Source organism: Planotetraspora silvatica, assembly GCF_016863315.1.
In the GTDB taxonomy this organism is placed as follows: domain Bacteria; phylum Actinomycetota; class Actinomycetes; order Streptosporangiales; family Streptosporangiaceae; genus Planotetraspora; species Planotetraspora silvatica.
Window position 1 is genome coordinate 1 of sequence record NZ_BOOQ01000029.1, and the last position, 43523, is coordinate 43523.

40 protein-coding genes and 1 pseudogene are annotated in these 43523 nt (G+C 69.8%); 6 read left to right on the forward strand and 35 right to left on the reverse strand.

The genetic code is table 11. The annotated features are described in order from the left end of the window. The 8 genes from Psi02_RS22320 to gap form a co-directional block, all read right to left on the reverse strand. On the reverse strand, positions 1-374 hold a 374-nt coding region (locus Psi02_RS22320; protein WP_203977171.1), incomplete at its 3' end, for an IPT/TIG domain-containing protein. An 85-nt stretch (positions 375-459) separates the two neighbouring features. Further along, positions 460-1233, reverse strand: a complete 774-nt coding sequence (locus Psi02_RS22325; RefSeq protein WP_203977173.1) for an IPT/TIG domain-containing protein — start codon at positions 1231-1233, stop codon at positions 460-462. Between the two features lie 804 nt (positions 1234-2037). Beyond that, positions 2038-3108 (reverse strand): YVTN family beta-propeller repeat protein, encoded by a 1071-nt coding sequence (locus Psi02_RS22330; protein WP_203977175.1) that lies wholly within the window; start codon positions 3106-3108, stop codon positions 2038-2040. 260 nt (positions 3109-3368) lie between these two features. Next, complete coding sequence (locus tag Psi02_RS22335) at positions 3369-3716, reverse strand: RNA polymerase-binding protein RbpA (protein WP_203955948.1); 348 nt, start codon at positions 3714-3716, stop codon at positions 3369-3371. Positions 3717-3790: 74 nt separating this feature from the next. Beyond that, on the reverse strand, positions 3791-4021 hold the full coding sequence (secG, locus tag Psi02_RS22340; RefSeq protein ID WP_142572490.1) for a preprotein translocase subunit SecG: 231 nt from the start codon (positions 4019-4021) through the stop codon (positions 3791-3793). A gap of 112 nt (positions 4022-4133) precedes the next feature. Continuing rightward, positions 4134-4895, reverse strand: a complete 762-nt coding sequence (tpiA, locus tag Psi02_RS22345; protein WP_373317660.1) for a triose-phosphate isomerase — start codon at positions 4893-4895, stop codon at positions 4134-4136. A gap of 17 nt (positions 4896-4912) precedes the next feature. Next, positions 4913-6100, reverse strand: coding sequence for a phosphoglycerate kinase (locus Psi02_RS22350; RefSeq protein WP_203977177.1), 1188 nt, complete (start codon positions 6098-6100; stop codon positions 4913-4915). Continuing rightward, positions 6100-7104, reverse strand: a complete 1005-nt coding sequence (gene gap, locus Psi02_RS22355; protein ID WP_203955946.1) for a type I glyceraldehyde-3-phosphate dehydrogenase — start codon at positions 7102-7104, stop codon at positions 6100-6102. Before gap ends, Psi02_RS22350 begins: the two co-directional genes overlap by 1 nt. Positions 7105-7496: 392 nt before the next feature. Here gap and Psi02_RS22360 point away from each other — a divergent pair, with 392 nt between their 5' ends. Next, the gene (locus tag Psi02_RS22360) at positions 7497-7763 is read left to right on the forward strand and encodes a hypothetical protein (protein WP_203977179.1); all 267 of its coding nucleotides are present in this window, start codon (positions 7497-7499) and stop codon (positions 7761-7763) included. A gap of 3 nt (positions 7764-7766) precedes the next feature. Here Psi02_RS22360 and whiA read toward each other — a convergent pair whose 3' ends face one another. From whiA to uvrA, 6 genes are all read right to left on the reverse strand, one after another. After that, positions 7767-8747 (reverse strand): DNA-binding protein WhiA, encoded by a 981-nt coding sequence (whiA, locus tag Psi02_RS22365; RefSeq protein ID WP_203955944.1) that lies wholly within the window; start codon positions 8745-8747, stop codon positions 7767-7769. 64 nt (positions 8748-8811) lie between these two features. Next, positions 8812-9729 carry a gluconeogenesis factor YvcK family protein gene (locus Psi02_RS22370; RefSeq protein ID WP_239095073.1) on the reverse strand — a complete coding sequence of 306 codons (918 nt, stop codon included), beginning with the start codon at positions 9727-9729 and terminating at the stop codon, positions 8812-8814. A 227-nt stretch (positions 9730-9956) separates the two neighbouring features. Further along, a complete protein-coding gene (rapZ, locus tag Psi02_RS22375; RefSeq protein ID WP_203977183.1) occupies positions 9957-10826 on the reverse strand; it encodes an RNase adapter RapZ in 870 nt (289 codons plus the stop codon). Positions 10827-11030: 204 nt separating this feature from the next. Beyond that, complete coding sequence (uvrC, locus tag Psi02_RS22380) at positions 11031-12986, reverse strand: excinuclease ABC subunit UvrC (protein ID WP_203977185.1); 1956 nt, start codon at positions 12984-12986, stop codon at positions 11031-11033. 227 nt (positions 12987-13213) lie between these two features. Further along, positions 13214-13669 (reverse strand): Rieske (2Fe-2S) protein, encoded by a 456-nt coding sequence (locus Psi02_RS22385; RefSeq protein WP_203977187.1) that lies wholly within the window; start codon positions 13667-13669, stop codon positions 13214-13216. 164 nt (positions 13670-13833) lie between these two features. Continuing rightward, positions 13834-16674, reverse strand: coding sequence for an excinuclease ABC subunit UvrA (gene uvrA / locus Psi02_RS22390; protein WP_203977189.1), 2841 nt, complete (start codon positions 16672-16674; stop codon positions 13834-13836). A 285-nt stretch (positions 16675-16959) separates the two neighbouring features. Between uvrA and Psi02_RS22395 the strand changes: the two genes are divergently transcribed. Both Psi02_RS22395 and Psi02_RS22400 read left to right on the forward strand, forming a co-directional pair. Beyond that, the gene (locus tag Psi02_RS22395) at positions 16960-17772 is read left to right on the forward strand and encodes a maleylpyruvate isomerase family mycothiol-dependent enzyme (RefSeq protein WP_203977191.1); all 813 of its coding nucleotides are present in this window, start codon (positions 16960-16962) and stop codon (positions 17770-17772) included. Positions 17773-17802: 30 nt separating this feature from the next. Beyond that, positions 17803-18447, forward strand: a complete 645-nt coding sequence (locus Psi02_RS22400; protein WP_203977193.1) for an MBL fold metallo-hydrolase — start codon at positions 17803-17805, stop codon at positions 18445-18447. 63 nt (positions 18448-18510) lie between these two features. On the opposite strand, the gene Psi02_RS22405 is transcribed toward Psi02_RS22400, so the two are convergent. The 16 genes from Psi02_RS22405 to Psi02_RS22480 form a co-directional block, all read right to left on the reverse strand. Further along, entirely contained in the window at positions 18511-19797 is a 1287-nt protein-coding gene (locus Psi02_RS22405; RefSeq protein WP_203977195.1) for an RNA polymerase sigma factor, read from the reverse strand. Between the two features lie 91 nt (positions 19798-19888). Next, entirely contained in the window at positions 19889-20263 is a 375-nt protein-coding gene (locus tag Psi02_RS22410; RefSeq protein ID WP_203977197.1) for a YciI family protein, read from the reverse strand. 43 nt (positions 20264-20306) lie between these two features. After that, on the reverse strand, positions 20307-21008 hold the full coding sequence (locus Psi02_RS22415) for a DUF998 domain-containing protein (RefSeq protein ID WP_203977199.1): 702 nt from the start codon (positions 21006-21008) through the stop codon (positions 20307-20309). A 118-nt stretch (positions 21009-21126) separates the two neighbouring features. Beyond that, positions 21127-21423, reverse strand: a complete 297-nt coding sequence (locus Psi02_RS22420) for a hypothetical protein (RefSeq protein WP_203886251.1) — start codon at positions 21421-21423, stop codon at positions 21127-21129. Positions 21424-21574: 151 nt separating this feature from the next. Further along, positions 21575-22414 (reverse strand): CDP-diacylglycerol--serine O-phosphatidyltransferase, encoded by an 840-nt coding sequence (pssA, locus tag Psi02_RS22425; protein ID WP_203977201.1) that lies wholly within the window; start codon positions 22412-22414, stop codon positions 21575-21577. Then, complete coding sequence (locus tag Psi02_RS22430; protein WP_373317656.1) at positions 22401-23072, reverse strand: phosphatidylserine decarboxylase; 672 nt, start codon at positions 23070-23072, stop codon at positions 22401-22403. Before Psi02_RS22430 ends, pssA begins: the two co-directional genes overlap by 14 nt. A 139-nt stretch (positions 23073-23211) precedes the next feature. Further along, positions 23212-24216 (reverse strand): TerC family protein, encoded by a 1005-nt coding sequence (locus tag Psi02_RS22435; RefSeq protein WP_203977203.1) that lies wholly within the window; start codon positions 24214-24216, stop codon positions 23212-23214. A 239-nt stretch (positions 24217-24455) separates the two neighbouring features. Continuing rightward, positions 24456-25580, reverse strand: a complete 1125-nt coding sequence (locus tag Psi02_RS22440; RefSeq protein WP_203977205.1) for a glycosyltransferase — start codon at positions 25578-25580, stop codon at positions 24456-24458. Positions 25581-25613: 33 nt separating this feature from the next. Beyond that, positions 25614-27254, reverse strand: coding sequence for a murein biosynthesis integral membrane protein MurJ (gene murJ / locus Psi02_RS22445; RefSeq protein ID WP_203977207.1), 1641 nt, complete (start codon positions 27252-27254; stop codon positions 25614-25616). 60 nt (positions 27255-27314) lie between these two features. Next, on the reverse strand, positions 27315-28253 hold the full coding sequence (locus Psi02_RS22450) for a hypothetical protein (protein WP_203977209.1): 939 nt from the start codon (positions 28251-28253) through the stop codon (positions 27315-27317). A gap of 117 nt (positions 28254-28370) precedes the next feature. Then, the gene (locus Psi02_RS22455) at positions 28371-29336 is read right to left on the reverse strand and encodes a copper transporter (RefSeq protein ID WP_203977211.1); all 966 of its coding nucleotides are present in this window, start codon (positions 29334-29336) and stop codon (positions 28371-28373) included. Further along, on the reverse strand, positions 29333-30529 hold the full coding sequence (steA, locus tag Psi02_RS22460) for a putative cytokinetic ring protein SteA (RefSeq protein ID WP_203977213.1): 1197 nt from the start codon (positions 30527-30529) through the stop codon (positions 29333-29335). The genes Psi02_RS22455 and steA overlap by 4 nt, the downstream gene beginning before the upstream one ends. Before the next feature lie 93 nt (positions 30530-30622). Next, positions 30623-32341 carry a DNA repair protein RecN gene (recN, locus tag Psi02_RS22465; RefSeq protein ID WP_239095069.1) on the reverse strand — a complete coding sequence of 573 codons (1719 nt, stop codon included), beginning with the start codon at positions 32339-32341 and terminating at the stop codon, positions 30623-30625. Between the two features lie 111 nt (positions 32342-32452). Next, positions 32453-33361, reverse strand: a complete 909-nt coding sequence (locus Psi02_RS22470; protein ID WP_203977241.1) for an NAD kinase — start codon at positions 33359-33361, stop codon at positions 32453-32455. A 101-nt stretch (positions 33362-33462) separates the two neighbouring features. Further along, positions 33463-34263, reverse strand: a complete 801-nt coding sequence (locus Psi02_RS22475) for a TlyA family RNA methyltransferase (RefSeq protein ID WP_203977216.1) — start codon at positions 34261-34263, stop codon at positions 33463-33465. A gap of 49 nt (positions 34264-34312) precedes the next feature. After that, positions 34313-34669, reverse strand: coding sequence for a hypothetical protein (locus Psi02_RS22480; protein WP_203977218.1), 357 nt, complete (start codon positions 34667-34669; stop codon positions 34313-34315). 511 nt (positions 34670-35180) lie between these two features. On the opposite strand from Psi02_RS22480, the gene Psi02_RS22485 reads away from it, so the two are divergent. Continuing rightward, positions 35181-35528: an SCP2 sterol-binding domain-containing protein gene (locus Psi02_RS22485; RefSeq protein WP_203977220.1), complete on the forward strand. Its 348-nt coding sequence runs from the start codon at positions 35181-35183 to the stop codon at positions 35526-35528. A 19-nt stretch (positions 35529-35547) separates the two neighbouring features. Here Psi02_RS22485 and Psi02_RS22490 read toward each other — a convergent pair whose 3' ends face one another. Next, positions 35548-36570, reverse strand: a complete 1023-nt coding sequence (locus tag Psi02_RS22490) for an HAD-IIA family hydrolase (protein ID WP_203977228.1) — start codon at positions 36568-36570, stop codon at positions 35548-35550. Beyond that, positions 36567-36995: a tetratricopeptide repeat protein gene (locus Psi02_RS22495; protein WP_203977231.1), complete on the reverse strand. Its 429-nt coding sequence runs from the start codon at positions 36993-36995 to the stop codon at positions 36567-36569. The genes Psi02_RS22490 and Psi02_RS22495 overlap by 4 nt, the downstream gene beginning before the upstream one ends. A gap of 84 nt (positions 36996-37079) precedes the next feature. Here Psi02_RS22495 and Psi02_RS22500 point away from each other — a divergent pair, with 84 nt between their 5' ends. Continuing rightward, the gene (locus Psi02_RS22500; RefSeq protein ID WP_239095070.1) at positions 37080-38306 is read left to right on the forward strand and encodes a DUF1015 family protein; all 1227 of its coding nucleotides are present in this window, start codon (positions 37080-37082) and stop codon (positions 38304-38306) included. A 67-nt stretch (positions 38307-38373) separates the two neighbouring features. On the opposite strand, the gene Psi02_RS22505 is transcribed toward Psi02_RS22500, so the two are convergent. Next, the gene (locus tag Psi02_RS22505; RefSeq protein ID WP_203977235.1) at positions 38374-38985 is read right to left on the reverse strand and encodes a single-stranded DNA-binding protein; all 612 of its coding nucleotides are present in this window, start codon (positions 38983-38985) and stop codon (positions 38374-38376) included. Between the two features lie 104 nt (positions 38986-39089). Between Psi02_RS22505 and Psi02_RS22510 the strand changes: the two genes are divergently transcribed. Then, complete coding sequence (locus Psi02_RS22510) at positions 39090-40016, forward strand: MBL fold metallo-hydrolase (RefSeq protein ID WP_239095071.1); 927 nt, start codon at positions 39090-39092, stop codon at positions 40014-40016. A 267-nt stretch (positions 40017-40283) separates the two neighbouring features. Here Psi02_RS22510 and Psi02_RS22515 read toward each other — a convergent pair whose 3' ends face one another. Together Psi02_RS22515 and Psi02_RS41315 are read right to left on the reverse strand one after the other, a co-directional pair. After that, entirely contained in the window at positions 40284-41465 is a 1182-nt protein-coding gene (locus Psi02_RS22515; RefSeq protein ID WP_239095072.1) for a hypothetical protein, read from the reverse strand. A 576-nt stretch (positions 41466-42041) separates the two neighbouring features. Beyond that, positions 42042-43172 (reverse strand): annotated as a pseudogene (locus Psi02_RS41315) (hypothetical protein); the annotation flags it as partial. Positions 43173-43523 lie beyond the last annotated feature (351 nt).

Sequence of the window (43523 nt, forward strand, 5' to 3'; positions counted from 1 at the left end):
GTGACCGAGCCGAACCTCACCGACGTGGCCCCGGTGAAACCGGTCCCCGTGATCACGACGACGGTGCCGCCCGCCACCGGTCCCTGATCGGGGGCGAGCGCCGAGATCACCGGAGCCGGGACCGCGACGTAGGTGTACGGCACCGTCTGTGAACTGGTGCCGCTGAGCGCGCTGACCGTCACGTTGACCGTGCCCGTCCCCGCCGGCGTGATGGCCGTCAACTGCGTGCTGGAGCCGACCACCACGCCGGAGGCGGCGTTCCCGCCGAACCGCACGGCGGTGACGCTGACGAACGCGCTCCCCGTGATCGACACGGATGTGCCGCCTGCGGTGGACCCCTGGTTCGGGGTCACACCGTTGACTACCGGAGCCATGGGTCCTCCCAATGGGGGGCGTGCGCCCCCGGCAGGTCAGGCGCCGGGGGCACACGTGATGGATGGGGTTGTCTCCCGCGCCTGATCAGGCGTAGGTGAAGGGGACGGCGGCGCTGGCGCCGCCCGGAGTGGTGACGACCACGTCGACCTCCCCGGTCGGGCCGGTCGGGGCGGTCGCGATTATCTGCGTGTCGGAGTTGGGGGTGAAGTCGGCGTCGACGCCGTCGAAGGTGACGGTGACGGACGAGCCCACGAAGGCCGTGCCTGTGATCACCACCTCTGTGCCGGCCGGGCCGGTGTCGGGTGTCAGGTCGGTCACCTCGGGGGTGTCGAAGAGCATGACGGCATTGGTGATCGTGAGGCTGCCTCCGGCCGTACGAACGGAGACGTCCCGCGTCTGGAACCAGGGGTTCGACCCGAGCGGGGTGATGCTCAGGGGGGTCGCCGTGATCTCGACGTCGCTGGTGGGCGGCGTGAGAGTGCCCGTGACCCCGCCGAACTGGACCCGGTTGGTGGTCAGCAGGGTCGCACCGGAGATCTCTACCGGGACGGGCGTGGCGGCCGACCCTTCCGTGGGCGCCAGACCCGACACGAACGGGGGGTCGATGTAGAAGAACGGCAGCGGGTTGCTCGTGCCGGTGGGGCTGACGACGTTGACGCTCGCCGCGCCGCAGCCGGAGGGGATGGTGCAGGTGACGACCGTTCCGCCGACGTTGGAACTGGCGGCGACGGTGCGCGACCCGATCTTCGCGCTGGTGGTTCCGGTCAGGCCCGTGCCGTTGATGGTGAGGGTCTGACCGTAACCTCCCTGGTTGGTGTTCTGGGGAGCTGCGCTGAGTGACGTGATGACAGGTGCCATCAGAGTGGCCTTTCTCTTGGAACGCTCCAAAAAATTGGGATCGATGCGGGCGGCCTTCATTTCCCCATGGGGCTCGCCCGGCCATGCCGGATGTATTCACGGCATGACTCCGGCGATCGAAGAATTGTCCCGCGGGAATTCCGCACGGTGTTCACGACACGGAATTCACTGGAATTCCGGCTCGCGATCGCGGCAGAACGCGATCATGCCGGATCATGAACGGCGGCCGGTGGAATCGAAATCGAGCCACCAGTTGAGAGCCGCGGACGCGCGGTGCTCGAGGCCGCTACGGAGGGATGGATCGCACGATGCCTCCCGGATCTCGCAGGAACGTCAGGCCGGACTGATCGGCAGAAGCCTCGCCGACCCTCTACCCCACGCGAAACGGCGGTCATCAACCCTTACGAGCCCCCACGATGACCCGAGACGCCGTGCCTGCGCGACCGAGGATCCTTACTGCTGATGCGATTAGAATCCATGCGGCAATATCAAGTAAAGAGGAAATCCGCCAAATGGTATGCGTGAATTACGATGCCGCCGCCGCGGCGAAACGTCATCTGCGATGGACGGGGGAAATCGCAGCTGGGACGGCGTCCGGGCAGAGGCCGAACATGACGGGAGGCCGCGACATGTCGTCACGGCCTCCCGAAGAATCTTTGCACATCCCCCTCAAATCGGGGGTTCCAAGTGACGGCCCAAAGTCATTTCCACCGCCATTTGGTGATATTCATATGAATCAGTGTTGATAACGAAATACGACAGCCCAGTGATGTGCACGTCCCGATCACCGGAACGATCGGATGTTCACCCTCCACCCTGGCTCTGGGACGCGTGAGCCTCGGCCTCCGCGACGGCGCGGGGCCGAGGCTGGGGAGCAGGATCCGGGGTGGACAGGCTGCTGGAGGCGACGCCCAGCGGCCCGGCTCCGACGTTGATGGTGCCAAGAAGTGTGTTGGTCAGCGTGTTGATCACCGACACGTTGTTGGTGCCGCCGTTCGCGACGTACAACCGCGTGCCGCCGACGGAGACGGCCAGACCCACGGGCGACAACCCCCCGACGGGGATCGTCGTGATCAGGGGGTTGGGCAGCATGTCGACCGCGACGTTGAGCACCGACACGAGCCGGTTGAACGAGTCGGTCACGTACGCCCGGGTGCCGTTGCGGGAGACCGCCACCCGCTGGGCGTCCCCTCCGAGGACGATGGTCTCGCTGACGGTGTTGTCCGAAGTTCTGATCACCGACAACGTGCCGGCGCCGAGGTTGGTCACGTAGGCCCGGGGGCGGGTGGGAGAGAAGGCCACCCCGACGGGGGCGCCCCCGACGGGGATCGGCGTCCCGATCACGGCATTGGTCAGAGTGTTGATCACAGACACCGAGTTGCTGCTGAGGTTGGTCACGTAGGCGCGGGTGCCGTCAGGGCTGACGGCCACCCCGGAGGGAAAGGCACCGACGGGGATCGTGGTCACGATGCTGTTGGTGCTGGTATTGATCACCGACACCGTGTTGGCGCCCTGGTTGGTCACGTAAGCCCGCGTGCCGTTGCGGCTGACCGCCACCGCGAAGGGGGAGTTCCCGACGGGAACGGTGGCGATGACGCGCCTGGCGACCGTGTCGATCACCGACACGGTGTTGTCACCCCCGTTGGCGACGTAGGCCCGGGTGCCTCCAGGCGAGACCGCCAGTTCTTCTGGACTCACGCCCACGGGGATGGTGGCCACGACGCTGTTGGTCGCGGTGTCGATCATCGAGACCGTATTCGCGGCCGAGTTCGTCACGTAGGTGTACCCACGTGTCTCGGCGACCGCCACCCCGGCCCCGACTCCGGACGCGACCATGGCCGCGACCAGGCCGGCGGAGGCCGCCGTCGACTTCATGTACGACCCGAGGCCGCGGGACCTCGGGAATGGATTCTTGGTCGCGACTCTCATCCAACCAGCCAGCACCGGGACCTCCACATCGACGATGATCGAGATCCCGTTCTACGGCCGGACAGCACCCCATCCCGGAACGTGGCACGCTGACTTGCGCTCTCATGACCTGTCGCTTGGCCAATTCAGCACTGCCTGCCCTGAACACGCCGAAGTCCCCGCGACCGTTCCGTCGCGGGGACCTCGTGGCTTTCGTGCCGTACGACCTAGTAGATCGGGCGGGAGGACGAACGCAGACGCTCCAGAGCCTCGGCGAGGATCTGTGCGCCGTCAGTGTCGCTACGACGCTCCTTCACATACGCGAGGTGCGTCTTGTACGGCTCGTTCCGCGGCGGGGCGGGCGGATTGGCCTCGTCCTGACCGGCCGGCAGCCCGCACCGGGGGCAGTCCCAGTGCTCAGGGACGGCCGCGTCACTGGCGAAGCTGGGGCGCGTCTCGTGCATGTTGGCGCACCAGAACGAGACCCGCACGCGGGGGGCTGCCTCGCCACGCTCGGCCTCCCCCATGGGGCCGGCTCCGACTCGGCTGCCACGGATCGCGTTGCCACTACCCACGGATGAACTCCTTGCTCGATCGCCCCGGGGACACGGGGAGGTGAATCCAGGTCACGCGTTGCCAGAGGAAGCCGCTACGGCTTGAGCAGCAGACCCAGCGCGATGATGCAGACGAACCAGACCACACCCGTGATGACGGTCAGTCGGTCCAGGTTACGCTCCACCACGGACGATCCGCCGAAGGACGAGGTGAAACCGCCGCCGAACAGGTCTGAGAGACCGCCGCCCTTGCCCTTGTGGAGCAGGACGAGCAGCACCATCAGAGCGCTCGACAGGATGAGGGCGATGGAGATTCCGATTGTCACCGTAGACCTGTTCCTATTTACGGGCGTGCACACGACGCCATCGGCGTGACGATTCAATCTTGCACTATGAGGGTACGACTTGTTGTCAACTCGTACCCCCTAAACGGCCCAGCTAGCCAGGCATCTCCCCAAAGCGGCAAATCCTGACGAATTCTCCCTGGTCGAGGCTGGCCCCTCCGACGAGGGCGCCATCGATGTCGGGCTCCGCCATGATGCCGGCGATGTTGTCCGCCTTTACCGAGCCTCCGTAAAGGATACGGACCGACGCGGCCACCTCGTCCCCATACAGCCCGGCGAGTCGCATCCGGATGGCCCCGCAGACCTCCTGGGCGTCCTCACGGGTCGCCACCTCGCCGGTGCCGATCGCCCATACCGGTTCGTACGCCACCACGAGCGACTTGGCCTGCTCCGCCGTGATGCCGTCGAGCGCCCCGTCAAGCTGCGCGAGCGTGTGCTCGACGTGGCGGTCCTCCCTGCGGATCTCGAGCTTCTCGCCGACGCACAGGATCGGCGTGATCGAGTGCCGGTAGGCCGCCTTCACCTTGGCGTTGCAGAGGCCGTCGTCCTCGTGGTGGTACTGCCGGCGCTCGGAATGCCCGACCAGCACGAAGGTCGCGCCGAGCTTCGCGAGCATCGCCCCGGAGATGTCCCCGGTGTAGGCGCCCGAGTCGTGATGGGACAGGTCCTGCCCGCCGTACACGATCCGGAGCTTGTCACCGTCGATCAGCGTCTGGACGCTGCGCAGATCGGTGAACGGCGGCAGCACCGCGACCTCGACGGCGTCGAAGTCCTTGTCGGTCAGCGAGAACGCCAGCTTCTGCACCAGGTTGATGGCCTCGAGGTGGTTGAGGTTCATCTTCCAGTTGCCGGCCATGAGAGGCTTGCGCGCCACTATGCCTCCAGCGCCGCGAGCCCGGGCAGCGTCTTGCCTTCGAGGTACTCGAGGCTGGCGCCGCCGCCGGTGGAGATGTGCGAGAAGCCGTCCTCGGGGAGACCGAGCAGCCGCACCGCGGCCGCCGAGTCGCCGCCGCCGACGACGGTGAACGCGCCGGACCGGACGAGCGCCTCCGCGACGGCACGGGTGCCCCCGGAGAACGCCTCGAACTCGAACACGCCCATGGGGCCGTTCCAGAACACCGTCTCGGCGTCCGCCAGCTTCGCGGCGAACAGCTCACGCGTCTTCGGGCCGATGTCCAGGCCCTCCCGGTCAGCCGGGATCGCGGTGGCGTCGACCACCTCGTGGGGCGCGTCCGCCGCGAAATGCGTGGCCGCCAGCACGTCCACGGGGAGCACCAGATCGACTCCACGGGACGCGGCCTCGTTGAGGAAGCCGCGGACCTGGTCGAGCTGGTCCTCCTGCAGCAGCGAGTTGCCGACCTCGTGGCCCTGCGCCTTGAGGAAGGTGTAGGCCATGCCGCCGCCGATGAGCAGCCGGTCGACCTTCGCCAGAAGGTTGGCGATGACACCCAGCTTGTCGGAGACCTTCGCACCACCCAGGACCACGACGTACGGCCGGGCCGGGTCCTCGGTGAGCTTCTTGAGCACCTCGACCTCGGTCAGCACGAGGTCGCCGGCCGCGTGCGGGAGCCGCTGCGGCACGTCGTAGACGCTGGCGTGCTTGCGATGCACCGCGCCGAAGCCGTCACCGACGTACAGGTCGGCGAGAGCGGCCAGCTTGTCGGCGAACTCCCCCCTGACCGCGTCGTCCTTGGACTCCTCGCCGGGCTCGAACCGCAGGTTCTCCAGCAGCGCCACCTGGCCGTCCTGGAGAGCGTCGGTCACGCTCACCGCCGACTCGCCGACCACGTCGGTCGCGAACGCCACGTCCTCGCCGAGCAGCTCCGCCAGCCGCCGGGAGACCGGGGCGAGGGAGTACTTGGGCGTCGGAGCGCCCTTGGGGCGGCCGAGGTGGGCGCCCACGATCACCTTGGCGCCACGCTCGAGCAGTTTCTTGATCGTCGGCACCGACGCCCGGATCCGGCCGTCGTCGGTGATCGTCTCCCCGTCAAGGGGGACGTTGAGGTCGGCGCGCACGAAGACGCGCCGACCCTTCACGTCGAGCTCGTCGATTCCGATCATCAGAGCGAGGCGCCCACGTACTCGATCAGGTCGGCGAGGCGGTTGGAGTAGCCCCACTCGTTGTCGTACCAGCCGATGACCTTGACCTGGTTGCCGATGACCTTGGTCAGACCGGAGTCGAAGATGCACGACGACGGGTCGGTCACGATGTCCGAGGAGACGATCTCGTCCTCGGTGTAGGACAGGTAGCCCTTGAGCGGGCCCTCCGCGGCCGCCTTCAGCGCGGCGTTGACCTCTTCGACCGAGGTCTCACGCTTGACCTCGACGGTCAGGTCGGTCGCCGAGCCCGTGGGGATCGGCACGCGCAGCGCGAAGCCGTCGAGCTTGCCCTTGAGCTCGGGCAGCACCAGGCCGATCGCCTTGGCCGCGCCCGTGGAGGTCGGGACGATGTTCAGCGCCGCCGCGCGGGCGCGCCGCAGGTCCTTGTGCGGACCGTCCTGCAGGTTCTGGTCCTGCGTGTAGGCGTGGATGGTGGTCATCAGACCCTTCTCGATACCGAAGGTGTCATTGATGACCTTGGCCATCGGGGCCAGGCAGTTGGTGGTGCACGAGGCGTTCGAGATGATCGTGTGCGCCGCGGGGTCGTAGGTCTCGTGGTTGACACCCATGACGACGGTGACGTCTTCGTTCTTCGCCGGAGCGGAGATGATGACCTTCTTCGCACCGTTGTCGGCGTGCACGCGCGCCTTGGTGGCGTCGGTGAACAGGCCGGTCGACTCCACGACGACGTCGACGCCCAGGTCGCCCCAGGGCAGCTTCGCCGGGTCGCGCTCGGCGAATGCCTTGATCGCCTTGCCGTCGACGGTGATCTCGTCCGCCGAGGCCTTCACCTCGTACGGCAGGCGGCCCAGGATGCTGTCGTACTTCAGCAGGTGGGCGAGCGTTGCGTTGTCGGTCAGGTCGTTGACCGCGACAATCTCGATGTCCTTACCGCTGGCCGCCACTGCGCGCCAGAAGTTGCGGCCGATACGGCCAAAGCCGTTGACGCCCACGCGGATGCTCACGGATCCGATCTCCTCGTACGTCGTGCGCCGGCACTCCGGCGACATGGCTGGCGTGAAACCTCAATGACAGACCTTATCGGACGCAAATTGGACTAGACCACGCGCGGGTGGGTCATGCCACAGTCAGGCAAAGCGCACACCAAGAGTCAGTGTCTGGGGTAAGGTGCCCGGCTTGTCGTAGTAAACATCCTTCGCCGGAGCCGCCCTCGGCATCGTCGTAGAGGACGTCGTCCAGGTCGTCCGGGCCGCAGAAGCCCTGGGCACCCCGATCGGCTACGTCGACGCCTTCACGATCGTCACCGATCACTTCAGCGAGATCATCGACATCAAGAGCCTGTTCATTTGGGCTATCGGCGCGACGTTCGGCTTCTCGTTCGTGAACCGGCGGGGTCGTGGCCGCTCAGCAGAGCCGGACGGCGGCCGCCGGTGCTCCGGTGACCACGCCCGCGGCCGACGGGCCGCAGGACGCGCCCCAGGCGACCGACACGACGGACGCCGCCCAGGGCGAAGCGAAGGAGGCCGGGGTCACCGAGCCCGGGACCGCCAAGGCAGAGACCATCGCGGCCGACACCGCCAAGGCTGAGACCGCTGAAGGCGACACCCCGGAAAGCGAGCCGACGCCTGAGCCGGCCACCGAGCCGGAGAAGGTCAAGAGCTGACGCTCAGGGAGCGAGCATGTCGGGCGTGAGGTTGGCCTCGGTGTTGGCGATGCCGATGTCCTGAGCCCGCTTGTCCGCCATGGCCAGCAGCCGCCGGATCCGCCCCGCGATCGCATCCTTGGTCAGGGGCGGGTCCGCGATCTGGCCGAGTTCCTCCAGCGACGCCTGCTTGTGGTCGACCCGCAGCCGGCCCGCCACCACAAGGTGCTCGGGAGCGTCTTCGCCCAGGATCTCCAGGGCGCGCTGGACCCGGGCGCCCGCGGCGACGGCCGCCCGGGCCGACCTGCGGAGGTTGGCGTCGTCGAAGTTGGCCAGCCGGTTGGCCGTCGCCCGGACCTCGCGGCGCATCCGCCGTTCCTCCCAGGCGAGGACGCTGTCGTGCGCCCCCAACCGGGTCAGCAGGGCGCTGATCGCATCTCCGTCGCGGACCACGACCCGGTCGACGCCGCGCACCTCACGCGCCTTGGCGTGGATCTTGAGCCGCCGCGCGGATCCGACCAGGGCCAGCGCCGCCTCCGGCCCCGGGCAGGTCACCTCCAGCGACATCGAGCGCCCGGGCTCGGTGAGCGAGCCGTGCGCCAGGAACGCCCCCCGCCACGCGGCCTCGGCATCGCACGTGGCTCCGGACACCACCTGACGGGGCAGCCCGCGGACCGGCCTGCCGTGGTTGTCGATCAGTCCCGTCTGCCGGGCGAGGGCCTCGCCGTCCTTGTAGACCCGCACGACGTACCGCGAGCCCTTGCGTAGACCGGCCGGCGCCAGCACCAGCACCTCGGCCCTGTGGCCGAACACCTCGCCGATGTCCTTGATCAGCCGGCGGGCCGTCACGTTCGTGTCCAGCTCGGCCTCGATCACGATCCGACCGCCGACGAGGTGCAGTCCGCTCGCGAACCGCAGCAGCGTCGATACCTCGGCCTTACGACAGCAAGGCTTGAGCACCGATAGGCGGCTCAGCTCGTCCTTCACCACACCCGTCATGGCCATCTGCGCGTGTCCTCCCCGAACCAGACTTACGGGAGCCAGTCTCTCGCACCTTGACAGACGGGGATCACCGCTTCTCGTGGAAAATCTCGTCCAGGACCGTGGCAAGACGTGGTCCATCGTGCCTCGGAGATCCGTCAGAAGCGGCCACATCGGCCAAAACCAAACGGCCGCCGAGGGACACGGCGGCCTTCTCCAGGGCCCGCGGATCGTCGACGACGCTCTGGTCGGCCAGCACCGCGTCGACGAGCAGGGACGGCGCGTGCTCCCTGAGCACCTCCAGATGTTTCTCCGGGGAGAAGCCGTCGGTCTCTCCCGGCTGCGGCGCCAGGTTGAGGACGACCAGGCGCCTGGCACTGGTCGCGTGCAGCGCACGGGCCAGCTCAGGCACCTTGAGGTGCGGCAGCACACTGGTGAACCAGGATCCGGGGCCGAACACCACCCAGTCGGCCTCCTCGATCGCCTCGACCGCCTGCGGGCAGGCGGGCGGGTCCGGCGGCACCAGCGAGATCGCCTGCACCCGCCCCGGGGTCAGCGCGCAGGCCACCTGACCGCGGACGACGGAGATCACACCGTCCAGCTCGACCTCGGCCTCGATGTCCAGGGGAACCGACGCCATGGGCAGGACCCGGCCGTGGGCGCCGAGCAGCCGGCCCACCCACTCCAGCCCCTTCACGGGGTCGTCGAGCAGCTCCCACAGGGCCACGATCAGAAGGTTGCCGATGGCATGCCCGTGCAGCTCGCCCTCGCTGCGGAAGCGATGCTGGACGACCTCGCTCCAGGTCTTGCCCCACTCGTCGTCGCCGCACAGCGCCGCGAGGGCCATCCGCAGGTCCCCGGGCGGCAGGACGCCGAGTTCGCGCCTCAGACGGCCGCTGGAGCCCCCGTCGTCGGCGACCGTGGCGATGGCCGTGAGATCGCCCGTGACCCTTCTCAGGGCCGACAGGGACGCGTACAGGCCGTGGCCACCGCCGAGGGCGACCACCTTGGGCCCACGCGGGGGACTCGCGAACTCCCCGGGGACGGCGGACTCAGCGAGTCCAAAGGCGAGCTCGTTCATGCTCCTCCTCGCCGCACGGCTCGCCTAACCCTAACGAAGCCCTTTTCCAGAAAGCCCTACTCTACGAAAAAGCTCCGGAAGATCCACAATTGCGCGATACGGCCTTGCCCGGCGAGGACGATGTGGAACCGTGCCGCGAGATGCGAGGAGGTTTACTCGCGGCCCATGTCGCGATGGCTGACCTGCACGTCCATGCCGTCTTCCCGGAGCCGGGACCCGATCTCCTCGGCCATGGCGACGCTGCGGTGCTTGCCTCCCGTGCATCCCACGGCGAGGGTGACGTAGCTCTTGCCCTCGCGGGTGTACCCCGCGGCCACGACACCGAAGACGTCCTCGTACCCGTCGAGGAACTCCTTCGCGCCCGGCTGGTTGAGCACGTATTCCCTGACGGGCGTGTCCAGGCCGTTCATGGGACGCAACTCGGGCACCCAATGGGGGTTCGGCAGGAACCGGCAGTCGACCACCAGATCGGCGTCCACGGGCATGCCGTACTTGTAGCCGAAGGAGACGACGTTGACCTTGAGGCCGGGCCGGTCCTCCCCGCCGAAGAAGGAGACCACCTTGTTGCGCAGCTCGTGGACGTTCAGCGACGAGGTGTCGATGACCAGGTCGGCATTGGCCCTGACCTCACGGAGGATGCCGCGCTCCCGGCCGATGCCGTCGACCAGCCGGCCGTCCCCCTGAAGGGGATGGGGCCGCCGGACGTTCTCGAACCTGCGGACCAGCTCGTCGTCACTCGCTTCCAGGAACATCACCCGTACGCCGACGCCGCGGCCGTCGAGCTCCTCGATCGCCGCGTTGAGGTCCGTCGTGAAAGCGAGGCTGCGCACGTCGACGACGGCCGCCACCTTGTCGGCGGCCAGGTTGACCTTGCCCGCCTCCTCCGCCAGGGAGAACAGCAGACCAGGCGGCAGGTTGTCGATGACGAACCAGCCCACATCCTCCAACGCCTTGGCCGCTGTGCTCCGGCCCGCACCTGACATGCCTGTGACCACAACGAACGCCGGCTCAGTCGTGCTCATCGCCCGCTCACCGTCCTGCCTGATTAATGGCCTCGATACGGCCTCGTCCCATCGGCGCCCCCGCCTGGAGACGACATGCCCCTGCCCGGAGCATGACACCGCCGCACCACGGCGCGCCACCGGCTCGCCGCAACACGCGACCGTCCCGCCACCGCACGTGACCGTTCGAAGCCGGCCACGTGCCGGGCGAACGTCCCCCGACGTTCACGCGCTCTCTTCCTTGAAGGCCGCGACGATCGCGTCAGCGGTCGCCGGGCCGATGCCGGGAACCTCGAGGATCTCGGTGGCCGTGGCGTCGCGCAGTCGCTTGACCGAGCCGAAGTGGCGCAGAAGCGCCTGCCTGCGAGACGGCCCGAGCCCCGGAACCTGGTCCAGCGCGCTTTCCTTCAGCGTTTTGGAGCGCTTTGACCGATGGTAGGTGATGGCGAAGCGATGGGCCTCATCGCGGACGCGCTGCAGCAGGTAGAGACTCTCGCTGGTCCGCGGAAGGATCACCGGCAGGTCCTCCCCCGGCAGCCAGACCTCCTCCAGCCGCTTGGCCAGCCCACAGACCGCGACGTCGTCGATCCCCAGCTCGTCCAGCGCGCGCTGAGCTGCGGCCGCCTGGGCCGGGCCGCCGTCCACGACGACGAGGTTGGGCGGGTAGGCGAACTTGCGCGGGCGGCCGGTCTCCGGGTCGATGGGCATCCCGGCCGCCGAATCGCCGCGTCCCCGGTCCGCGTGCTCGTCCACTGACCCGTCCCCCGCGGACTCGTCGTCGAGCTCGCCGGTGGCGACGCGCTCTTCCAGATAGCGCTTGAACCTCCGGCAGATGACCTCGTATATGGAGGCGACGTCGCCCTCGGCACTCTTGATCGAGAACCTGCGGTATTCACTCTTGCGGGCCAGCCCGTCCTCGAACACCACCATCGAGGCCACCACGTCGGATCCCTGGATGTGGGACACGTCGTAGCACTCGATCCGCAGGGGGGCCTGGTCCAGGTCGAGGGCGTCGGCGATCTCCTGCAACGCGCGGCTGCGCGTCGTCAGATCGCTCGCGCGCCTGAGCTTGTGCTGGGCCAGGGACTCCTTGGCGTTGCGCTCGACGGTCTCCATCAGGCTCTTCTTGTCCCCCCGCTGGGGGACACGCAGATCCACCCGCGAGCCCCGCTGCTCGCTGAGCAGCTCGATGACGGCCTCCATGTCGGGCGGCGCGGCCGGGACGAGGATCTCCCGGGGAATCGTGGCCTCGCCGTACATCTGGAGGAGGAACTGCTCCACGAGATCGCCGGACGTCGTCTCCTCGACCTTGTCGACCACCCAGCCGCGCTGACCGCGGATCCGCCCGCCGCGCACGTAGAAGACCTGCGCGGCCGCCTCCAGCGCGTCCTCGGCCAGGGCGATCACGTCGCAGTCGGTGCCGTCGCCGAGGACGACGGTCTGCTTCTCCAGCGCCCGCTGCAGCGCCTGGACGTCGTCGCGGAGCCGGGCGGCCTTCTCGTACTCCTCGACGGCGGCCGCGGCGCGCATCTCACGCTCGAGCCGCTTGATGAAGCGGGTGGTGTTGCCCGCCATGAAGTCGCAGAAGTCCTCCGCCAGGTCGCGGTGCTCCTCGGGGGTGACCCGGCCGACGCAGGGGGCCGAGCATTTGTCGATGTATCCCAGCAGACAGGGCCGCCCGATCTGGCCGGCCCGCTTGAAGACGCCGGCCGAGCAGGTGCGCACGGGGAACACGCGCAGCAGCAGGTCGACCGTCTCCCTGATCGCCCAGGCGTGCGAGTAGGGCCCGAAGTAGCGCGTCCCCTTGCGCTTGGCCCCGCGCAGCACCTGCACCCGGGGGAAGTCCTCCCCCATGGTCACCGCGAGGTACGGGTAGGACTTGTCGTCGCGGTACTTCACGTTGAACCGCGGGTCGAACTCCTTGATCCAGGAATACTCCAGCTGGAGCGCCTCGACCTCGGTCCCGACCACGGTCCAGTCGACCGACGCCGCGCTGGTGAGCATCGTCTGGGTCCGCGGATGCAGCCCCGCGAAGTCCGCGAAGTACGAGTTCAGTCGTTGACGAAGGCTCTTCGCCTTGCCAACGTAGATCACCCGGCCGCCGGGGTCGCGAAAGCGATAGACGCCTGGCGACTCGGGGATCGATCCGGGCGCCGGTCGGTAGGTTGCCGGATCCGCCACAACCCAAAGCCTACTTGGATCCGCCGACAATTCCGGCTTCTGGAGATCGCGACGACCGCCGCTTCATGAGATCGTGACGACCTTCATTTCGTGAGACCGCGACGACCGCCATGCGCGAGATCGCGATGGCCGCCGCCGGGGTTCGCCCGGAGATGGAGAAGCCCGGCGGGATCGTGGCCGGCCGCCCTCGTGCGGGCCGGCCTCCGTGATCGCGCCGGGCGCGGGACTCACGCCAGGGTGATGTCACTCCCGCTCACGTTGATCTTCATCTCCGGGAGCGGCGCCGACGCCGGGCCGTTCACCACGGAGCCGTCCTTCACACTGAACCTGCTCCCGTGACACGGGCAGTCGATCGTGCCGTCAGCGATCTTGTCCACCATGCAGCCCTGATGGGTGCACACCGCACTGAACGCCTTGTACTCACCGGCGGAAGGCTGGGTCACGACGAGCTGCGCACCCAAGATGACCTTGCCGCCCCCTTCGGGAATGTCCGTGGTCTTGGCGATCGCGGCGCCGGCCTTGACCTTCGAGGCGGCCCCGTCAGCGGCCCCGTCCGCGGGTGGAGCGGGCGGGGCGGCCGCGTCCGTGCTTCCGGTGCTGTATCCGGCGCAGGCGGTCAGCGCGACCGCGAGACCGGCCCCTCCCGTGCCGAAGATCACCGCACGACGTGTCGTCTCCGTCATTTTCTTCCTTCCGTTCTGCGAACAGGCCCGGGTCTTCGTCCGCCCCATGAGTGACGTGTAACCCTACGTCGACTACTACGGATCGGATCCCTGACCTGGTTCAGCATGACGGACGACTGATCTGCGGAAAGTAGGCGGGGCCCCGGTCGGCCTGCCCGAATCCGTCACATTCCGAGGATCTTGCGAAGGAACAGGGCGGTGTGGCTGTCCTCGATCCGGGCGATGGCCTCAGGCGTTCCCGTGGCGACCAGTTTGCCGCCGCGGGACCCTCCTTCGGGGCCCATGTCGATGATCCAGTCGGCCGTCTTGATGACGTCGAGGTTGTGCTCGATGACGATGACCGTGTTCCCGTTGTCGACGAGCCGGTTGAGCACGCCGAGCAGGCGCCGGATGTCCTCGAAGTGCAGACCCGTCGTCGGCTCGTCGAGCACGTAGACGGTGCGCCCGGTGGACCTGCGCTGCAACTCCGAGGCGAGCTTCACGCGCTGGGCCTCGCCGCCGGACAGCGTGGTCGCCGGCTGCCCGAGCCGCACGTAGCCGAGGCCGACGTCGTTGAGCGTCTGCAGGTGCCGCCGGATCGCGGGGATGGCCTCGAAGAACTCCAGGGCCTCCTCGATCGGCATGTCGAGGACCTCGGAGATCGTCTTGCCCTTGTAGTGGACCTCCAGCGTCTCCCGGTTGTACCGGGCGCCGTGACAGACCTCACAGGGGACGTACACGTCGGGCAGGAAGTTCATCTCGATCTTGATGGTGCCGTCGCCGGAGCACGCCTCGCAGCGGCCGCCCTTGACGTTGAAGCTGAACCGGCCGGGCAGGTAGCCGCGGATCTTCGCCTCGGCGGTCGCCGCGAAGAGCTTGCGCACGTGGTCGAAGACCCCGGTGTAGGTCGCGGGGTTGGACCTCGGCGTGCGCCCGATCGGCGACTGGTCGACGTGGACGACCTTGTCGACCAGATCGGTCCCCGTCACCCGGGAGTGGCGCCCGGGTACGGTGCGGGCACCGTTGAGCTCCTTCGCGAGGGCGTTGTAGAGGATGTCGTTGACCAGCGTCGACTTGCCCGAGCCGGAGACGCCCGTCACCGCCGTGAAGACGCCCAGGGGGAACTCGACGTCCACGCCCGTCAGGTTGTGCTCGCGGGCGCCCTTCACGACGAGTTGCCGCTTGCGGTCCCGCTTGCGGCGGACGTCCGGTACGGCTATCGCCTTGCGGCCCGACAGGTACGCCCCGGTGAGGGACTGCTCGCTGGCGAGCAGTTGCTCGACCGTGCCGGAGACGACCACCTGGCCGCCGTGCTCGCCCGCGCCGGGACCGATGTCGACCACCCAGTCGGCGGCCGCGATCGTGTCCTCGTCGTGCTCGACCACGATCAGCGTGTTGCCCATGTCCCGCAGCCGGATGAGCGTCTCCAGGAGTCGCTGGTTGTCGCGCTGGTGCAGGCCGATCGAAGGCTCGTCCAGGACGTAGAGCACGCCGACGAGGCCGGACCCGATCTGGGTCGCCAGGCGGATCCGCTGGGCCTCGCCGCCCGCGAGCGTCCCGGCGGCCCGGTCGAGGGTGAGGTAGTCGAGACCGACGTCGAGGAGGAAGCCGAGCCGCGCGTTGATCTCCTTGACCACCCGCTCGGCGACGTGCATGTCCCGGTCGGACAGGTGCAGCTTGCCCAGGAACGCGGCGCACTCGCCGATCGACAGACCCGAGACGTCGGCGATGGACGCGTCGCTCACGGTGACGGCGAGGGACACCGGCTTGAGGCGGCGCCCGTTGCAGGCCGGGCACGGGACCTCACGCATGAAGCCCTCGAACCGGTCACGGCTGGCGTCGCTCTCCGACTCGGCGTGCCTGCGCTGCACCCAGGGGATGACGCCTTCGAAGTTCGTGTAATAGGAGCGCTCACGGCCGTACCGGTTCCGGTAGCGGATGTGGACCTGCTCGTCGTAACCGTTGAGGAGCGCCTTCTGCGCCTTCTTGGGCAGCCGCTCCCACGCGGTGTCGAGGTCGAACCCGAGCGCGCTGCCCAGGGCCTCGATCATCCGGACGAAGTAGTCGCTCGTGTGGCCGCTGGCCCAGGGGCTGATCGCGCCGTCGCCGAGTGTGCGCTCGGGGTCGGGCACGACGAGGTCGGGGTCGACCTCCATCCGGGTGCCGAGACCGGTGCATTCGGGGCAGGCGCCGAAGGGCGAGTTGAACGAGAACGAGCGGGGCTCCAGCTCCTCGAACGACAGGTCGTCGTAGGGGCAGTAGAGATGCTCCGAGTAGAACCGCTCGCGGTTGGCGTCGCCCTCGGGGAGGTCGACGAAGTCGAGCGTGATCGTGCCGCCGGACAGCTGCAGGGCGGTCTCCACCGAGTCGGTGAGCCTGCGCCGCGCGCCGTCCTTCACCGCGAGCCGGTCGACGATCACCTCGATGTCGTGCTTCTCGTACTTCTTGAGCGTCGGCGGCTCCTCAAGCCTGACGATCGTGCCGTCCACCCTGGCCCGGGCGAACCCCTTCGTCTGAAGCTCTCGGAACAGCTCGCCGTACTCCCCCTTGCGGCCGCGGATGACCGGGGCGAGCACCTGGAAGCGAGTGCCCTCCTCCAACTCCAGCACGCGGTCGACGATCTGCTGCGGCGTCTGCCGCGCGATCGGGCGGGCGCACTGGGGGCAGTGCGGCTTGCCGATCCGCGCCCAGAGCAGGCGCAGATAGTCGTAGACCTCGGTGATCGTGCCGACCGTGGAACGCGGGTTGCGGTTGGTCGACTTCTGGTCGATGGAGACCGCCGGGGACAGTCCCTCGATGAAGTCCACATCGGGCTTGTCCATCTGGCCGAGGAACTGCCGCGCGTAGGCGGACAGGGACTCGACATAGCGCCGCTGGCCCTCGGCGAAGATCGTGTCGAAGGCCAGGCTGGACTTTCCGGAGCCGGAAAGCCCCGTGAAGACGATGAGAGCGTCTCGCGGAAGGTCCAGCGAGACGTCCTTCAGGTTGTGCTCACGTGCGCCACGCACGATCAGGCGGTCAGCCACGGTGGTCCCGATAGGTCGATGGAGTCAACAGGAGGTGCACGGGCAAGCTATCCGGAGCCACCGACAATTTCCGGGGCGTCCTCCGGCGGCCGGCGCGGGCGGCCGCTGAACGCCTCCGAAACGGTCACGCCCCCACTCATCCAGGGTATGAGTTCCGTCAAACCCACGTCCCGGACTCCGGCCGGAAACTCTTCCAGTAGAACCGTCCAGGTCTGCGCGCTCTTCCCTGGCACCCCACGACCGGCCGTCCGGGGCACGGTCCACGGGGTGGTCCATGATGGCCCTATGTCTGCTCTCGAGGAGTTCCAGACCGAACTGGCCGAATCCACGAGCCGGCTGCTGGCGACCGCCGCCCGGCTCACCGACGACGACGTCCGCGCGCCCTCTGTCCTGCCCGGATGGACCCGGGGGCACGTCCTGACCCACCTGGCACGCAACGCCGACGGCCACGTCAACCTGCTGACCTGGGCCAGAACCGGAGTCAGGACGCCCCAATACTCCGCTCCGGGGGTGCGGGAGTCCGAGATCGAGGCGGGAGCCGTACGGCCCGCGAAGGAGCAACTCGCCGACCTCGAGGAGAGCGCCGGACGGTTCAGGGAGGCGATGGAGAGCCTGCCCGCCGAGGCCTGGTCGGCGATGGTGATCGGCATGCGCCCGCCCGAGCACCCGGCCTGGTACATCCCGGCCCGCCGGCTTCGCGAGGTCGAGGTCCACCACGTCGATCTCGGCATGGAGTACGGCTGGGCCGACTGGCCGGAGACCTACGTCAGGCGGGAGCTGTACGACACGATGTCGTCCTGGCCCCGCGCCGATGGCCCGCTCAGCGAGATCGTCTCCCGGGACCGGCGCGACGACGGCGAGCACGTCCAGGTCTGGCGGGGTCTCGGCCACGGCCCCGCCGTGCACGGCTCTCCCCGTGAGCTTCTCGCCTGGCTCATCGGGCGGGGCGACGGGCGGGGCCTGAGCGTGAAGCCGTCGGAAGCCGCGGGCGCGCCGGCGCCGGGGAGCCTGCCGGCGCCGCCTCCGTGGCTGGTGCTGCCCGCTCCCCCGGAGCTGCCGGCGGAGCCGCCGCGCACATGGCCGCCCGGCCGTGACTAGCGTGAGCCGTGAAGGATCTTTAGGAGGATCATGAGCTACACCGGAGACGTCACCCAGGGTGGCCCCGCCGACGTGCGTGAGCTGCCCGGACTGACCATTTCCAAGATCGAGGTCGGCGGTTTCGGCAACAACGCCTACCTTCTGCGGTGCACGGAGACCGGCGACGGGCTGCTCGTCGACGCGGCCGCGGAGCCGGATCGCCTGCTCGCGCTGATCGGCGATCGGCCGATCAGCTCGATCGTTACCACCCACCGCCACCAGGACCACTGGCTGGCCCTCGAGGACGTGGCCAGGGCCACGGGAGCGCAGGTGATCGCCCACCCGCTCGACGCCCCCGAACTGCCGGTCGAGGTCACGCGGACGGTGGACCACGGCGACCAGGTGAACGTGGGCAACGCCACATTGGACGTCATCCACCTGCGTGGGCACACACCGGGATCGATCGCGCTCCTGTACCGGGACTCCCACGTCTTCACGGGCGACTCGCTGTTCCCCGGCGGCGTCGGGAACACCCAGAAGGACCCGGAGCGGTTCACCCAGTTGTTCACCGACGTCGTCGAGCGGATCTTCGACCGGCTGCCCGACGAGACCTGGGTGTACCCGGGCCACGGCAAGGACACCACCCTCGGCGTCGAGCGCCCGTCCCTGCCGGAGTGGAAGGCGCGCGGCTGGTGATCCGCGCCTGACGATTCCGACGACACGGCCGAACACGGCCGCGTGCCCGATCCGGGCACGCGGTCACCCGGCCGGGGTCCCCTTGGCGTGGTCCGCGGCCCGGTCGAGGAAGAGCGCGCGCTCCCGTCCGTTCCGGGTCAGCGTCGCGGCACGTTCGAACTCCAGCCGTGCCTCCTCGAGCCTGCCCAGCCTGGCGAGGAGATCACCGCGTACGGCGGGCAGCTGGGGGTAGGCGGCCAGCGTCCGCTCGGACACGAGCCTGTCCACGATCTCCAGACCCTCGGCCGGGCCGGTGGCCATGCCGACGGCGACGGCCATGTTCAGCTCCACGACCGGAGACGGCGAGACATGGGCCAGCACCTGGTAGAGCGCCGCGATCCGCTCCCAGTCCGTGTCCTCCCTGGACGGCGCGCGGGCGTGGCAGGCGGCGATCGCGGCCTGCAGGGCGTACGGGCCGAACATCCCGCCGAGCGCCTCGGCCCGGTCGATCGCCTCCATGCCCCGGCGGATGAGCAGCCGATCCCACAGGCGCCGATCCTGGTCCATGAGCAGGACGGGGTCGCCCGACGGGCCGGTCCTGGCGCGCAGACGTGACGCCTGGATCTCCATCAGTCCGACCAGCCCGTGCACCTCGGGCTCGCCGGGCGCGAGCCCGGCGAGGATCCGGCCCAGCCTGAGCGCCTCCTGGCAGAGCTCCGGGCGCGTCCAGTCGTCCCCGCCCGTGGCCGCGTAGCCCTCATTGAAGATCAGGTAGATGGCGCCGAGCACCGATGAGAGCCGGTCGGCCAGCTCGTGCGGCGCCGGCAGTTCGAACTCGACCTTCTTCGCGGCGAGTGTGCGTTTCGCGCGGACGATCCGCTGGGCGACCGTGGGCTCCGCGATCAGGAACGCCCGGGCGATCTCCTCGGTGGTGAGCCCGCCGAGCAGGCGCAGTGTGAGCGCCACCCGGGACTCGGTCGGCAGGACGGGGTGGCAGGCGGTGAAGACCAGGCGCAGCAGGTCGTCGCCGATCTGGTCGTCGATCGCCGCGTCCAGGTCCGGTTCCGCCCACTGCCGGACGTCGAGATCACGGCCGACCTCCTCGAGCTTGTGCGCGTACCGCGTCTGGCGGCGCAGGAGGTCGATCGCGCGATGCTTCGCGGTCGCCATGAGCCACGCGCCCGGATTGTCCGGGACACCCGCCTCCGGCCACTGTTCGAGGGCGATGACCAGGGCGTCCTGCGCGAGTTCCTCGGCCAGGCCGACGTCGCGGACGAGCCGGGCGAGTCCGGCGATCACCCGGGCCGACTCGATCCGCCAGACCGCCTCGATCGCGCGGTGGGTGGCCCGGTGGGGATCGGCGACCGTCATGGTTGCCGATCCAACCACCACCGGCCTCCGTACGGGAGGCAGGGGACGAGATCCCGCCGCGACGCGGCAGGGAATCTCAACCCGCGTGGCCTCAGGTCGCCGGAGGCCCGAAGTCCTCGGGACCGAGCACCTTCAGGACCGTGGACTCACCCTCCCAGCCCTCCCACAGGTCCCGGTGCAGCTTCATGAAGCGCGAGGTCCACTCGACGGCCTCCTCCTTCGACCGCACCTCGTAAAGCGCGTAGCTGATGAGCTCCTTCGCCTCGGCGAACGGCCCGTCGGTCACGCTCAGCCGTCCCCCGGCCAGCGCGACCAGGGCGCCCGCCCCGCTCGGGGCCAGCCCCGCGGTGTCGAGCAGGGCGCCGGCCGCCGCGGCCTCGCCGCCGAGCTTCATGATCGCTTCCATGAGCTCGGGGGGCGGCGGGGTCGCCGGCTGCTCCGCCTTCAGTATCACCAGGTAACGCATGGTCTCTTCCGCCTTCCTGCGACGCTCTCCGAATGGGGGGGGTTCAGCTGTGCGAGGCCCTGCGGTAGAGATGAACCGCCACCGCTGAGATCCAGGCGCAGACGAGCACGACGGCCGCGGTGAAGGCCAGATTGATCCACACGCTACCGCCGCCGGACGCGATGCCGGCGAAGCCCGCGAAGAACAGCACCCCGGTGATCCGGGAGAACACCGCCCAGCCCCGGCGACCCTCACGGCCGAACCGGGCTCCCGTCACGAAGCACGCCACGATCAGGCAGGTGAACCCGATGCCGCCCGAGACGAAGTGCAGCGTGCCGTGCCAGGAGACCTCGCCGGCGCCTGCCGGCGTCCCCACGGGGAAGCCCAGCGCCGGGTCCGCTCGGAACGCCCCGGCGGCCGCCATGCTCGTGCCGTACGCGCCGACCAGGCGAGGCGCCCAGGTGGCGCCCCGGCCGGGCCGCAGGGCCCGTCCCAGGCCGACCGCGAAGGCGACGGTCATCAGCCCGGTCACCACCAGATCGGCGATGTGGATCCAGCCGAAGTCGCCGTTGGCGAGCAGGCTCCACGCGTGGCGGGAGAAGTCGAAGCCCTCTCGGGTGAGGCCCTCGGTCACGGACACCAGGACGTAGATCGGCCCGGCGATGACACCGTAGGCCAGCAAGGTCCTGGTGACGCTCGTCGCCGGATCGCAGCCCCTTCCGGCCTCGGCGCCGTCCCCGGCCGAAGTCGCCTGCAGAGCCGTCATGTCGATTCCCTTCGGTTCCGGGCCGCTCGTTTCGGCCCGCTACCTGGGCCTCGAACAGGCCGGCCGGGAATCGACACATCGAAGGAAGTTTTTTCCGGGCAGGGTTCCGCGGTTCCGCTCAGGCGTCTTCGAGGCCCGGGTGCGGGCGAGGCTCACCGGTGGTGAAGACCTTGACGATGCGATCGGCCGCGGCGGCGGGCTGGTCGGCGCTCTCCACCACGTCGCCCCAGGACCAGCGGTAGAACCAGCCGTCGGACAGGGCGACGCAGTCGACGGTCTCGGAGAAGATCGCCGCGTCCGGATCACGGACCTTCAGCGAGGGGGGGTCGGGGCGCAGGAACGCCTCCAGGCCCCTGAGCTCCAACTCCCGCGCGAGTTTGCCGAGGAAGTACGTCCGGGTGTGCTCACGAGGCATGGCGACCAGGGCTCCGTTTGGACTAGGCGATCTATCCACGTGAAGAAGAAGAGCCTGGGCCCGCCTGACGATCATGCCCTGCTGACATGCCCGACGCTGAAGGGGCCCGAGTGACCGTAGTTCCTGGTCAGACCCCTGTTCACCATCGGCGTCAGCCCACGCTCTCCTCGCGTCGTTCCCTGCGCCGCTGCTTTTTGAACATCAGAACGCGCAACGGAATCGCCGACACCATGGCGATCTGCATGACGGCGCCCACGGTGATCAGCTGGTCGCCTCCGGCCAGGCGGGCCGCCCAGATGATGAGGCACGCCACGTTGATCATCATCCAGGCGAGGACGACGGCGGCGAGGTTGCCCTTCGGCTTGGGGTACTCGATCCGGCTGACCATCAGCCACGCGACCGCGATGATCCCGGCGATCGTCACATATCCCGGCTGGAAGAGCAGCACGATCGACACCACGGTCATCGCGCCCATCGGGATCGGCAGACCCATGAAGTCGCCGCTCTTGGTCTTCACGCAGGCGAAGCGGGCCAGCCGTACGACACCGGCGAGCAGGACCGAGGCGGCGGCGAACAACACGAGCCAGAGAGGCACCCTGCCGGAGAACCCGCCCCAGATCACCACCATGAAGGCGGGAGCGAAGCCGAAGCTGATCACATCGGCGAGGTTGTCCAGTTCGGCGCCCATCGCCGACGCGCGGAACCTCCTGGCCACGAGGCCGTCGAACAGGTCGCACGTCGCACCGACGAGCAGCAGGACCACCGCGGTGCCGAAGAACCGGGGGTCGGGCTCGAACTTGACGCCGGACTGCAGATCGGTGATCGCCGACCACGCGAGCAGGCAGACGGCGAGGAAGCCGCTGAGGGCGTTTCCGAGCGAAAGCGAGTCTGCGGCCGACAGACGGAAGGCCTTGCCGACCGGGCCTTGGGGCTCGTCGGCCAGCCCTTCGACCGGCCAGCTCGCGTCCGCACCGAGATCAGATGTGGTCAAGGCGCGTCACCCCCGCCACGGTCTTGTCGCCCACGGTGACCGCGGGAGCGACGCCCTCGGGCAGGTAGACGTCGACCCGGGAGCCCAGCCGGATCAGTCCGACCCGCTCGCCCTGGGTCACCTTGGCTCCCGCCTCCAGGTACGGCACGATCCGGCGGGCCACGGCGCCGGCGATCTGCACCATCTCGATGTCTCCGAGGTCGGAGTCGAAATGCCAGACCACGCGCTCGTTCTTGTCGCTGTCCTTGTTGAACGCGGGGACGAACCCGCCGGCCACGTGCTCGACCGACGTGATCGTGCCCTCCACCGGCGCCCGGTTGACGTGCACGTTCAGGGGGCTCATGAAGATCGCCACCCGTGTACGGCCGTCGGCCCACGGATCGATGCTCTGGACGACTCCGTCGGCCGGCGAGATCACCCTGCCCCGTCCCGGCACCCGCTCGGGATCGCGGAAGAACCAGAGCATTCCACCCGTCAGGGCCGCCAAAGGTGCGGCGGCCAGTGCCCACTTGGGGGACCTGCGGATGAGAAGGGTGGTGACAGCCGCCGCCGTGGCGGTCGGCGCCAGCCATGGCGACACCCCACGCGCGAGCCGGATCCGACCGGGACCTCCCGCGGCCTGGACGAGGTCGCGGGAAAATTCAGAATCGTTGGACACAGGGAACCTTTGTACTCTGTAGCGACTATGGACCGGTTTGCGCCTTAACGGACGATATTACCGACCGGTCGGTCATTGCACGGCACAACGAGACAAGCAAACAGTTTCGTTGCCCGTTTCGCTACCCCTGTGAGGCTTCCTACCCTTGTGAGGCTTCTTGACCCTGCGGGGCATCCTGACCCTGCGCCGAAGCGGCCACCGTGTCCCGCCTGACCTTGATCAGGCTGGCGACGGTCGTGATCGCCATCGTGACGCCGATGACGGACAGGGAGAGCCAGATAGGGATCTGAGGCGCCCAGGAGACGCCGGTCTCGTGCAGTGCCTCCAAAACGAGCTTAACCCCGATGAAACCCAGGATGAACGCAAGCCCGTAGCTGATGTAGACCAGGCGCTGCAGCAGACCACCCAGCAGGAAGTAGAGCTGACGCAGTCCCATCAGGGCGAACACGTTGGCGGTGAAGACGATGAAGGCGTCCTTGGTTAGCCCGAAGATCGCCGGAATCGAGTCGAGCGCGAAGAGCAGATCGGTGGTGCCGATCGCGATCATGACGATCAACATCGGAGTGACCATCCGCCGGCCGTTCACGCGGACGATCGCGCGCGAGCCGACGTAGTCGGGCGTGGTCGGGAACACCCGCCGCGCCCAGCGCAGGAGGAGGTTCTCGTTGAACTCCTCTTCCTGCTTGTTGTGGTCGCGGACCAGCGTGTAGGCCGTGTAGACGAGGAAGACCCCGAAGACGTAGAAGAGCCAGCTGAACTGGTTGAGGACGGCCGCGCCGACCGCGATGAAGATGCCGCGCATGATCAGCGCGAGCACGATGCCCACCAGCAGCACCTTGTGCTGGTAGATCCTCGGCACGCCGAAACGCCCCATGATGATGTAGAAGACGAACAGGTTGTCCACGCTGAGGCTGTACTCGGTCAGGTACCCGGCGAAGAACTCGCCTCCCGCCTGGGTCCCACGGAAGATCAATAAGATCGCGCCGAAGAGGACGGCCAGCGAGACGTAGAAGCCGACCCAGAACCCCGCCTGGCGGAGCGAGAACTCCCGGGGTTCACCGCGGTCGACGATCCACAGGTCGATCGCGAGGACGACGAGCAGGCCGACGATGACGGCGACCCATGCCCAAAGAGGAACACTCAAGATGAAGACCTTCCGGCGCGCGCGAAGACACTGCCGGAGGTCTCTCCCGCCCACCGAGGTGGACCGACAGTCCCGGGCGCGGACGCCGTGATGACGGGGCTGTCGCGAAGGGATACTCCCCCCCAACGCGTTCAGTATATGGATCAGGCTTAGGTTGACCTAATCAGGCGGACTAGCACTCCCATCGGCGCAGGTGGAAGGAGGTGCCGGCCCACGTGCCGGGCGGGGCTACGCGGGGGTCACCCTCCGCCGTCCCGGGACACCGTCAGGTAGGCGTCCATCACCGAGCGCACAGCGTCCGCCTCGCCGGGAAGCTCCTCCCCGCGACGCGCGGAGGCCGCCGCCAGCCGCCCGGCCAAGGCCGAGTCGCCGAGGACACGTGCGATCTCCTCACCCAGCGCCACGGCGTCGCCGGGTGGGACGAGGAGGGCGGCGTCCCCCACCATGCCGGGAATGCCACCCACCCGGGTCGCGATGACGGGCCTGCCCGCCTTCAGCGTCTCGTGGAGGCTCAGGGGCTGGCCCTCCCACCTGCTCGGCACGACCACCGCCGCCGCCACCTGGAGCAGTTCGGCCGTGGCCGCCCAGCCGTACAGCAGGACCGGCAGGCTTTCGGCGTCGATCCGGGCCTGGAGCTCCGCCCGCAGGGGCCCGTCTCCCGCCACGACGAACAAGGGACGGACGTCGTACGGCCGGGCCGACGCGTCCAGCAGCGTCTCCAGACCCTTCTGCTGGGCGAGCCTGGCCACCGTCAGCAGCACGGGCCTGCCGCCCGGGGAGGTGTCCTCCACTGACCGGTCGCCGGCCAGGCCGGCGAGCTCCTGCCGTACCTCCTCCGGGGTCCGGGACGGCCTCCCGAGCGGCGGAGCGGGGACCACGGCCGCGCTCACGTGGCGGGCTCCCCTGGCGCGCATGCGCTCGCCGATGTCCGGCGAGACGACCAGCACCTGGTCCGCCCTGCGGGCGACGATCCGCTCCAGCGCCCCGTAGACGGCCCCGATCGCGCCCCCCGCCGTGACGGCGTTGTGCAGGGTGACCACGAGGCCCGGACGGCGGCGCCCCCCGCTCAGGGCCACCGCCGCGAGAGCGCCCGCGCGCAGGCCATGGGCGTGTACGGCATGCGCGCCCCGGGTGATCGCCCTGAGGCGGGCGATCGACCTGAGGTCGTTCACGGGATGCGGGCGATCCGCGATCGGCACGGCGGCGAAACGGGCACCCACGCCGGTGAAGCCGAAGGACTCCTCCACGCTCGGCGGACCGGCCACGACCACCTCGTCGCCGTTGCCGACCAGTCCCTCCGCGAGCATCCGGACGTGCCTGCCCACGCCTCCCGCGCTGGTTCCCAGCACGAGCGCCACCTTCATGCCCACTCCCTTCCCACCGCTGACGAAGCCAGGTCAGGCGATCTCCGCGGGGTCCTGCGCGTCCTGGCGTCCGCGAAGCCGTGCGACGACGGCAAGCAGGTCTCTCCTGTCGACGGCGGCCGCGGCGAGCGTCCCCACGCACACCGCGCAAACGCCCGCCAGGGCCGCGACCGCGACACCCGCCCAGAGGCCGGAGCCGCCCAGCACGTGCACGACGCCGAGGCCGGCGAGCAGACCTCCTCCGCCTCCCACGACGGCGGCCAGCGCCGCCCGGGGAACCCCGTTCAGCGCCTCCGCGCCACGGTCCCTGAAAACCGACACCAGGAGGATCACGCCCCCCACCGTCATGCCGGCGGCCTGGCCGAGGGCGAGCCCGCCCAGTTTCCAGTCAGCGGGGAAGGTCCGCGCGAACGCCACCTGGGCCGCGATGACGACCAGCCACCCGATGACCATGCCGCGGGCGGCGGCGCGCCCACGGCCGCTCGCGTACAGGACTCTGCTCAGGTGCGCCATGAGGCCGTAGCCGATCAGACCGGGAGCGAACAACGCGATGGCCGAGGCGAACTGCGCCGGCGCGATCTTCGTGTCGGCCTGCCCGAGGAACACCTGCGCCACAGGCTCGGCGACCGCGGCGAGCGCGCCGGCGGCCAGACCGGAGACGATCAGGACGGCTCGCGTGGTCTGCGCCGACAGAGCCGCGAAGGGCGCACGGTCCGCGTCCTGCGCCCGGGCGGAGAGCACCGGGAAGGCACTGGTCGCGATGGGGACGGCCAGCACGGCGTAGGGGACCTGATAGATGGCCCAGGCGTAGTTGTAGGCCGCCAGCGCTCCTCCGCCGACGTCCTGGTTGGCCAGCGGGATCACGATGGCCATCGCGGCCTGCTGCGCGACCAGCGCGCTGAGCCCGGCGAGGGCCAGCCGCCGCACCTGTACGGCGACGCCGTCGGGAAAGCGCAGAGTCGGCCGCCATCTCACCCCCAGCCGGGAGGCCGGCCCGATGACGGTCACGACCAGCGCGAGCACCCCGAGCGTCGTCCCGACCGACAGGGCGATCTCCGCGGGGCCGGGCACGGACGCCGGATCGCTGTCCCCGGCGCTGAGCGGGACGAACGCCAGATAGGCGATGATCACCACCACGCTCGACACGAGCGGGGCCACCGCCGGCCCGGTGAACCGCCGGTGCGCCTGGAGCACGCCGTAGAGGACGACGGCCAGGCCGTACAGCGGGATCTGGGGGGCGAAGGCCACCAGCATGCGCGCGGCGACCGCAGCCACAGCCGCGGGATCGCAGTCCCTGACGCCGCTGGTCAGCAGCCGCATCGCCGGACCGGCGAGGAGCGCCGTCAGGAGGCCGAGCGGGACCAGCAGCACGAGCACCCAGGTGAGCAGCGCCGACGAGATCCGGCCGACCTCCGCACGCGCGTCGGCCGTCTGCCGGGCGGCGGCGCCGGCGAGCACCGGCACGACCATCCCCGCCAGCGCCCCGCCCACCACGAGCTCGAAGATGATGTTGGGCACCTGGTTGGCCGTGTAGTACGCCGTGGCCAGGCAGTTGGTCCCCACCGCTCTGGCGAAGACCAGTTGCTTGGCGAAGCCGGTGACGCGCGCCAGGATCGTGATGACCCCGATCAGCACCGCGGCCCCGGCGACCCCGGCGCCGAACCGTCTAGACATGCGGTCGCGGCCTGCCGCGGACGCCGGTCGGGCGTCCGCGTCGCGGGAGGTGATGCCGTGTCACTCGGTGGGCCGTGCGGTCCCCGCCGGAGCCTGCGGAGGGCGGCGGCCGAGCATGTCGAGGCGGTTCAGGACGGGGTTGCCGGCGATGACCTTGGTGAAGCTGATCTTCTCGGAGGCCGCCGTGAGCGCGGCCACCGTGCCGAGCAGCACAAGCCGGCCGGGCCTGCCCAACTGCACCGTCGCGGCGAGGCCGAGCAGAGCGCCCAGGGCGTTGGCCCCGGAGTCGCCGAGCATCGCCCGCTCGCCGAGGTCCTCGGGCAGGAGGGCGACGGCCGCCCCCAGGGGGATCGCGGCCAGCGCGGCGGCACGGGAGTTCGCCCGTGCGGAGGCGGCCACCAGCGGGATTCCGGCGAGCAGGCCCACCTTGATCGCACGACCGGGCCGGAGATCGAAGAGGTTGGCCAGGTTTGCGCTTCCGGCGATCAGCGCGCCGTCGACCAGCGTACCGAACGTGCGCGACACCACGCCCGGCTTCCGCGCGCCGTTGTCCGGCGTCGCCGGGGACATCACGGCCGCCGCGAGCCCGGTGGCGCCGATGCCCAGGATCTTCACGGCCCCGCTCGTGACCTCGCCGCGGCTGAGAGCGGCCAGGTGGCCCTTGAATCCCTTGGACGAGGTCGTACCGAAAACGTCGTCGTACGCGCCGAGCACTCCGCTGCCGACGCCGGCGAGCACGCCCGCCGCCTTGAGTCGCGCGGGCACCCCGGGCGCGAGGGCGATGGCCGCGCCGGCGCCCGCGACAAACGCCGGGCCCTCCAGCAGCGTGACGGGTTCTCCCCGGTGGTTGGTCCTGGTCCAGTACTCCTCGGCGGTCTTCTCGTCGCCGAGGGGAGGACGCCTCTTGAAGGCGGCGTAGGCGGCCCGTGCGGCGACGGCGCCGAGGACGGCCCCGAACACGGCACCGGCCACAGAGCCGAGCGGGGAGCGATGGGCCACAGCTGGTTCCTTCTTCGTCAGGCGCTCGTCGTCGTCATCCGGACGCTTCGCGGAGGCTTGTCAGGCGTTACGTTTCGCGGAGGCTTGTCAGGCATTGTGACCGGCGTCCACGCACGTTCAGCCGTGTGCCGCCGGGCTGGGGCTGATCGCGACCTCGGGCTCGAACGACGTCGACCCGCCGCCGACGCCGTACGCCCCGGCACGACCGATCAGTTGCTCCCGCAGAGCGTAGACCACCACGGCACGGCCCGCGGCCATATCCACGGTGTCGACGGTGGACACGTTCGAGGCGGCCTCTCCCGTGTCGTGGAGCGCCGCGATGGCCCCGCCCGCGCCGGAGGCGACGGTCGTACCGGCGAGGACGGTGCCGAGGTCGAGCGCGTCCAGGCCCGCGGCCACCGAGACCACGGCGGCGGTCGCCTTGGCCGCGTTGTCGTCCTCGTAGGCCTGTGCGGGAGCCAGCACGATGGCCATGGTGGAGAGCTGTCCGGGGGTGCCGTTCATGTTGAGCAGCCCGGCGGCCTGGAAGGCGTCGAGCACTCCCATCGTGGCCGGATTCTCGCGGCCCGCCTTCGTCCGGTCGTTCGTCACGATCGCGCCCCCCAGGACGGTCGCCGCCTTGTCGTACGGCGTGGCCTCGTCCGGGAACTTGGTCCCCACAGGGGTGAGCGAGTTGGCGAGCCCGTCCACGATCGCTTCCTGGTCGGCCGCGACGAACTTGTCGGTCAGGCTGATCCGGCCCGCGAAGACCGCGCCGGCGTCGGTCACCAGATTCTCGATCGGGTCACGCAGGCCCGCGGGAGCCCCCGGAGACTCGACGAGGACGACCCGCTCCCCCGGCAGGGCGCCCCGGACGAGATCCGACAGATGCGCCGTGACGAGGGAGTCGTTGCCGTTCTCGCGAGTCTGGAGCTCGGAGATCTCCGACAGACGCTTCTCGTTGCTCTGCTGCAACGACGACGTCGTCTCCTCCGCCGACTTGTAGAACGCGGGCTCCAGGACCGTGCTGCCGAGCACGATGCCGACCGTGAGCGCCAGGAAGATCGCCACGATCGAGACGAGGTGGTACCGGAAATCGATCACGAGAAGAGTCCGACCAGCCAGAAGATGAAGCTGTTCCAGGCGTCGAGCAGGCCGTTCAGCCAGACCTGGCCGATCGGCGACACCGACAGGACCACGCCGATGGTGATCAGTGTCGTCGCCACGAGCAGGAGCAGGGATGAAGTGGATATTCGACTGCGGTAGAGCCGGCTGACGCCCTTGGCGTCCACGAGCTTGCTCCCGATCCTCAGCCGGGTGAGGAACGTGCTCGCCATGCCGGATCTGCCCTTGTCGAGGAACTCGTCCAGTGTCCAGTGGGTGCCGACGGCGACGATCAGGGTCGCGCCCTTGTCGTCGGCCAGCAACATCGCGATGTCCTCGCTCGTCCCGGTCGCCGGGAACACGATGGCCTGCTGCCCCAGCCGTTGGACGCGCTCGAGGCCGGGGGCCCGGCCGTCCCGGTAGGCGTGCACGACCAGCTCGGCGCCGCAGCACAGCGCCTTCTCCGAGACCGAGTCGAAGTCGCCGACGATGATGTGCGGCGTGTAGCCCGCCTCGATCAACGCGTCCGAACCGCCGTCGACACCGATCAGCACCGGCCGGTACTCCCGGATGTAGGGCCGGAGCGTCGCGATGTCCTCCTTGTAGTGGTAGCCGCGGACCACGATCAGGACGTGCCGTCCCTCGATCACCGTGCGGATGTCCGGGACGCCCACGCCGTCGATGAGCAGGTCGCGCTCGCGCTTGACGTACTCCATGGTGTTGGCGGCGAACGCCTCGATCTGGACGGCCAGCCCGGCCCGGGCCTCGGTCATCGCGGCGGAGATCGTCTCGGCGGTCTGGGCCTCACCCTTGCCGACGATCTCGTCGTCGAGGTAGACCATCCCCTCGTGGACGCGGATCACGTCGCCGTCCGCGACGCGCTCGAACAGCTCGGGGGTCGCGTTGTCGATCACCGGGATGCCCGCGTCCAGCAGGATCTGCGGGCCCAGGTTGGGATAGCGCCCGCTGATGCCCGTGGCCACGTTGACCACGGCCGCGGCACCGCACGCGACCAGAGCCTCCCCGCTGACCCGGTCAACGTCGACATGGTCGATGATCGCTATTTCACCGGCGTTGAGACGCTTGGTCAGCCTCTTCGTACGCCTGTCGATTCTCGCCACAGCCGTTACCCCGGGAAGGTCGTCGACCTTCCTGCGGCGGAGGCCCGGAACATTCAAGCTCAGGACCTTCATCAAGAACCATCCTGCCAGAGGCGGCGGCCGGAATGGTCACGCACCCCGCAGTGTGTTGTTTTTGTCACACGGTGTTATGCCGACGATCAAGTGTCAATCGGCGGCCTTGTCCGCCGCGGCGATGGACAGCAACTCCGTGGCGTGTGCCCGGCCGAGCTCGGAATCCTCCAGGCCCGCGAGCATCCTCGACAGCTCCCTGGCGCGGCCCTCCTGGTCGAGGGCGACCACACCGCTGCGGACCACGCTGCCGTCGCGGGCCTTCTCCACGACGAGGTGCTGATCGGCGAAGGCCGCCACCTGGGGCAGGTGGGTGACCACGATGACCTGGGCGGTACGCGCCAGCTTGGCCAGGCGCCTGCCGATCTCGACGGCCGCCTTGCCGCCCACGCCCGCGTCGACCTCGTCGAAGACGAACGTCGGCACGGGATCGGCGCCGGCGAAGACCACTTCGATGGCCAGCATGACGCGGCTCAGCTCGCCGCCGGACGCGCCCTTCGTCAGCGGCAGCGCCGGAGCCCCCGGGTGGGAGGCCAGGCGCAACTCCACCTCGTCGACTCCGTGCGGGCCGAAATCGACGCTCTGCGTCATCGCGACGCTGACCCTGGCGTACGGCATCGCCAGAGCGGCCAGCTCCGCCGTCACCGCGTCGCCGAAGCGGTCCGCCGCCGCCGTCCGGATACCCGTCAGCTCGCCGGCCAGCTCCTTGAGCCGGTCGGTCAGCTCGGTGTGCTCGCGGGTCAGCTCGTCGATCCGCTCGTCGTCGCCGTCGAGGTCGGTGAGCCGATCCGCGGCCCGCTGGGCCCAGGACAGCACCGCCGTCACGTCCTCGCCGTACTTGCGGACGAGGCCGGTCAGGACCGACCTGCGCTCCTGTACGGCCGCCAGCCGCGCCGGATCGGCGTCGACGGACTCGGCGTAGGCCGCCAGCTCCGTCGCCACGTCGGAGATGAGGTAACCGGCCTCGGCCAGCCGGTCGGCCAGACCGGCCAGGGCGGGGTCGAACTGCCGCACGGCCTCGACGGCCGACTTGGCCTGGCCCACCAGCGAGACCGCGTCGTGCACCGCCTCGGTGCTCGACATGGGATCGCCCAGGAGAGCGGTGTGCGCGGTGGTGGCCGCCGTCCGCAACGCGTCGGCGTGGGAGAGCCGCTCGGCCTCCTCCTTCAGCTCCGCGTCCTCGCCCGCCCTCGGCTCCGCCTTCTCGATCTCCTCCAGGCCGAAGCGGAGGACGTCGGCCTCCTGCGCCCGCTCCCTGGCCTTGACCGTCAGCTCGTTGAGCAGGTCGGCCACCTGCTTGTGACGCTTGTAGGCCTGCTCGTAGGCCCGGAGCGGCTTGATGAGCTCGTCGCCGGCATAGCGGTCGAGCGCCGCCCGCTGGCGGCCCGGCTGAAGCAGCCGCTGCTGGTCCATCTGCCCGTGGACGGCGACCAGATCATCGGCGAGGAACGTCAGAGTCCCGACCGGGACGGTGCGGCCGCCGAGCCAGGCCCGCGAACGGCCCTCGGCGGACACCGTGCGGGAGATGATCAGCTCGCCTTCCTCGATCTCGCCGCCGACGTCGACCACCTGCTGGGCCACCCGGCCGTCCGGATCGACGATCAGCGTGCCCTCGACCGTGGCCTTGTCCGCGCCGGGGCGGACTCTCGCGGGATCCGCGCGGCCGCCGAACAGCAGCCCCAGTCCCGTGACGACCATCGTCTTACCCGCACCTGTCTCACCCGTGACGACGGTGAAACCGGGTGACAGCTCCAGGACGGCTTCGTCGATCACGCCGAGTCCCTGGATGCGGACCTCCTCGACCCTTGGTCGCACTGGTCCCTCCATTCCGCCGACCGATTCCGCCAGAGATCCTACGCGCAACTCGCCAAGATTTTCGAGGACTGGGGTGCCCTGTGGGGATCGGCGGACGACCGCGCCGGGGGGTCACTGGGACCGGACCCGGCCGCGCCACCCCTCCACAGGCAGGCCGAACTTCGCGACGAGCCGGTCGGTGAACGGGGCTCCCGTGGTCTCGGCCGCCAGGAGGCGGGCCAGCCGTACCGAGGTGTCGGCCCGGCGGACCTCGACCCTGGCGCCCGGCGGGATGTCGAAGCGGCGGCGGCCGTCGCACCAGAGCACGCCCGCCCCGGTCTCCGGGACGATCTCCACCGCGAGCGTGGACCGGGGGGAGACCACCATCGGCCGCGCGAACAGCGCATGGGCGCTGTTGGGCACCAGGAGCAGCGCCTCCACCTCGGGCCAGACCACGGGGCCGCCGGCCGAGAACGCGTACGCCGTCGACCCGGTCGGCGTCGCGCAGATCACCCCGTCGCAGCCCCAGCGGGACAGGGGACGCCCGTCGATCTCGGCGACGACCTCGAGCATGCGGTCGACCTTCTCGACCGAGGCCTCGTTGAGCGCCCAGGTCGTGGCGAGCGTCTCCCCGTTGAGGCGGATCGTCACCTCGATCGTCATCCGCTCCTCGACGTCGTAGCGGTTCTCGACGACCCGGTCCACGGCCGCGGCGAGATCCTCCACCTCGGCCTCCGCCAGGAACCCGACATGGCCGAGGTTGACTCCCAGCAGGGGGACCCCTGCCGGACGGGCCAGTTCGGCGGCGCGCAGCAGCGTCCCGTCGCCACCGAGGACGATGATCAGTTCGGCGTCGCCGATCGCCTCCGGTGTCTCGGGGACCATCCCCGCGCCCGCGCAGCCGATCTCCTCCGCCTCGCCGTCCAGCACGCGGACGCTCAGCCCGGCGCCGATCAGGCGGTCCATCACCAGGCGGGCGCTGCGTACCGCCGGCTCCCTGCCCGTGTGGGCCGTGACCACGATCGTGCGCTTGGTGTTCACGGGGTCGCTCACCGGGGTCCCACCCTCATCGCATCCGTCGCCGTCATGCCGTCACCGCCGTCCGCGTGTGCCTGCTCACCGTTGTGGCCGCCGCGCCGATGTCACTGGGGTCCCTCCGCCACCGCCCGTTCGATGGCCGGGTCGAGGGCCGGCACCGGATCGTGTCCCGGGCCCTTCCCGAGCCACAGAAGGTATTCCACGTTTCCCGACGGGCCGGGCAGCGGGCTCGCCGTCACGCCCTTGACCGTCAACCCGAGTGCCTGGGCCGCCAGGGCCGCGTCCCGTACGGCCTGCGCCCGCAGAACCGGGTCACGGACGACGCCTCCTGCGCCGACCCGGTCCTTGCCCACCTCGAACTGGGGCTTCACGAGCATGGCGAACTCGGCGACGTCCGCCGCGCAGTTCACCAGTGCGGGAAGGACCAGGCGGAGGGAGATGAAGGACAGGTCGCCGACGATCAGCGTCGGCGGCTCCCCCACCATTTCAGGCGTCAGGTCACGGACGTTCACGCGTTCCATCACGGTGACCCGGTCGTCCGTCCGCAGGGACCAGGCGAGTTGGCCGTAGCCCACGTCCACGGCGAGCACGTGCCCCGCGCCGCGCCTGAGCAGCACGTCGGTGAAACCACCGGTGGAGGCGCCCGCGTCCAGGCAGCGCCGGCCCTCGACCGTCAGCCCCTCGAACGCGTCGAGCGCCCCGAGGAGCTTGTGCGCGCCTCTGGAGACGTAGTCGGGGCCCTCCGGCGCCTCGGCCACCACGATGGCGGCGGCGATGTCCACCTGGGTCGCGGCCTTGGCCGCCGCCCTGCCCGACACCGACACCCTGCCCGCCTCGATGAGCTGCGCCGCCTGCTCACGCGAGCGTGCGAGCCCCCGGCGGACGAGTTCGCTGTCCAGCCGCATCCGCTTCACCTGGCATGCCGCCCGTCGCCGGAGGCCGAACTCGGCATGGTCACCGCTCGCTGTCGGGGAGGGGCTCGTCCACGGAGGTCAGGACCGCCTCCAGCCCCGTCAGGACGTCTTCGAAGATCCCGACGTGCTCGGAAACGGGTGCCTCGGCCAGCCGCCCCAAGGGGGACAGGGCCGTCTCGACGCCGCCCGCGGCATCCTGGGCATCCTGGTGCCCAGCCGGGTGGGCGCCCGCGCCTGGAGCCCCCGCTGGCCCCGCTGGAGCCCCGCCGGGGACCGCGCCCGGAACCGTGGCCGGGACCCCCGCTGGGACCGTGCCCGGGACCGTGGCCGGGGTCTCTCCCGTCCGAGCGTTCGGGACCGCGAGCCAGGCGGGCGCTTCGCTTCCGATGTCCGTCATGGTTCCCTCCTGGGGCCCGGCCCTGCCCGGGTGCGGCCTCGCCGCCTCTCCGCCGGCTGTACCGCCCGCGTCCGGTGACGGCGATCGCGCGCCGGGATGGTCCTGGGTCCTGCTCGTGCTCGTCGTCTGCTCGTGCTCGTCGTCTCGGGAGCCGGGCATGCTGCGCATTCACCGGCCACCCCGACGGTATCGGAAGCCGCCCGATGCCGCGCCCTCACGCCCGTACACGCCGCGGCGGACCTGGTCGCCAGTCCGGACCCGCTGTGTAAGCTGTGCGCGGCCCGCCCCGCCATGCGAGGGGGCCCGCGTGCCTCGCGGCCGTGCCGGGAGAGGCGGTTTCCCACCGGCCCCCGGACGGCGGCCGTCCACCTCCCGAGTCGCGTGACACCCCCGCTCGAGAACGTTTTTCGCCGCGCCTCACGTGCCGGATCTCGCGCGCGGTTCGTCTGGAACGCTACCGTCCCTGGTAGCCGGTATCTGATGTTGGTCCGTGGGAAGGGAGAGGGCGCACATGGCGACCGTCGAGGAGTGCCGGGCGGCGCTGGAGAAGCTCGTCGAGCAGTTCGACGAGGTCAGCGCGGAAGATCGCGCCAAGCACGTGGTCGAGCGCAGGCTGGCATGCCGCATCTCCGACCTCGGCGTGACCTTCTACGGCCGGATCCACCGCAACGGGCTCGACCCGTTCAAGGAGGTCGCCCCCGAGGACGGCCGCCCGGCGGAGGTCAAGCTCACCATCTCCAGCGAGGACCTGATCTCCCTGGTCAACGGCGAGCTCGACATGGGACGCGCTCTGCTCGGCGGCCGCGTCAAGATCGACGCCAGCCTCGGCGACCTCCTGCGCCTGCGTAAGCTTCTCTGATCACCCGTTCTCCTGGGGGTCAGAATCCCAGGGTCGCGGGCACGGCCTTGACCGCGTCCTCGTCCGCGCGTCCGTCGCCCGCCGCCTCCCAGGCCGCGGCGCAGGCGGCACGCAGGCCGTCCACGGGGTCTCCTCCTCCGTCGATGTCGAGGTGCCCGTCCTTCCAGGTCGCGGTCCAGCCGCCGCACGTCCAGCCCGAGTCCTGCCTGTGTACGTCCGCCGCCGGTGCGTGCAGACCCGACAGGTCGGGGGCGATGTGTGAGGGGCGGTGTTCGGGCCCGGCAGTGAGCAGTTCGAGGGGACCGGTCACCCCGGTGAGGACGAGGAGGCTGTCCACGCCCGCGCGAGTGGCTCCCTCGATGTCGGTGTCCAGGCGGTCGCCGACGATCAGAGGCCGCTTCGCGCCCGTCCGGATCACGGACTCGCGGTGCAACGGGGGCTCGGGCTTGCCCGCCACCACCGGTTCGACTCCGGCGGCCGCGGCGATGACCCGGCTCATCGCCCCGTTCCCCGGCAGTTCGCCCTTCTTCGTGGGCATGGTCGTGTCGCCGTTGGCGGCCACGAACCACGCGCCCTGCCGTACCGCGAGGGCGCCTTCCGCGAGCAAGCCATAGGACAGGCCCTGCCAGATGCCCTGGATCACCGCCGCGGGGGCGTCCAGAGCCGTGGTCACCGGACGGAGGCCGTGTGACCGCACGGCGACGCGCAATCCCGTTCCCCCCACGACGAGGACGGCCGAGCCCGGCGGCACGTGTTCCGCCACCAGACGGGCGGCCGCCTGCGCGGAGGTCACCACGTCCTCCGAGGCGGCCGTCACGCCCAGACGACGCAGATGCTCGGCGATCGCTCCGGGGGTGCGCGAGGCGTTGTTGGTCACGAAGGCCAGCCGCACACCCTCCTTCCTGGCCAGCTCCAGCGCCTCGGGAGCGCCGTCGACGGCGTGGTCGCCCAGATAGACCACGCCGTCCAGATCAAGGAGGAGCGTGTCGTACCCGCCGAGCAGCGCCCCGGCGCCTGCCGCCTCATCCCGCCCGTTCGTCATGCCTGCCTCGCCCGCAGCGTGGCGCGGACCTGGCTGAGCGCCGAAACATAGTGACGCAGGGGACGCATGGCGACGGCCACGGCGAGCGGCTCCTGGGCGGCCTCGATGTCCCCGGCGCGCCACAGGGCCATTCCGAGCCCGTAGTAGGCGTAGTCCTCTGTCGGGTTGGCCTCGACGATCAACCGGAAACTCCCTGCTGCCTCGGTGTACTGACGAGAGTTGAACTGGGCACGAGCCAGGGCCTCTCGGATGCTGGGTGATTCGGGCTCGGCCTGCGCCGCCCGCTCGAGTATGGCGGCGGCCGCGGCCGGGCTTCCGTCCGTGAGAAGCTTCACGCCACGCTGGAACCACTCATAGACATCGCCGGACGGGCCGCCGGGTGGATAGCCGGCAGCGTCAGACGCTCCGTTTCGTCCCTGGATCATGGGGAAAGGCCTCCTGCAACCGATTTCCTGAAGAACCGGGCACCGCAGCATCGGGGAGCCGGGCCTTATGGCAACATGCCCGGTATGGAGAGTTCTGAACGGGCGGGACTGGTGCTACGTCCGTTCCACGGCGTGCGATTCGCGGTGGACGATCTGCCCGCGGTCACCTCCCCGCCCTACGACCTCATCTCCCCGGACGACATGCGGGATTTGCTCGCTCGTCATGCGAACAACGTGGTGCGCCTGATCCTTCCCGGAACGGGACATTACGGCGAGGCCAGGGCCCTGTTGAGCGAATGGCTGACCTCCGGCGTGCTCACGACCGACGACCAGCCGGGACTGTACGTCTATGAGCAGAGTGGACCGCGGTTGTTGCAGCGCGGCCTGATCGGCGCGCTCGGGGTCGGCTCTTCCTCCGTGCTGCCGCACGAGAACGTCATGCCCGGGCCCGTCGCCGACCGCCTGGCGCTCATGCGGGCGACTGAGGCCAACCTCGAGCCGATCTTCCTGCTCTACGAAGGCGGCGGAGCGACGTCGCGGCTGGTCGACGACGTGGCCGCCCAGCGGCCGCCGCTCGCCGACCTCCAGACGGCCGACGGGATCCGCCATCGGCTCTGGGCGGTGACCGATCCGGATGAGATCGTCGCGGTAGAGGGAGATCTGCGTGACCGTCAGGCGCTGATCGCCGACGGGCACCACCGCTACGCGACCTACGAGGCGTTGCGCGGCGACCACGCCGAGGCCGGCCCGTGGGATTACGGGCTCGCCTTCCTGGTCGACTCCCTGGCCTACCCTCCGGAGCTGCGGGCGATCCACCGGGTGATCCCGGGGTTGCCGCTGGAAGAGGCGGCGGCCCGCGCCAAGGGCGCCTGGCAGGTCCACGAGTTCGCCTCTCTGGACGAGGCGCTGTCCGAGCTCGCGGCCGCAACGGGCCCCGCGTTCGTGCTGGCCGGAGAGGGCGCGGCCCACCTCCTCACCGATCCGGACCCGATGCAACTCGACCATGCCCTGCCGGCCGATCATTCGACGCGATGGCGGTCGCTCGACACCGCGATCCTCACCACGTTCCTGTTCCCCAAGGTCTGGGGCATCGAGGACAGCGAGGAGGCCGTGCTGGTCGTCCATCATGATCCCCTCGCCGCCGTACGGCTGGCGCGGCAGCACTCGGGAACGGCCGTGATCCTCAACCCGCTCTCCACCGTCGACGTCCTCGCGGTGGCGGCTCAGGGCGAACGGGTGCCGCGCAAGTCCACCTCGTTCGGCCCCAAGCCGCGCACCGGGCTCGTTCTGCGCGTCTTCGCCGCGAACTGATCGCCGGGCACACGCGTCCTCGCGCGAACCCGGCGGTCGGGATCGGCGTAGAGCGAGCCGTCGAGCCTTATCCGGCCACGTCATCGGCGCTCGTCCCGTGTCCGTTCTCGGAGGCTGCCGCAGCGCCCGCGCCCCGGACGTCCGGCTGCGCGTCCGGGGCCGGTCGTGATCGGCGCAGGCTTATCACCGGCCTACGGCGGGATCCCTTCCTGGACCTCTCCGGCGCCTTGGCCTCCTCGCTTTCGGCTCGCCTGTTCTGATCGGCCCGCTCGTTCTGGTCCGCGTGATCGGCGTGATCGGATTGGTCCGCGTGGTCGGCGTGATCCGCGTGATCGGCGTGATCCGCGTGATCCGCGTGATCGGCGGGGCCGTCCGGCGCACGGGCGACACGCCGGGCGGTCCGGACCTCGACCTCGTAACGGCTGCCGCCCCGCCACCAGCGGCGGCGGAGGGCGCCCTGGACCTCGATGACGTCGTCGACCAGCCAGCCGGTGACCATGTCGCGCACCTCGTCGTCGAACGTCGCGCACTCGATCGCGTCGGACCGTTGGCGGCCGGGATGGTCATCCGGGCGGCGGACGGCGAGCCGCCACTGCGTGAGCAGGCTGCCGCTGGGCAGTTCCCTGCCGACCGGCTCCATGGACAGCCGGCCCACCAGCATCACCTCGTTGCGGTGCATCTGATCCCCTCTCCTTCGTGGAGATCACTGTGGATGAATAGGCTGGGGCGTCGATGAGCTGAATGCGATTCTGTGTGAACCGGTTCTGATTACTGGGGTGGCCTGTGGACAACGTGACGCCGCTCGGCGGGGACGTATACGAGATCGACACCAGGATGGCCGGGTATTCGGGCATCACCGCCGGCTACCTCATCCTCGGGGACCGCCCCTGCCTGGTGGAGACGGGAACCTCCACCTCGGCACCGGTCGTACGGGATGCTCTCGCCTCTCTCGGCGTGGGTCCGGACGATCTGGCCACCGTGGTGGTGACCCACATCCATCTCGACCACGCGGGGGGCGTCGGGGACATCGCCGGCTTCTACCCGTCCGCCGAGATCGTCGTGCACGAGAAGGGCGCGCGGCATCTCGCCGACCCGGCGCGGCTGATGGCCAGCGCGAAAATGGTCTGGGGCGACAAGCTCGACACCTTGTTCGGCACACTCGCGCCCACTGACGCGGCCAGGATCCGGGCGCTCGGTGACGTGGGCACCGTCGATCTGGGCAACGGCCGCGCCTTGTCGAGCCACTACTCCCCCGGACATGCCAAACACCACGTAGGACTGCTCGACTCGCTCACCGGCGACCTCTATGTGGGAGACGCCGCCGGGGTCTATTTGCCGGAGACGGGCGACCTTCGCCCGGCGAGCCCGCCCCCGGACTTCGATCTGGAAGTGGCACTCAGATCGATCGAGCTCTTCGGAGCGCTCGGCCCGCAGCGACTGCTCTTCAGCCATTACGGCCCGGTCGACGACGTGCCCGCGACGCTCGAACGGTCGGCGGAAGAGCTCCGCGTGTGGGTGGACCTCACCAAGCAGGCCCGCGCGGAAGGTCTCGACCTCGATCACGCGGTGGCCATGGTCCGTGACCGGACACGGGAGCGCTACGCCGCGCTCCAGACCGATACGGCCACCGCCGAACGGTTCGAGCTCCTCAGCGGCGCCCAGTCGAACGTGGGCGGGATCATGCACTGGCTCGACCGCTCCGGCACCTGAGTTCGCCCGCCCGATCGACCCCAGCGGCGCCCTACCAAACCTGCCTGCGCCCGATCGACCCCGCCGACGTCTGGACGAACCCGCCGACGTCTGGAGGAACCCGCCGGTATCTGGACGCAAACCGCGGGCGTCAGGGCACGAATCGCGCGACCGGGGCCGATGCCGCATCATCTCCGACGCTGTCCGACCTCGACGCAGACGTTCTGACACCGAAAAGCGCCGCCACCGAATGATCATTCACTCGGCGGCGGCGCTCTCAGGTTGATATCAGGGCTGGCGCTTCACGCCGCCGTCGGCGTCCTCAGCGTCCTCGTCATCTTCGGCGTCCTCGATCACGTCACCGAAGTCGGGCTCGATGAAGGCCGGACCGAACGCGCTGACCTCGTTCTTCGGCTCCGAGACGATACCTGCCGGCTCTGTCGCCACCTTGTCGGCGTCAACCGCTGTGGCCTTCTCGGCTTCCACTGATACGGGCTTGCCGGCTTCTGCCGGCAGATCCGCAACCCCATCCTCAGCTTGGGCCGAGGCGGGCTCGGCCTCATCAGCCTTGGTCTCCGGGGCCTGCGGGGCGGTCGCGATCGGCGTCTCCTCAGCGGCGCGGGAAGCTGCTGATCCACGCTCCTGAGGGAGGTCGTCGAGGATGTCACCGACCATCCTCACGTCGCCGGACTCGTCGCCGGGCTCGGCGTCGGGGGCGTCGTCCTCATCGTCCTCATCATCGAGGTCGTCATCGAGGTCGTCGGCGCCGGCGTCCGCACTGTCGGCTTCGACGTCACGCGGGTTCGTGGCAAGGTCGCCGACAGCATCAGCCGCCGCCTCGTCACCGAGGTCGCCTGCGAGGTCGTCGTCGCCTTCACCTTCGATTGCGTCATCGTCTTCGTCGAAGTCCTCTTCGAGGTCTTCGATCACAGCCCCGGTGAGTTCCGCGTACCGTTCGGCAGCGTCGGTCTCACCGTCCTCGTCGAAGGTCATCGCCCGCTCGAACCAGTCGGTGGCCGCGGTCTCGTGGCCTGCCGCCGCCAGGGCGTCCGCATAGGCGTACGCCAGACGCACCGACCATGCCCTGCGCTGCGGATCCCGCAGCTCCGTCAGGCGCTGCAAGGTGACCACGGCCGCGTCGAACTGGCCCATGTCACGCCGTGCGCCTGATTCGACGATCGCGAGCTCGATCTTGCCCTCACGGTCCAGGCGCTCGGCCTCCTTGGAACGAACGAGGTCAAGAGCCCTCTCCGGACGTCCCAGACCACGCTCGCAGTCCGCCATGACGGGCAGGTAGGCGTCAGATCCCGTCATCCGCCTCGCCGCGCGCAGGTCGGCGAGCGCCTCGGCGTACTGCCCCGCGCGATAGGCCGCGATACCGGTGGCCTCCCTGATGATGCCGATCCTGCCGGCGAAGCGGCGGGCGACCTTCGCGTGCTCGTACGCTCGCTCGGGCTCGTCCTCGCTCATCGCCCGAGCGGCCGCGACGAGATGAGACGCCACCAGGTCGGCGAGGTCGGTGGGCAGGGAGCGCAGCTCCGCACGCGTCTCCTTGTCCAGCTCGTCGGGAGTGATGTCCGCCTCGAGCTCTGGCAGCGTCTCACGCTCTCGGGGCGGCTCTTCGTTCCTCCCGTACCTGGCGCGGCTTCCACCGCCATCCTCCTGGCGGAAGGGCCGAGATCCGCCCCGATCGTCGCGGTCGCCGTACGGACGTGGTGCACGGTCACGTGAATCGGAACGCTCGCGATCACGGAACGGACGCGCGTCGTGGTCGTGATCACGCTGAGGACGGCCCTGCTCCCGGCTTTCTCCACTGCGGCGATCGTCCCGGAAGCCGCCGCCTCCGCGCTGGTCGCTGTCGCGGGAGCCGTAGCGGCCGCCGAAGCCGCCACCCTCACGTGGCGGCCGGTCGGCACCACCGTCGCGGTCGCGAGAGCCATAGCTGCCGCGTGGCGCATCGCGATCCTCGAACGAGCGACGCGGACGGTCGCCGTAGCTGCCGCGGTCTCCACCGGCGCGCTGTGGGCGGTCGCCTCCGCGGAATCCGTCCCGGTCCCCATAGGACCGCTGAGGACGATCGGAACGCCCCTCGCCACGCGGCCCGCGGTCGCCGGCAGAGTTGCCGCGGTCGTCGCGGCTCTGGAACGGCCTGCCACCACGATCGTCACGGGGCTGGAACGGCCGACCACCACGATCATCGCGGGGCTGGAACGGCCGACCACCACGATCGTCACGGGGCTGGAACGGCCGACCACCACGATCATCGCGAGGTTGGAACGGCCGACCACCACGATCATCGCGAGGTTGGAACGGCCGACCACCACGATCATCGCGGGGCTGGAACGGCCGACCACCACGATCATCGCGGGGCTGGAACGGCCGACCACCACGATCGTCACGGGCCTGAGGCGGCCTGCCGCCCCGGTCGTCACGATCACGGGAACCGTACCGTCCGCCGAAGCCGCCGCCGCCCTCACGTGGCGGACGCGCGCTGTACCCTTCCCTGCTGCCTTCGCGGTCGTTCCCGAAACGCCGCCCACCCTCGCGGTCGTCGCGTGGCGGTCGCGTACCCCGCTCGTCGGACCGGAACGAACGGCCTCCGCGGTCGTCACGGTCTCTGAAGCCGCCACCGGCCTGGGACGGGCCGCGGTCACCGGAAGGGCGCTGCGGGCGGTCTCCTCCGCGATATCCGCCGCGGTTGTCGTCAGAACGGCCCGGACGGTCTCCGTAGCGCCCTCCCTCACGCGGGGGACGGCCGCCGTCACGAGCACCGGCGCCGCGGTCGTCGCGGTTGCCGTAGCCACCACGTGATGCGTCACGATCGCCGTAGGAGGGCCGCGGCCGATCGCCGGCGCGGAAGTTGTCACGGTCACCGTAGGAACGGCCACCTCGTTCGCCACCGGAGCGGGCCCCGGGCCGGCCGGCCGTCCCACCTTCGCGGTCGCGGAAGCCGCCGGATCGGTCAGAACGGAAGGGGCGGTCGCCGCGATCGCGTTCTCCCGAGGCGCCTTCACGCCGCCCCGCATCACGGCTACTCGAGCCGTCTCTGCCCCCGTCGCCGCGGTAGCCCCCGGAGCGGCCGCTCACGTCCCTGCCCTCGTCACGGCTGTCTCCGCCACGGCTCACGCCGTCACGCCCGTCTTCTCTGTTCACTTCTGTCCTCTGTTGCTCGCTCACCGCGTACGGCTATGCGCTCGGTTCGCTGGCCGCGCTACTAGTTCCCGGATACGCCGAGCGGTGGAGATGCCCGATATCGCCTCAGTGTCAGGGGAGACCAGCCTGATTTGCCGTAGGTCCGCTGAGACCTCGTTGTGTGCCGTAGCCTCCGCTACTCGCTCTACGCAACGAAGGCCACCCGTGGTGGGGTGGCCCGGCAGGTTCCAGCCTAGCGCGCCGCCGGCGGTTCCCGAACCCAAAGGAGGAGGTCAAAGCTCCTGGTAGGTGCCTGCCGTGATTCCAACGGGCCGCAAGAGTCGGTTGTGAAATGAAAATGGGGCCACCCCCAACCGGGATGGCCCCACTTTTAAA

Bases quoted from the DNA above. Each gene is read 5' to 3' on its own strand.
- Psi02_RS22420 (WP_203886251.1), bottom strand. From the start codon at position 21,423: ATGCCTCGTGAGCACACCCGGACGTACTTCCTCGGCAAACTCGCGCGG.
- Psi02_RS22410 (WP_203977197.1), bottom strand. From the start codon at position 20,263: ATGCGTTACCTGGTGATACTGAAGGCGGAGCAGCCGGCGACCCCGCCG.
- Psi02_RS22395 (WP_203977191.1), top strand. From the start codon at position 16,960: ATGTCTGCTCTCGAGGAGTTCCAGACCGAACTGGCCGAATCCACGAGC.
- Psi02_RS22415 (WP_203977199.1), bottom strand. From the start codon at position 21,008: ATGACGGCTCTGCAGGCGACTTCGGCCGGGGACGGCGCCGAGGCCGGA.
- Psi02_RS22405 (WP_203977195.1), bottom strand. From the start codon at position 19,797: ATGACGGTCGCCGATCCCCACCGGGCCACCCACCGCGCGATCGAGGCG.
- rapZ (WP_203977183.1), bottom strand. From the start codon at position 10,826: ATGAGCACGACTGAGCCGGCGTTCGTTGTGGTCACAGGCATGTCAGGT.
- Psi02_RS22325 (WP_203977173.1), bottom strand. From the start codon at position 1,233: ATGGCACCTGTCATCACGTCACTCAGCGCAGCTCCCCAGAACACCAAC.
- Psi02_RS22505 (WP_203977235.1), bottom strand. From the start codon at position 38,985: ATGCACCGCAACGAGGTGATGCTGGTGGGCCGGCTGTCCATGGAGCCG.
- Psi02_RS22475 (WP_203977216.1), bottom strand. From the start codon at position 34,263: ATGCGGCTGGACAGCGAACTCGTCCGCCGGGGGCTCGCACGCTCGCGT.
- Psi02_RS22350 (WP_203977177.1), bottom strand. From the start codon at position 6,100: ATGATCGGAATCGACGAGCTCGACGTGAAGGGTCGGCGCGTCTTCGTG.
- Psi02_RS22515 (WP_239095072.1), bottom strand. From the start codon at position 41,465: ATGAGCGAGGACGAGCCCGAGCGAGCGTACGAGCACGCGAAGGTCGCC.
- Psi02_RS22385 (WP_203977187.1), bottom strand. From the start codon at position 13,669: ATGACGGAGACGACACGTCGTGCGGTGATCTTCGGCACGGGAGGGGCC.
- Psi02_RS22485 (WP_203977220.1), top strand. From the start codon at position 35,181: ATGGCGACCGTCGAGGAGTGCCGGGCGGCGCTGGAGAAGCTCGTCGAG.
- Psi02_RS22330 (WP_203977175.1), bottom strand. From the start codon at position 3,108: ATGAAGTCGACGGCGGCCTCCGCCGGCCTGGTCGCGGCCATGGTCGCG.
- Psi02_RS22500 (WP_239095070.1), top strand. From the start codon at position 37,080: ATGGAGAGTTCTGAACGGGCGGGACTGGTGCTACGTCCGTTCCACGGC.
- Psi02_RS22400 (WP_203977193.1), top strand. From the start codon at position 17,803: ATGAGCTACACCGGAGACGTCACCCAGGGTGGCCCCGCCGACGTGCGT.
- Psi02_RS22480 (WP_203977218.1), bottom strand. From the start codon at position 34,669: ATGACGGACATCGGAAGCGAAGCGCCCGCCTGGCTCGCGGTCCCGAAC.
- steA (WP_203977213.1), bottom strand. From the start codon at position 30,529: ATGAAGGTCCTGAGCTTGAATGTTCCGGGCCTCCGCCGCAGGAAGGTC.
- Psi02_RS22490 (WP_203977228.1), bottom strand. From the start codon at position 36,570: ATGACGAACGGGCGGGATGAGGCGGCAGGCGCCGGGGCGCTGCTCGGC.
- Psi02_RS22440 (WP_203977205.1), bottom strand. From the start codon at position 25,580: ATGAAGGTGGCGCTCGTGCTGGGAACCAGCGCGGGAGGCGTGGGCAGG.
- whiA (WP_203955944.1), bottom strand. From the start codon at position 8,747: ATGGCCATGACGGGTGTGGTGAAGGACGAGCTGAGCCGCCTATCGGTG.
- tpiA (WP_373317660.1), bottom strand. From the start codon at position 4,895: ATGGCCGGCAACTGGAAGATGAACCTCAACCACCTCGAGGCCATCAAC.
- Psi02_RS22495 (WP_203977231.1), bottom strand. From the start codon at position 36,995: ATGATCCAGGGACGAAACGGAGCGTCTGACGCTGCCGGCTATCCACCC.
- murJ (WP_203977207.1), bottom strand. From the start codon at position 27,254: ATGTCTAGACGGTTCGGCGCCGGGGTCGCCGGGGCCGCGGTGCTGATC.